Here is a 55,457-nt window from a genome sequence, read left to right as displayed (position 1 = left end):
AAGCGGACGGTGCCGACCGGACCCGGCCGGTGTTCGGCCGTACCGGTGCGCAGGTCGATCGTGAGGGTGTTGCCGCCACAGGCCGTGGCGCGGCCGGCCGGGCGGCCGTCGAGGAGCAGCTCGTAGACGCCGTCCGGGCGTGGCGGCGCCCCGGTGTACACCCGCTTGGTGGGCAGGGTGTCCAGCTCCACGGCGGTGGCGCGGGAGCGGAACAGGACGCGTACGCCGGAGGGCTGGGACTCCGCCATGGCCAGCTGCGGGTCGGCGCACTGGGCGCGGGCCCGGGCCGGCAGCCGGTGCGGCAGCAGCCCGTGGGCGGTGCGCTCCAGGTCGAGGGCGCCACGGACGAGCGCGGCGGTGAGGGGGATGGTCTGCATGGTCGGCCTGCTCTTCGAAACGGGGGTCAGCGGGTGGGCCACGTGCGCAGCAGGGAGTCGAGGGCGTCCACGATGCGCTCCCAGGACTCCTGGGAGTCGGGGGCGCTGTGGCTGAATCCCCCGGCGGTCTCCAGGTCGACGTAGCCGTGGAAGACGCTGCCGAGGAGCCGGACCGCATGGGTCTGGTCGGGTTCGGACAGCTCGTAGCCGCGCAGCACGGCCCGGGTGAGCTGGGCGATCCGGACACCCCCGCTCGCGGCGGCGGCCTCGGCGTCCAGCGGGTGGCGGGCGGCCGCGGAACGGCCGGGGTGGGCGCGGGCGTAGTCGCGGAAGACATCGGCGAAGGCGCGCAGGGCGTCCTTGCCGGCCCGGCCGGCGAGCGCCTCGGCGGAGAGGTCGGCCAGCTCGTCCAGGGCGAGCAGCGCGATCCGGGTCTTCAGGTCCTGGGAGCTCTTCAGATGCGAGTACAGGCTCGCGGTCCTCACGTCGAACCGCCGGGCCAGCGCCGAGACGGTGACCTGGTCGAAGCCGACCTCGTCGGCCAGCTCCGCGCCCGCACGGACCAGCCGTTCCGTGGTCAGCCCTGCGCGCACCATGATCCCGCTCCCTCTGCCGACAGTGATTGCCTACTTTCCTAAACACTATAGGCAGATGCAAGAAGGTTATAGGTCGGCCGTGGACTCGCGGGCGACCAGGGAGAAGCGGCTGACGAACTCCTCCTGGTCCGCCACCGGGCCCGCCCCGCCCATCCGCGCGACCAGCAGATCGACCGCACGCCCGGCCATCAGCTCATGGTCCGGGTCCACCGTGGACAGGGAAGGGATCAGGAACGCGCTCTCGTCGACGTTGTCGAATCCGATCACCTTCACCTGCTGCGGCACCCGCACCCCGGCGTCGGCCAGGCCGCGCAGCACGCCGATCGCGACGGAATCCGTCACACAGAACACCCCGTCGAAGTCCAGCCCCTCCGCCACCATGGCCCGCGCCTGCCGGGCGGCCGCCGCCATGGTCAGCGCCGGAACCGTGCGCACCAGCTCCGGGGCGTCGGGCAGCCCGGCGGCGCGCAGCGCCTGCCGGTAACCGGTGTGCCGCAGGCTCGACACATCGACCTCCGTGCCCAGTTCCCCGCAGACGACGGCCACCCGCCGGCAGCCCCGCTCGAGCAGATGCCGGGTGGCGGCGGCGGACGCCTCGACATTGGGCATCGCGACATGGTCCACCGGACCGCCGAAGATCCGCTCGCCGAGGATCACCACCGGGTGGTCCACCCGGAGCGCCGCCACATCGGCCTGCCCCATGCCGACCGTGCTCAGGATCAGGCCGTCGTAGAGCCGGTTGCGGGACAGCGCCAGCGCCGCCAGCTCGTTCTCCCGGCGGGCCCCGGTCTGCTCGATGCTCACCCGCAGACCGTGCCGGCCGGCCGCGGCGATGAGGGCGGCGGCCAGCCGGCCGTAGTACGGCAGGTTCACCTCGGGCACGGCGAGACCGATGGTCCCGGTGCGGCCCGTACGCAGGTTGCGGGCCGCCACGTTGACCCGGTAGTCGAGCCGGGCCATCGCCTCCAGGACGCGCTGCCGGGTGGCCGGGCGGACATGGGGACGGTCGTTGATGACGTTGGAGACGGTCATCGCGGACACCCCGGCGGCCCTCGCCACGTCCTGGATGGTTGCCACGCTCACTCCCGCCCGTCGTCCTCCGCGAGACGATAGAGGGCGGCGCCGTGGGCGGGCAGGTCGACGGTCAGGTGACGGCCGTCGTGCCCGACGTCGGTGCGGCTCCACAGCTCCCGCACCCGGTCGCCGGGCCGGGCACCGACCGAGCCGAGCGGCACCTCGTACCGGCGGGGTGCGTCGGCCAGCGAGAACACCGCCGCGTAGCGGGTACGGCCGTCGGTGTCCCCGGCGGTCCACAGCACCAGGTCGCGCTCGCGCAGCACCTCGCGGTTGCCGGTGCTGTGCCACAGCACGGCCAGCGCCTCGGCGTTGGTGAGCAGTCCGATGGTCTCGGGCGGGCTGGTGGGCAGGTCGCCGCCCATCATCAGCGGCGACCGGGAGATCAGCCACAGGGTGAGCAGGCTGATCTGCTCGGGCCGGGTCAGGCGGCACAGCCGGTCGTCGCCGACTTCGGCACGGATGCCGATCCGGCCGAGGGGCAGCATGTCGGCGTCCGCCCAGCCGCCCGGGCCCTGCCAGGGGGCCCAGCGGGCCATCCGGGCGAACTGGGCCTCGACGTCCTCCCACCGGTCCCACAGGTCGTCGCAGACCCGCCACATGGTGGCATGCTCGCGCAGGTGGTCCAGGTGGGCCAGGGAGACGTCGGTGCCGGGGGACAGGCTCAGCTCCATCGGGCGTCCGCTGCGCTCGATCGCGCGGGCGTAGGCGGTGATCTCCCGTTCGTGGTACGGGCAGAGCATGTCGTCGGCCTTGATGAAGTCGACGCCCCACCGCGCGAACTGGGCCACCTGGGCGTCGTAGTAGGCCTGGGCGCCCGGATGGCTGTGGTTCAGGCCGTAGTTGTCGGTGTTCCAGGGGCAGACCGAGCCGGTGTCGGCGATCTGGTCGGCGGTGAACTCCGTACCGGCGACGGGCAGCCGGGCGGCGACGGCCCGGCGCGGGATGCCCCGCATGATGTGCAGGCCGAAGCGGAGTCCGAGGTCGTGCACCTGGCGGGCCAGCGGCGCGAAGCCCGCTCCGCCCGCGGCGGAGGGGAAGCGGTTCGGTGCGGGCAGCTGGCGGCCGTATCCGTCGAGGACCAGCGGGGCGTCCGGGTTGTAGCCGTGGGCGCGGGCGGTGGGCTCGTACCACTGGATGTCGACCACCACGGTGTCCCAGCCGTACGGGAGCAGGTGCTCGGCGAGGAAGGCGGCGTTGGCGAGCACCTCGGCCTCGGTGACGGTGGGGCCGTAGCAGTCCCAGCTGTTCCAGCCTATCGGGGGGCGGGAGCGCCGGTCGGGCAGGGGGCGGTCCGGGGGTGTCATCGGGGGCTTCCTTACTGTGCCGGGCCACAGGGGTCCGGACGGTGACGAAGGAGTGCGATGGCAGGGTGAGGCTTACCTCGGCGGGCCCTCCGAGATCCTTTGTATCGATAAAAAAGTCGCATCGGAGCGCGGGGGCGTCAAGGGGTGGGGCACGCCAGGACGGCGGAGGGACGACTTGTGTGGACACGGGGCGTGGTGCGACGCTTCGTGCGCCGGCCACGACCCCGGTCGGCAACGGCTGTGAGCAGGGGTTTCGTCAGTGCCGCAGGCCCTGTGCGAAACCCCCGGGACAAGACGGGGAGTGGCCCGATGGAGTTGGAGCTGCGGCATCTGCGGGTGCTCTGCGCGATCGCCGACGCGGGCAGTGTGGGCCGCGCCGCCGCGCATCTGGGGTACTCGCAGCCCGCCGTGAGCACCCAGCTCCGCCGCATCGAACGCCACCTGGGCGAGCCGCTGTTCGAACGCGGCACCAGCGGGGTGCGGCCGACCGGATACGGCGCCGAGGTCGTCGCCCAGGCCCGGGACGTGCTGGCCCGCGCCGACGCCATCGGCCACCGCCCGGCCGCCCGGCCCCGCCGTACCCTGCGCGTCGCCGCGACCAACTCGCCCATGCTCTCCGGCACGGTCTCCGGGATCCGGGCCCGGCTGCCGGAGCTGTCCCTCGCCGTCAACAGCGTCTACGCGTCCTCGCGGATCGTGGAGCTGCTGGAGGAGGGCGCGGTGGACGCCGCCATCGCCGCCGACTACCCCGGTATGGAGCTGCGGCACTCCGGCGCCGTGCGGCACCGCGGGATCGTCACCGAGCCGACGTTCGTGGCCCTCCCCGCCCGGCACCGGCTCCGCCAGTGCGCCCAGGTGCAGCTCGCCGACCTCGCGGAGGACGCCTGGTTCGTGACGCCGGACGACGGCGCGGGCTGGCCCGGGGTGTTCTACGACGCCTGCGCGGCGGCCGGATTCAGCCCGGTCGCCGTCCACGAGTTCCTCGGCGACCAGAACCAGCTGCAAAGCATGATCGCCGACGGTCTCGGGGTCTCCCTGGTGCAGCCGACCTTCCGCCCGGTTCCGCAGGTCGTCGTCAAGCCGCTGGCCGGCTCCCCGCTGTGGTGCCGCTATGTGCTCGCCTGGCGGCCCGACGCGGTCGACGACGAGGTGGTGGACACGGTGCTGCAATCCGCCACCGCCGCCTACCGCGACCTCGTCGCCCAGGCGCCCCACCTGCGCAGCTGGGCCTCGCGGACGTGGAGCGTCGCCGGGGCGTGAGCGGCCCGGCCCGCCCCGCGCCGACGGATCACGGGGACGGCGCGATGTTATGAGCGGCCGGTGTCATGTGCTATGTCACACGGCATTGTTGGCGCGGGTGACCCGCTGAGACAGTGCCTCACACGCCTCAACACCCCACAGAGGCGCATCTTTTCGTGGAGGACTCCCGATGCGCTATCGCTTCGCGCTGCCCGGACGCCTGGCCGGCGCCGCGGCCGTCTGCGCGACCGTGGCCGGTCTGCTGACCACCCCGGCGCTGGCGGCCCCCGGACCGCACACCGGCCCGGCCCCCGGATCGCACACCCGCCCGGCCGTCCCCTCGCCGACCGGCGCCGCCACCGCGGCCGACGAGCGCCCCGCCACCCAGCCCCGGCGGCTGAGCCCGGCCCAGCTCCCGCCCCGGCAGCCGCCGGCGGGCCGGCCGGCGCACCGCTCGCCCCGGGCCGCCTCCTGCACCCCGGCGGACTTCGGCGGCCGTACCGGTTCCGCCCTGGTCTCCTTCGTGCAGGCATCGACCACGGACTGCGTCAACACCCTCTTCTCGGTCACCGGCAAGGACGCGCACGACGTCTTCCGCGAGGCGCAGATGGCGACCGTCGCCAAGGCGTTCACCCGCACCGCCGGACGGTACGGCGGCGACAACTCCGGCAGCCTGGAGCAGCTGGTCCTCTTCCTGCGCGCCGGCTACTACGTCCAGTTCAACCACTCCGCGGACGTGGGGCCGTACAGCGCGCGTCTGACCACCGCCGTCACGGCCGGCCTGGACGCCTTCTTCGCCCGCCCGCACTCGGCGGACGTCAGCGCGGTCAACGGCGACATCCTCGGCGAGACCGTCATCCTCACCGACAGCGCCGACCAGCAGGGCCGCTACCTGGACGTCTACCGGCGGCTGCTGGAGGACTACGACAGCTCCTACGACGCGATCCCCAGCATGGTCCGGGCCGTCAACGACGCCTACACACCGCTGTGGCGCGGCAACTGGAACCCGGAGTACGTCCGGGCGGTCGAGGCCGACCCGGGCATCGTCGACACCCTGTACGACTTCGCCCTCGCCAACACCGACCAGCTGGGCACCGACCTGGCCTTCCTGGACGCCAACGCCGGGATGAACCTGGCCCGTTACGTCGAGCACCCCGAACTCCACGACGAGGTCGCGCCGTTGACCCGGGACCTGCTGCACGCGACCGCGATGACCGGTCCGACGGCCGCGCTGTGGGTGGCCGTGGCCACCCAGGCGAACTCCTACGACGCCGCGAACTGCGCGTACTACGACGTCTGCGACCTGCCGGCCAGGCTGACCGCGGCCGTGCTGCCGGTCACCCACCGCTGCGACGCGAACGTCACCCTGCGCGCCCAGTCCCTCACCGCCGCCGAGCTGGACGCGGCCTGCTCCAGCGTGGTGAACCAGAGCGCCTACTTCCGCACCCTGGTGAAGGCCGGCGGCCCGATACCCGGCCAGTACGTGTCCACGATCGAGCTGGTCGTCTTCGCCAGCCGCGCCGACTACCAGACCTACGCGGGCCCGATCTACGGCATCGGCACCGACAACGGCGGCATGACCCTGGACGGCAACCCCTCGGATCCGGCCAACCACGTCACGTCGATCATGTACCAGAAGAACTACGACGACGGCTTCACGGCCCGGATCTGGAACCTCAACCACGAGTACACGCACTTCCTGGACGCCCGCGACGACATGAAGGGCGACTTCGACCAGCAGGTCTCGGTGCCGGACGTGTGGTGGATCGAGGGTGTGGCCGAGTACGTCTCCTACAGCTACCGCAACCTGCCCGACGAGCAGGCGGCCCAGGAGGCGGCCAAGCACACCTACACGCTGAGCACGCTCTTCGAGAACACCTACGCGAACAGCGACGTGACCCGCACCTACCCGTGGGGCTACCTGGCCGTGCGCTACATGGCCGAGCGGCACCCCGACGACATCCAGCGCATGCTGGCCCGGTTCCGCGCCGGTGACTACGCCGGCGGCTATGCCGTCTACCACGACGGCATCGGCACCCGCTACGACGCCGACTTCGACCAGTGGCTCACGGCGTGTGCCGCGGGCGCCTGCGCCCGGCCCGCCAGGGCCTGAGCGCACGCGCCACAGCACGGCGGGCGGGCGCGCCGGCGCCCCCGCGGGCGGGGCCGCCGCGCGGGGGGCGGGGGGGCGGGCGCGCCCCCCCCCGCCCCCGCGGCCCCCCCCCCCCCCCCCCGCGCCCCCCGCCGCCCCCCCCCCCCCCCCCCCCCCCCCCGCAGCGCGTGTCGGGCCCGGCGTCAGACGGCCGTGGCCGGGTACGTCGGGTACTCCACGCCCGAGACGTGCTGGACGACCCGGACCACCTGGCAGGAGTAGCCGAACTCGTTGTCGTACCAGAGGTAGAGGATCGCGTTGTCGCCGTCGACCTTGAGGGCGCCGGCGTCCACGATCGAGGCGTGCCGCGAGCCGATGAAGTCGCTGGAGACCGCGTCGGGCGCCGTGGTGAAGTCGATCTGGCGCTTGAGCGGCGAGGTCAGCGACACCTCGCGCAGGTAGTCGTGCACCTCCTCCTGGGTGGCCTCGCGGGCCAGCTGGAGGTTGAGGATCGCGATCGAGACGTCCGGCACCGGCACCCGGATCGAGCTGCCGCTGATCTTCGCCTTGAGGTCGGGCAGCGCCTTGGCGACGGCGGAGGCGGCACCGGTCTCGGTGATCACCATGTTGAGCGGCGCGGAGCGGCCCCGGCGCTCGGACTTGTGGTAGTTGTCCAGCAGGTTCTGGTCGTTGGTGAACGAGTGGACCGTCTCCACATGGCCGCGCAGCACGCCGTACTCGTCGTCCATGGCCTTCAGCGGCGGCACGATCGCGTTGGTGGTGCAGGAGGCGCAGGACAGGATCTGCTCGTCCGGCTTGATGGTGTCGTGGTTGACGCCGTGCACGATGTTGGGGACGTCGCCCTTGCCGGGCGCGGTCAGCACGACCTTCTCGATACCGGGGCGCAGGTGCTTGGACAGACCCTCGCGGTCGCGCCACTTGCCGGTGTTGTCGATGAGGATGGCGTCCCGGATGCCGTACTCGGTGTAGTCCACGGCGCTCGGGTCGTCGGCGTAGATCACCTTGATGGCGTTGCCGTTGGCGACGATCGTGCTCTCGGCCTCGTCCACGGTGATCGTGCCCTGGAACTGGCCGTGGATGGAGTCGCGGCGCAGCAGCGAGGCGCGCTTGACGATGTCCTGGGCGCCGCCGCCGCGGACCACGATGGCGCGCAGGCGCAGCCCGTTGCCGGAGCCGGCCTTCTCGATGAGGAGGCGGGCGACGAGCCGGCCGATGCGGCCGAACCCGTACAGCACGACATCGCGCGGCTCACGGCGCTCGATCTTGTTGGCGCCGGTCGCGCCGGCAACGGCCTCGGCGGTGAACTCCTCGATGCTCAGGCCGCGGTCGTCGGCCTGGTACTGCGTGGCGAGCATGCCGAGGTCGATCTGCGAGGGCCCGAGGTCGAGGGTGGTGAGGGCCTTCAGGAACGGCATGGTCTCGGTGACGGACAGCTCCGCGCCGGCGATCTGCCGGGCGAAGCGGTGCGTCTTCAGGATGCTGACCACCGACTTGTTCACCAGGGAGCGGCTGTGCAGCAGGACGGTCACGTCCTGCTCGCGGTGCAGCTTCCCGATGAGCGGGATCATCGACTCCGCGATCTCCTCGCGGATCTTCCAGTTGGTGAACGAGTCGTCGTTGACAGTCACAGATCCATCTTTCGAGCTAGGCAGCGCTCAGATGATAACAACACCTCGGAGGGCCCCCGCGGGGGGTGCCGGGAGCCGGGAGCGAGCCGGGAAGTTTGCCCCGATTCCTGAATCGGGGTGGAAGTACGTAAGAAACCCGGGTCGCGATTTGCTCGTCTTACCCGGCGTGTTCAAGGTCAAGAGTGTGACCACCTCATCCGTACCCCGGCCCGAGCCGACCGCCCCGTCCGGTCCCCTCCGCCGTCCACCGGCCCTGCCCCGGATCGCCCGGCGCGGGATCCCCGAGGGGGCACTCCCGGCCCTCGCCCTGTTCGCGGCGGTCCGGCTCGCCGGGGTGCTCACGGTGATCCTCACCAACGCGGCGCGCGGCCACCCGCTGGTCAAGAACCTCGCCCACTCCTGGGACTCCCGCTGGTATCTGCACATCGCCGGCCAGGGCTACGGCCATCTCATCTGGATCACGCCCGAGGGCGCCGTCCAGGTCGACTGGGCGTTCTTCCCGCTGTATCCCGCCCTCATCAAGGCGCTGATCACCGTCCTGCCGCTCACTCCGGGCCAGGCCGCCATGGTCATCGCCTGGATCGCCGCGGGCGTGGCGGCGTACGGCGTCTACGTCATCGGCCACCACCTGTACGGGCGGGGTGTCGCCACCGTGCTGGTCGGGCTGTGGGCCGTCATGCCGCACGCCGTCGAACTGACCATCGCCTACACCGAGTCGCTGTTCGCCGCGCTCGCCGTCTGGTCCCTGTACTGCGTGCTCACCCGCCGCTGGGTGTGGGCCGGTGCGCTGGCCGCGGCCGCGGGCCTCTCCCGGCCCAGCGGGTTCGCGCTGGCCGGCGCCGTCATCCTGGCCGCCGCCGTCGAGGTGGTGCGGCAGCGCGGCCGGGTCCCGGCACGGCTGTGGGCCGGTGCGCTGCTGGCCCCCCTCGGCTGGTTCGGCTATGTGCTGTGGGTCGGCAGCCAGACCGGCGACGTGTTCGGCGGCTACTTCACGGTGCAGAGCGCCTGGGACTCGCGCTTCGACTTCGGCGTCGGCGCCCTGCACTTCGTCAAAGCCCTGCTGCTGCACGGCGGCGGCGTCGTCTACCCGGCCGCCCTGATGATCGTCGCCGCGAGCCTGCTGCTGTTCGCGCTGCTGTGCCTGGACCGGGCCCCGCTGGTCCTGGTGGTCTTCACCGGGATCCTGATCCTGCTCGTGCTCGGCGGCTCCGGCTCCTTCTCCTCCAAGCCGCGGTTCCTGCTGCCGGCCTTCCCGCTGCTCATCCCGATGGCCCGCGCGCTCACCCGGACCTGGCGGGTGCGGCCCGCCCAGGCGGTGGTCGTGTACGGCGCCCTCACCATCGTGTCCCTGCTGTTCGGCGCCTATGTGACGGCGGTGGCCCACTCCCCGCTGTGAGCCGCCACCGGCCCCCGTCCGCTCGTACCGACGGGGGCCGCGCCGCCCACCGGGCGGGCGCCGGAGGGCCCCGCCGCCGAAACGACGAAAGCCACCGGACGGCCGGTGGCTGGTGCCTGGATTTCCCCAGGGCCAAAGGACACGGCACGGGCGGCACGCCGACGCGGGAGCGTCCACGTGCCGCCCGGTTTCCCGGCGGAGCCGGGCCGTGCCGGTCAGCGCGGGTTGAACACCACGCTGGCGAAGTGCCTGCTGTCGGGCGCCGCATGGCCGGGGGCGAGCCGCAGCGCCGCGCCCTGGCACTTCTTCTTCGCGTAGACGACCAGCGGCTTCTTCGTGGAGTTGCGCGGGCCACGCGCCTCCTGGCCCATGTCGAAGCACTTGTTGTCCGGCGGGCTGTCGATGGCGTACGCCTTGCCCTGGGGGCCGATCCACACGAACGTGCCGTCCGCGGCGAGCGCGGAACCCATGGTGGTCACGGAGAGGACGAGCCCGCCGAGGACGGCGACGAGCGGACGACACAGACGCATGGAGATGTCCTTCGTGGTCCTTCGCGCGTGATCCCACGCGAAGCGAATGAGTGGGGGAAGCGGTCCGGGGCCGGACCGGGGAGCCGGCCGGGACCGCCACCGCCATCTCACACCCACGGCCCCGCGCATCCCCCGGGCCGACACGGATACGTCCACCGTTCGGGTGAGTACCCCACGAGGGGCCGCGCCCGGCCGAGACCGTCCCCTATGGGCGAGATCATCATATATAGGTAAAATCGAGGCGTTTGCCGAATGTTCAGGCGGGTGCTTCCCGGGCCCCGCCCTGCCGGAAGTGACCGATGCCCCGCAAGCGCTCCACGGACGACGGCGACGAGCTGCTGGCCAGACTCGGCTCGCTGACCGCCCAGGCACGTCAGCGCGCGGAGCTTCAGCGCACCCAGGTCGAGCTGGCCATCGCACTCCAGCGCGGCATGCTGCCCCGGGACCTGCCCACCGCACCCGGACTGCACCTCGCCGTCCGGTACGCGCCGGCCAACCTCGGCCTCAACGTGGGCGGCGACTGGTACGACGCGTTCACCCTCCCCGACGGCAGGATCGGGCTGTCCATCGGCGACGTCCAGGGGCACAACATCGAGGCCGCCGCCTTCATGGGCCAGGTCCGGGCCGGGCTGCGCGCACTCGCCACCGTCACCGGTGAACCCGGCGAGCTGCTGGCCCGCACCAACGAGCTGCTGCTCGCACTCGGCAGCGACCTCTTCGCCACCTGCACCTTCATGCGGCTCGACCCGGAAACCGGCGTGCTGGAGAGCGCCCGCGCCGGGCACATCCCCTCCGTGTGGGCCACGGCCGACGGAAAGTCCGGCGTCGTCGACGACGAGGGCGGACCGCCGCTCGGCATCGAGCGGGGCTTCGACTACCCCGTCACCCGGCACCGGCTCACCACCGGCGGAGTGTTCGTGCTGGTCACGGACGGGGTGGTGGAGGGACCCTCGCTGGCGATCGAGGCCGGCCTGGACCAGGTGGTGCGCCTCGCGGGCATCGCCGCCGTCGCCGGTCTGGCGGCCCCGGCACTGGCCGCCGCCGTGATCAAGGGCGCCGAGAGCGTCGGACACGAGGACGACGCCGCCGTCCTCGTCGTGGGCCTCGACGGGCCCGGCACGCGTCCCTGAACGGGCCCGGGCCGCCCGCCGCGGATCCGCCGCCCGGGCCGGGCGCCGGGTTCAGCCATAGGGCCGGACCGTGGCGTCTCTCGCCTCGCCGACCCGCGCCCGGCGGTGTGAGATTGCTGCTGTGGTGGGTATCGAGGAACTGCGCCGGCCGGGCGCCTATGCCGTCCAGGTGCTGGCCGTCGCGGCCTGCTACTACGTGGCCGGCCGGCTCGGGCTGCTGCGCGGGCTGTCCGTCGAGGGCGCCGTCGTCACCCCCATCTATCCGCCGACCGGCGTAGCCGTCGCCGCCCTGCTCATCCTCGGGCTGCGCTGCTGGCCCGGCATCACGCTCGGCGCCTTCTTCGTCGTGCTCTCCCTCACCACCCCCCACCTCGACGTGATCGGCGTCCTCTTCGGCAGCACCGTCGCACCGCTGTGCGCCGCGCTGCTGCTGCGCCGGGCCCGTTTCCGCCCCGACCTCGGACGGTTGCGCGACGGCGTGGCCCTGGTGTTCCTGGGCGCGCTGGGCGCGATGCTGATCAGCGCGACGGTCGGCGTCGGGCTCCTGGTGCTCACGGACAAGCTGGCCGCCCAGAGCTTCTGGCCGGTCTGGCTCGCCTGGTGGGTCGGCGACGCGATGGGTGTACTGATCGTGACGCCGTTGCTGCTCCTGTTGTACGGCGCGCGCCGGCTGCCGCCGCTGGGCCGCTGGAAGGAGGCGACCGCGCTCACGCTGGTCGCCTGCGCTCTCGTACCGCTGGCCGCCTTCAGCTCGATCAGCCTGCTGTTCCTCGTCTACCCGTTGCTCATCTGGGCCGCCCTGCGCTTCCAGCTGGTGGGCAGCGCGCTGTGCGCCCTGCTGACGTCCGTGCTGGCGACGGTCGCCGCGACGGACGGCGTCGGCGCCTTCGCCGGGCTCGACCGGATCGAGACCATGGCGAAGCTCCAGGCGTTCAACGGCTCCATGGCCCTCACCGCGCTGCTGCTGTCCGCCCTGATCACCGAGCAGCGCAACACCCGCAACTCGGTGGAGAAGGCATGCCAGGAACTGGTCGAGGTGCTGGAACACCTCACCGCCGGCGAGCCCCCGCCCCCGCCCCCGCGCCCGCACCCCGGCACCGACGAGCCCTTCGACCGCCCCTGGCCCTAGATTCCTTCGCCGGGGTCACCGCCGCGAGCGGTTCACCGGCCCCTCGTCGTCACCGCCCGGCTCCGCCGAGCCCGTGCCCTCGGGAGCGTCCCCGGACCGCCGTACCGGCGGATGCGCGGAACCGGTCGCGCCGGGCTGGCCGCCGCCGGTCGTGCCGTAGCCGCCCGGGATACCCGGCGGCATGTCCGCGGCGGCCTGCGCCTCGCTGATCCGGCGCCGGGCCCGCACCCCCGGCCGGCGCTCCGGGTACGGGTACTCGAACGGCTCGGCGGAGGCCCGTGCGCCGTCCGTCTCACGCTGCCGGCGCGCGGCACGCTCGGCAGCGCTCGCGTCGCCCTGTCGGTTGCGGTGCTTGTCGTCCATGCCGCGCCGGGTACCCGGGAGCGGCCGCCGTCAACGCCTCCCGGCGTGTCGAACGGCCGCCCGGGGGCACTGGGAGACGATGGAAAGGCCCGGCCACGGGCACGGGCCGGACCGGAGAGACAGGGGCGGCATGGACCAGCGGCGGACGGCCTCGCCTGGTGGCGGGCCTGTGCATCGGGAAGCCGCGCGTGGGGACGGCGGGCTGGGGACCGGCCACGGCAACGGACCGGCAGGCGCCCCCGGCGCCGTGCCTCTACCCCCGGGGTCCGCTGGCGGTGACGGCGTGGTAGATGAGTCCGGCCCGGGCGGCGGGCCTTGGCCTGTGGGCTCCGCCCACGGGAAGGGGCTGGCAGGCGCCCCCGGTGCCGCGCCTCTGCACCCGGGTGGGTCGCAGGCGGGTTCCGTCTCGGGTGGTGCCGCGGGGCGGGCGGCCCGGGACTCCGGTGCGCCGGAGGGCGCCGAGGGGAGCAGCGGGCGTACGCCGTCGGGCCGCGGGGCAGGGGACGTGCGGCGGATGATTCCGCGGACCGATGCGCTGCTGCGTGATCCCCGTCTCGCCGCTGCCGTGGAGCGGCTCGGCGGCGGGGTGGTCAAGGCCGCCGTCCGCCAGGCGCAGGAGCGGGCCAGGGCGGGCGGGATCGCGCCGGGGCAGGTGGCGGAGACCGCCCTCGCCCTGCTGCCCGTCACCGCGAGCGGTCTGCGGCCGGTGGTCAACGCGACGGGCGTGCTGCTGCACACCAACCTCGGCCGGGCCCCGCTCTCGGCCGCCGCGCGCCGGGCCGTCCAGGAGGCCGCCGGGCCCACCGACGTGGAACTCGACCTGGAGACCGGCGTCCGGGCCCGCCGGGGCCGCTCCGCCCTCGCCGCCCTGCGCGAGCGGGTACCGGCCGCGGGAGCCGCGCACGTCGTCAACAACGGCGCAGCCGCACTCGTCCTCGCCGCCACGGCGCTCGCGGCCGGCCGGGAGATCGTCGTCAGCCGCGGCGAGATGGTGGAGATCGGCGACGGCTTCCGCCTGCCCGACCTGCTGGTCTCCACCGGCGCCCGGCTCCGCGAGGTCGGCACCACCAACCGCACGACCGCCGCCGACTACGCCGACGCGATCGGCCCCGACACCGGCTTCGTGCTCAAGGTGCACCCCTCCAACTTCCGCATCACCGGCTTCACCCGGTCCGCCACGGCAGCCGAGCTGACCGGTCTCGGTGTACCGGTCGTCGTCGACATCGGCTCCGGCCTGCTCGCCCCGCACCCCGCGCTGCCCGAGGAGCCCGACGCCGACACCCAGCTGCGCGCGGGCGCCGCCCTGGTCACCGCGAGCGGCGACAAACTCCTCGGCGGCCCCCAGTGCGGACTGCTCCTCGGCGACCAGGACATCGTCCGCACGCTCGCCCGGCATCCGCTGGCCCGCGCCCTGCGCGTCGACAAGCTCACCCTCGCCGCGCTGGAGGCCACCCTCACCGGCCCGCCCACCCCGACCGCCCGCGCCCTCACCGCCGACCCGGCCCGGCTGACCGCCCGCGCCGAACGGCTCGCCGCCTCGCTCACCGCCGACGGCATCGACGTACGGGCCGTACCGAGCACGGCCACGGTCGGCGGCGGCGGCGCCCCCGGTGTCACCCTGCCCAGCGCCGCCCTCTCCCTGCCCGAGCGGTATGCCACGGCCCTGCGGACCGGACCGATCCCGGTGGTCGGACGGCTGGAGGCCGGGCGCTGTCTGCTGGACCTGCGCGCGGTGCCGGAGGAGGACGACGAACGGCTCGCCGAAGCCGTACGGGCGGTGCACGCGCGGTGCGCCGGCCCGGCGGCGGAAGGGCGGACGTGATGCGGGTCCTCGCCACCGCCGGCCATGTCGACCACGGCAAATCGGCCCTGGTCCGCGCCCTCACCGGAATGGAACCCGACCGGTACGAGGAGGAACGCCGCCGCGGCCTCACGCTCGACCTGGGCTTCGTCTGGACCCGGCTCGGCCCGGACGGCGAACACCTCGCCTTCGTGGACGTCCCCGGGCACGAACGGTTCGTCGCCACCATGCTCGCCGGGGTCGGACCCGTGCCCGCGGTGCTCTTCGTGGTCGCCGCCGACCAGGGCTGGCAGCCCCAGTCCGAGGAACACCTCGCCATCCTCGACGCGCTCGGCGTCCGGCACGCCGTCCTCGCGATCACCCGCAGCGACCTCGCCGACCCCGCACCCGTGCGCGCCGACGCCCTCGAACGGCTGGCCGCCACTTCCCTCGGCACGGTCCCCGCGGTGGCGGTGAGCGCCGTCACCGGCCGCGGACTGGACGCACTGCGCACCGAACTCGCCCGGCTGGCCGAGGAGTTGCCCGCCCCCGACCGGGACGCGGACGTACGGCTCTGGCTGGACCGGGCCTTCACCGTCCGCGGCCACGGCACCGTCGTCACCGGCACCCTCGGCGCGGGCACGCTGCGCGTCGGCGACCGGCTGGCCACCGGGGACGGCGGCGCCTGCCTGCGGGTCAGAGGCCTCCAGAGCCTGCACGAGGAGCGCACCGCGGTCGGCGCCGTCGCCCGGGTCGCCGTCAACGTGCACGGCCCCGGCGACACGGCCCTCAGCCGCGGACAGGTGCTGCTCACCCCGGACCGCTGGCGGTGCGCCGAGCTGATCGACGTACGCGTCACCGGCGAGCCCACGGCCGACCTGCCCCGCCAGGTCACCCTGCACATCGGCACCGCCGCCGTCCCGGTGACCGTCCGCCCGCTCGGCACGGACACCGCGCGGCTCACCCTCTCCCGCGCCCTGCCCCTGCGCGTCGGCGACCGGGCCGTGCTGCGCGAGCCCGGGGGCGGCCGCAGACCCCGCGCGGCCACCGTCCTCGACGTACGGCCGCCCCGGCTGACCCGGCGCGGCGCCGGCCGGCCCGCGCGGCCGAACTGGCCACCATGACCGGCCGCCCCGACGGCACCGCCGAACTCGCCCGCCGCAAGCTGATCCGCCGCGCCGAACTGCGGGCGATGGGCGTCCCGGTCCCCGCCGAACCCGTGGCCGGCGACTGGCTCGCCGACCGGCACCACTGGGACACCCTGAAGGACCGGCTCACCGCCGAGACCGAGCGGCACGCCCGCGCCCACCCGCTCGACCCCGGGCTGCCCACCGAGGCCGCCCGCCGGCTGCTCGGCCTGCCGGACCGCGCACTGGTCGACGCCCTGGCCACCGCCACACCCGGGCTGCGCGCCCGCGGGGGCCGGCTGTACCCCGCCGACCGCGCACGGCCCGGGCTGCCCCCGCCCGTCCGCGCGGCCGTGGACGCGGTCCGCCGCGACCTGGCCCGTACGCCGTTCCGCGCGCCGGAGGCCGGCCGGCTCGCCGAACTGGGCCTGGACCGCAGGGCGTTGGCGGCGGCCGTGCAGACGGGGGCGCTGCTGCGGATCGCCGACGGGATCGTGCTGCTGCCCGGCGCGGACACCGCGGCCGCCGCCGTGCTGCGCGAGCTGCCCGAGCCGTTCACGCTCAGCGAGGCACGCCGGGCCCTGGACACCACCCGCCGGGTGGCCGTACCGCTGCTGGAGTTCCTGGACGCCCGGGGGCACACGGAACGCCTGGACGACCAGCGCCGCCGCTGCCGCCGGGACGGGACGGACGGAGGCGGACGGGAATCGAACCCGCCGGCCCGAGCTGCTCGGGCCCCTCGGTTTTGAAGACCGGGAGGGCCACCAGGCACCCACACGCCTCCACCATCCGTCAGGCTTCTGCCCCAGGAGACCACCGCCATGTCACAGACCTCGGTACCGACCCGCCGGGCGCCCGTCCGGCTCACGCAGTTCGCCCATGGCGGCGGCTGCGCCTGCAAGATCCCGCCGGGGGAGCTGGAGGAGGTGGTCGCCGGGCTGACCGCACCGGCGCTCGCCGGGGGCGACACGCCCCTGCTCGTCGGGCTCGCCACCGGGGACGACGCGGCCGTGGTCACCCACCGGGGCACGGCACTCGTGTGTACGGCGGACTTCTTCACCCCGGTCGTGGACGACCCCTACGACTGGGGACGCATCGCCGCCGCCAACGCCCTGTCCGACGTCTACGCGATGGGCGGCCGGCCGGTCCTCGCCGTGAACCTGCTGGCCTGGCCGCGCGACCGGCTCCCCTTCGAACTGGCCCGCGAGGTGCTGCGCGGCGGACTCGACATCGCCACCGAGGCCGGCTGCCATGTCGGCGGCGGGCACAGCGTGGACGATCCCGAGCCGAAGTACGGCATGGCCGTCACCGGCCTCGCCGACCCCGACCGGCTGCTGCGCAACGACACCGGCCGGCCGGGGCAGCCGCTCTGCCTGACCAAGCCGCTGGGCGTGGGCGTGCTGAACAACCGGCACAAGGCCACCGGCGAGCGCTTCGAGCAGGCCGTCGCCACCATGACGGCCCTCAACCGGGACGCCGCCGAGGCCGCCCTCGCGGTCGGGGCCCGCTGCGCCACCGACATCACCGGCTTCGGCCTCCTCGGCCATCTGTACAAGCTGGCCCGCGCCTCGCAGGTGACCGCCGTCATCGACACCGCCGCCGTGCCGTACCTGGACGGGGCCCGGGAGGCCGTACGCGACGGGTAGATCAGCGGCGGCACCCGGCGCAACCTCGAATGGGTCGCCCCGCACACCGACTTCGGGGACACCGACGAGGGCACCCGGCTGCTGCTGGCCGACGCGCAGACCTCCGGCGGTCTGCTGGTCGCCGGGGAGGTGTCCGGGGCGCCGGTGGTGGGGGAGCTGGTGCCGCGCGGACCCCACTCGATCGTGCTCCGGTAGGGGTTCGGGGCTCAGGGCTCAGGGCTCAGGGCTCCGTGCCCGTGTGCTCGTCGATGCCCGCGCGGATCCGGTAGGCGCGGACCAGCGCCAGGGAGGCAGGGCCGCGCGGCCTGCGCCCCGGGCGGATGTCCACGGCGAACGCCTTCGACTCCTGGATGTGCGTGTTCGGGTCCAGGGACAGATGCAGCAGCTCGTTGGCCGCGTCCCCGGTGCTGTACCCGTTCGGACCCCAGTGGTACGGCAGCCCCACCTGGTGCAGCCGGCGCCCCTGCACGGTCAGCGGCGCCATCCGGTCCGTGACCAGCACCCGGGCCTCGATCACCGCGCGGGCGCTGACGATCGTCGCCCACCCGGTGTGCGTCAGGCCCCGCTCCGCGGCCAGCTCGGGGGAGACCTCGCAGAAGAACTCCGGCTGGAGTTCGGCCAGATACGGCTGCCAGCGCGACATGCCGCCCGCGGTGTGGTGCTCGGTGAGCCGGTAGGTGGTGGCCACGTACGGGAGCACCGCGGAGCCGGGCTCGTCACCGCTCGGCTGGTAGCGGTTGTCCGGATGCGGCGGCGGCAACTGACGGACCGGGTTGCGCTGTTGGTCGTACAGGAGGTTCGCGAACGGCGAGTCCTGCGGCTCGTAGTGCGTGGGCAGCGGGCCGTCGGTGAGCCCGGACGGCACATAGAGCCACGCCTTGCCGTCGGCCTGCATGATGAACGGATCCCTGCCCGACAGGGCCTCCGGGCCGGTCGCGCCCTCGGGCGGCTCGTGACCGGGGTCCTTGTCCTTCTTGAAGTCGGGTACGTCGTGCCCGGTCCACTCACCCCGCTCCGCGTCCCACCACACCAGTGCCTTCCGCTCGCTCCACGGGCGGCCCTCGGGGTCCGCGGAGGCGCGGTTGTACAGGATCCGGCGGTTGGCCGGCCAGGCCCAGGCCCACTCGGCGGCCACCCAGTCCTGCTCCCGGCCGGGCTTGCGGCGGGCGGCCTGGTTGACACCGTCGGCGCGGACACCGCAGTAGATCCAGCAGCCGCAGACGGTCGAGCCGTCGGACTTCAGCTCCTCGTACGAGGAGAGCGCAGCGCCCTCGGCGTCGTGGCCGTTGATCTCGGCCAGGACGGCCTCGGCGTCCGGTTCGTCGAGTACGCCCTTCGTCGGGTAGTCCCAGGCCAGGTCGAGCAGCGGCCGGTCCATCTCGTCGGCGGACCCCGCCAGCTTCTCCCGGACGATCCGCCCCAGGTGGTAGGCGAACCACAGGTCGCTGCGCGCCTCCCCGGGCGGCTCGACCGCCTGGTGGTGCCACTGGACCAGCCGCTGGGTGTTGGTGAAACTGCCGTCCTTCTCGGTGTGCGCGGCGGCCGGCAGGAAGAACACCTCGGTGCCGATGTCCTCGGTGCGCAGCTCACCGGTGGCGATCTCCGGGCCGTCCTTCCACCAGGTCGCCGACTCGATCAGCGAGAAGTCCCGGACGACCAGCCAGTCCAGGTTGGCCATGCCCAGCCGCATCAGCTTGGAGTTCGCGTTCCCCACGGCGGGGTTCTCGCCGATCAGGAAGTAGCCCTTGCAGACGCCGTCCAGCTGGGCCGTCGTCGTCTCGTACGTCGAGTGCGAGCCGGTGAGCCGGGGCAGGTAGTCGAAGCAGAAGTCGTTCTCCGGGGTCGCCGCGTCACCCCAGTACGCCTTCAGCAGGCTCACCAGGTAGGCGCGCATGTTGCCCCAGTAGCCCTTGTGGGCCGCCTCCGCCTCGACGAAGGCGTCCAGGTCCTGGTTCTGGTGGGCGTGCGGCATCGGGATGTAGCCCGGCAGCAGGTTGAACAGGGTCGGTATGTCCGTCGAGCCCTGGATGGAGGCGTGCCCGCGCAGCGCCAGGATGCCGCCGCCCGGCCGGCCGATGTTGCCCAGCAGGGTCTGGAGCACCGAGGCCGCGCGGATGTACTGCACGCCCACCGTGTGCTGGGTCCAGCCGACCGCGTAGGCGAAGGCCGTGGTGCGGTCGCGGCCCGAGTTCTCCGTGACCAGTTCGCACACCTGCCGGAACAGCTCCTGCGGCACTCCGCAGACCTGCTCGACCAGCTCCGGGGTGTAGCGCGCGTAGTGCCGCCTGAGCACCTGGAAGACGCAGCGCGGATGGGTGAGCGTCTCGTCCCGCTCCGGTTCGCCCTCGCCGATCACCGCGCCGCCGGAGCCGTGCGACTCGCCGCGCGCCGCCTCGGTCACCGAACTGCCGCCGCCGGTGCGGGCCTCGTACTCCTGGTCGCGCTCGCCCGAGGCGGCCTGCACCTCGGTGCCCTCGTACTGCCAACTGGCGTTGTCGTACCTGCGGTTGCGGGCGTCCAGGCCGGAGAAGACGCCGGCCAGGTCCTCGGTGTCGTGGAAGTCCTCGCGCAGGATCACCGACGCGTTGCTGTACGCCACCACATAGTCACGGAAGTACTTCTCGTGCTCCAGCACATAGTGGATGATCCCGCCGAGGAACGCGATGTCGGTGCCCGCGCGCAGCGGCACGTGCAGATCGGCCAGCGCGCTGGTGCGGGTGAACCGCGGATCGACATGGACCACCTTGGCGCCGCGCGCCTTCGCCTCCATCACCCACTGGAACCCGACCGGATGGCACTCGGCCATGTTCGAGCCCTCGATGACGATGCAGTCCGCGTGCTGAAGGTCCTGCTGGAAGGTGGTCGCGCCGCCGCGTCCGAACGAGGTTCCCAGACCGGGAACGGTGGAGGAGTGTCAAACACGCGCCTGGTTCTCGATCTGGATTGCTCCCAGCGCGGTGAACAACTTCTTGAGCAGGTAGTTCTCTTCGTTGTCGAGCGTGGCCCCGCCCAGGCTCGCGATGCCGAGCGTGCGCCGGGTGCGGGTCCCGTCGACCTCCCACTGCCAGCCGGCCCGGCGCGCCGCGATCACCCGGTCCGCGATCATGTCCATCGCGGTGCCGAGGTCCAGCCGCTCCCAGTCGGTGCCGTGCGGACGCCGGTACAGCACCTGGTGCTCGCGGGCGTCCCCCGTGGTCAGCTGGAGGCTCGCCGCGCCCTTGGGGCAGAGCCGGCCGCGCGAGATCGGGGAGTCCGGATCGCCCTCGATCTGGGTGACCTTCCCCTCCTGGACGTACACGTTCTGGCCGCAGCCCACCGCGCAGTACGGGCACACCGACTTCACCACCCGGTCGGCGGTGGCCACCCGCGGCGTCAGCCGCGCGCTGCGCCCGCTCCGGGCGGCGGCGCCCCGGCCCAGCGGGTCGGTGCCGGTCAGCTGCCGGTAGACCGGCCAGGAGTCGATCCAGGTGCGCACACCCATGCCCCGCTCCTTCCGCTGCGTCCTGCCCCGATTCTCCCGCGCCCGGCCGCCCCGGGCATCTTCCGGTGGGCCGCGGAGTACCCGCGCGGACAGCGGCCAAACGGCCGGTCCGCCGGTCCCGGCCGCCGCCTCGCGGCTGTCATCGCCGCCGCGCACGCGGCAGAGGGGCTTGCCATGATGGTCGGCAGGCGGGCCGTCGGCAGTGCCGCGGTGCCGCTCGCCCGGCTGCGGGTGGGTCTCGCCCGCGTCGCCCACGGAGGTGATCCGCTTGCTCGCCGACCGCCCTCGCGTCGTGCTGTTCGACGTCAACGAGACCCTCACCGATCTGACCCCGCTCGCGGCCCGCTTCGAGTACGTCGGCCTCCCCGGCCACCTCCTGCCGGCCTGGTTCGCCGGGGTGCTGCGCGACGGGGTGGCCCTGACCCTCGCCGGGGGCCGGGCGTCCTTCGCGGCCGTGGCGGGGGACGGGCTGCGGACGCTGGCGGCCGGCGAGGAGGGCGCGACCGATCCGGAACGGGCCGCCGTACACGTCCTCGCCGGGCTCGCGGAACTGCCCGTGCACCCCGACGTGCCCGCCGGTGTACGGGCCCTGCACACGGCCGGGTACCGCCTCGCGACCCTCACCAACGGCTCCGCCGGCACCACCCGCGCGGTGCTCGACAGGGCCGGGCTCGCCGACTGCTTCGAGACCCACCTCGACGTCGAGGCCGCGGGCCGCTGGAAGCCGGCGGGGGAGGCCTACGCCCACGCCCTGCACACCCTGGGCGTCGCGGCCGGCGAGACACTGCTGGTCTCGGTGCACCCGTGGGACATCGACGGCGCCGCCCGGGCAGGGCTGGTCACCGCGTGGCTGCGCCGCACCTCACAGCCGTACCCCTCGTCCCCGCGTCACCCGGCCCTGACCGCCGTCTCCCTCCCGGACCTGGCGGCCCGGCTGGGCGCGGAGGGCCCGTAGACCGCGGCACCGAGCAGCCCCGGGAGGCGCCCACGGAGCCGGTCCCGCGCAGGGTGCTCGGTGGTCAGGACGGCTGGACCTCGTCGAAGAGAGCGAGCGCTTCGGCGGGGTCCGGGCCCACGAGGCGTTCCAGACCGGCCGTCGTGATCTTCGCCCATGTGCCGGCCCGTGCCCACATCCGCTCCTCGAAGGCGCGGACGGCGTCGTCCGGCTTGTCGGGGCCGGCGGCGATGGCCTCGGCGAGTTCGGCGCCGTCCAGCATCGCGAGGTTCGCGCCCGCGCCCAGCGGAGGCATCAGATGGGCGGCGTCGCCCAGCAGCGTTACCCCGCGGACGTGGGTCCAGGTGTGGCTCACGGGCAGGGTGTACAGGGGGCGCTGGACGAACGCGGTGCTGTGGCGGAGCAGGTCGAGGACGGGAGCGGCCCAGCCGTCGAACAACGCCAGCAGACGCGCCCGGACGGCCTCGGCATCGGCCGGGTCCAGGTCCGCGTGCCGGTCCAGCGGCGCGCGGAACTGGGCGTACACCTTGGCGTGGCCGCCGCTGTTGCGCTGCGCGACGAGACTCCGGTTCACGCCGTACACCCCCATGGAGCCGTCGCCGATCAGCCGGGCGAGGCCGGGGTGGCGGGTGTCGACGTCGTCGAGGGACGACTCGACGGAGGCGACGCCGGTGTACTGCGGGGTCGCCGGCGAGACCGCGGGGCGCACCCGGGACCACGCGCCGTCCGCGCCGACCACGAGGTCGAACGTCTCCTGCCGCCCGTCCTCGAAGTGGACCAGGACGCCCTCGGGGGTCCCCGGCACCACCCGCGTCACACCCCGCCCCCACTGCACATCGAGGGGGCCGAGCAGCAGATCACGGAGGTGGCCGCGGTCGATCTCGGGATTGGCCCGCTCGTCCGGGCGAGGCCGCCAGTCGCGCAGGACGGTCCCGTCCGGATCCAGGATGCGCATGGCCTGACCCTCGGGCCGGGACAGCGCCTGGAACTCCGCCAGCAGCCCCGCCTTCCGGAGCGCGAGCTGGCCCTGCCCTTCACGCAGGTCCAGCGTGCCGCCCGGGGGGCGGGCGTCGGGGCCGGGGTCGCGTTCGAGGATCGTGACGGGGTGGCCGTGGCGGTGCAGGACACGGGCGAAGGTCAGGCCGGCGGGACCGCTTCCGACCACGGCGATGCGATGTCTCATGTCGATACACTGTATTTTCTCAATACGCTGTATCGCAACAGTACGATGTGGCCATGACTGTCTGGGACCGGCCGGAGCCGCCGACTCGCCCCGTGCCGCTCGACCGGGAGCGGATCGTCGCCGCCGCCATCGCACTGGCCGACGAGGGCGGGCTCGAAGCGGTGTCGGTGCGCAAGGTCGCCGCCCGGCTGAACGCCGGCCCGATGCGGCTGTACGGCTACATCTCCACCAAGGAAGAGCTGTTCGACCTCATGGTGGACGAGGTCCAGGCCGAGATCCTCCCCGAGGAGCAGCCCGGCGACTGGCGGGAGGCGCTGCGCGACCTCTCCCACCGCACCCGGCAGGCCGCTCTGCGCCACCCATGGCTCGCCGACCTGCTCGGCGGCCGCCCGAGCCTCGGCCCGAACGGCCTCGCCGTGACCGAGGCCAAGCTGGCCGCCCTCGACGGCCTCGCCGACATCGACACCGTCCTGCGCGCCGTGGAGACCGTCAGCGCCTACTGCACCGGCGCGATCAGGCGCGAGATCGCGAACCTGCGGGCCGAGCGCACCACAGGCCTGTCCAAGAGCGACTGGCAGCGCGCCTCCGGACCGCACGTGACGAGAATGCTGGCCACAGGCCGCTTCCCCGCGCTCGCCAAGGCGGTGCACGACGGCACGCACATGGACGCCGACACATCCTTCGCGACCGGCCTGGACTGGGTCCTCGACGCCGTGGGTGCCAGACTCGCCCGGCCGGAGTGACCGTGGCTCGCTAGCCGCCGTCCGCCAGCCGCTCCCGCTGCGGCAGCACCGTGTACCGGGGGTCCTCCGCCGAGGCCACCCCGGCCTGGAAGACGCCGAAGCGGACGGCTGCCGAGCCGCTGAGCAGCGCCAGACCGGCCGCCAGAGCGAGGCGCCGGTCCCGCCCGGCGGCCACGGCGAGGAGCGCACCGCCCGCGGTCAGCGCCTCCGCCGCGTGCAGCAACCGCCGCGGTCCGCCCTGCTCGTAGGGCTCGGCGGCGGTGCCCATGCGCCGCTTCATCGCCCGGAAGGCGCCCAGCTCCAGCGCGGCTCCGAGCGCGGCCATCCGCCGGGCCGGTCCTGTCTGCGCCGCCGGAGCGGCGGCGAGTGCGAGTCCGGACGCGGCCGTCGCCGCCGAGCCCGCGAAGACGAACGGCAGCTCGCGATAGCCCTCGTGCCACGACGGCACCGCCGTGTCGCAGACCAGCACCGCGGTGTACGTCGCCACGGCCGGGCCGAGCACCGCCGCGCCCGCCGTGGCCGCCGGCCCGAGCGGCCGCAGGCACCGCGCCACCGCCGCCGCGACCCGGCCGGCCGGCCGGCGGCCCGCCAGCTCGGTCGCCGCGGCGGTGAGGGCGAGCGGTACGTATCCGGCCAGCAGCCAGGAGCCCACGCTCATCGGTGAGGTGGGCTTGACCACCCGGAGCATGTTCAGGAAGCGGGCCGGGCGGCCCAGGTCGTGGACGAGCGCGGCCAGCGACAGCGAGATCGCCCCGGCCGCCCCGAACTTCGCCGGCGCGGCGAGCCCCGGCCGGCCGGTGGCCTGCCCACCGGCCGCCAGCAGCGAGGACGCCCCGGCCAGGCCACCGAGGTACAGGTACCCGGCGATGTCCAGCGGCTTCCAGGGCGGCTTCTTCAGCACGGGCCTGCCGTAGTACGACGAGAACTCCGCGTCCGGCACCATCGGCTGCTCGCCCCGGCCCCCCCGGCCGCGCCGCCGACGGCCCCCGGCCGCGCCCGTCGGCGCCTCCCGGCCGGGCCGCGCGCCCCGCACCCCGTCCCGGGTGACGTCCGATTCGCTCATCGCGGCCTCCGTACGAAACTGCCGAGGGCGAGGGCGGCCAGCGAGACGGCGGCCAGGGCCGCGTGCCGCCACATGTCGGGCAGGTCCCGGGTGGTGACGACGGGGTCCGGGGGCAGGCCGTAGACCTCGGGGTCGTCCAGCAGCAGGAAGAACGCGCCGGCCCCGCCGACGCCGTCGTCCGGACTCTCGCCGTAGAGGCGGGCGTCGGCCACCCCGGCCGCGTGCAGCTGCGCCACCCGCTCCCGGGCCCGCTCCCGCAGCTCCTCCAGCGGGCCGAACTGGATGGACTCCGTGGGGCAGGACTTGGCGCAGGCGGGCTCCATGCCGACGCCGAGACGGTCGTAGCACAGCGTGCACTTCCACGCCCGGCCGTCGTCCTCGCGCAGGCCGATCACGCCGTACGGGCAGGCGGGCACGCAGTAGCCGCAGCCGTTGCAGATGTCCTCCTGGACGACGACCGTGCCGAACTCGGTGCGGAACAGCGAGCCGGTCGGGCACACGTCCAGACAGGCGGCGTGCGTGCAGTGCTTGCACACGTCGGAGGCCATGAGCCAGCGCAGCTCGGTGCGGCCGTCGGGGGCGACCGGGGAGATCCGCCCGGCCGGCGCGCCCGCGGGGGCCTCGCCGGGCGGGGGAGTGGTGGCGCCCGGGCCGGGGGAGGCGGCGTCGGTGCCGAGCCGTGCGGCGGCGGCGAAGACGTCCACGTCCTCGTGTCCGACGCCGGGCTCCTGCCCGCCGAACGGCTTGCGCTGTTCCACGAAGGCCACATGCCGCCAGGTGTCGGCGCCGAGGCTCTGCGTGTTGTCGTACGACATCCCGGACAGCTCCAGGCCGTCCTCCGGTACGGCGTTCCACTCCTTGCAGGCCACCTCGCAGGCCTTGCAGCCGATGCACACCGACGTGTCGGTGAAGAAGCCCATCCGCGGCGGGGCGTCGGACCAGCCGGCGGCACCGGCCACATCGGGCTGCGGGCCGGACAGCTGGTGTCGCCCGCGCACCGCGTCGCCGTCGCTCATCGCCGTACCTCCTCGCCCGCGACGTCCCGCCCACCCGCCGCCCGGCCGTCCTTCCGGCACCCCGGCCGCTGGTCGCGCGTGTGCGGTGCCCCGTTTCGAGCCTGGCACGGGTGCCCGTGTCGCGCGCGCCCGCAGCGGCCGCGCGGCCCGGTCCTCAACAGCCCGTCCCGGCGGCGAGCGGCACGATCGCGGCGACCCGCTTGCCCCGGACCAGTCGGATCACCCGCACGTCGACGGCCAGCCGGAACACCAGGTGCAGCCCGTGGCCGCCCACCCGGCCGGGGTCGGGAGGGCGCCGGCGGGGCGGCTCGGGGGAGGTGTCCGTGACGGTGATGCGCAGCGCGCCGCCGCCGGGCAGCAGGTCCAGGCCCAGCGCGCACGGGCCGGGCGCGTGCTGGGCCGCGTTCGTGACCAGCTCGCTTACGACCAGCTGCGCGTCCTGCACCGCCTGCCGGGCCGGTGCGGGGCGGGCCCGGGCGAGCAGGTCGGCGACGGCGTCCCTGGCCTCCGCGATGCTGGTCAGGCCGCCGGCCCAGGTACGGCTGTAGCGCGGGGCCGCGGTGCGGGGCTGTGCCGACGCGTGCGTCCTGAGCTGCATGTCCATACCTTGTCCGCCCTTGCCCTCGGGGAGCTGCTATCGGGCTTCGGTTACCCGCTGGGCCGCCGGTCAAGGGGACATCCGGCCCGAATCCTTCGATTGCCCGGGGACGCCTGGTCAGCGAGGGGCCCGGACCGTCCGGGACGATCCGGGCCCGTTCCTCTTGCGCAGGAGCGGCCTCGCTCAGTGCTTGCCGATGTCCTTCGCCTTCTCCTTGGCCTGGCGGGCGTCGCCGCGCGCGCCCTCCATACGGCCCTTGGCCTCCAGGCTCTCGTTGCCGACGGCGCGGCCCGCGGCCTCCTTGGCCCGGCCCTTGACCTGCTCCGCCTTGCCCTTGGCCTTCTGGCTGCCAGCCATGGGTGTCACATCCCAACGTCTCGACTGTTCTCCGTTCGTCCTCCGGTTTACCGCTGTGCCGCGGGCCAAACCGGAGCGGAGCGTTCACGAGGAAGCTCCCCCAGCACTTCTCCGAACCGAGGGAGCCTCGGACCGACGACCGCACGGTCGGCCGGTCTTCCTCCCGGGTGCTCCTCGTGAGACGGCGGAAACGTCGACTTGCCAGGTCGGGTGCTTGCGTTTTCGGAGCGTGGGGGAACAAGGTGGGACCAGACGAGGTGCGGCCGGGGAGTGCGCACCGGCCGCGGTGCGAGCCGCGAGGAAGCGCGCGAAGTCCGCAGGTGATGCGCGGTGACCGGAGACGTCACCGTGACCGTGCAGCCGGTGGCCGACCGGGCGGTCGTGCTGCACCTCTCCGGCACGCTCGACGCCCGGGGCGCCGATGTACTCGGACGCGAGCTGGAGCTGCGGCAGGCGGCCGGGCCCCACCCGCTGCTGGTCCTGGACATGTCCGGTGTGCGCCGGGTGACCGGAACCGCGGTCCGCGCCCTGGACACGCACACCCGGCACCTCGCCGCCGGTCCCGTCCTGGTCATCGGTGCGGCACCGCCGGTCCACGTGGCGCTGACGCGGAGGCCCCTGCCCGGCATCCGCCTGTGCCCGAGCCTGGACAGTGCCCTCGCGGCCCCGCACGGCGAGCCGGCCGAGAACGGGCCGTACCTGCTGCCGGCGAGCCCGAGCGAGGTCTTCGGTCTGCGGGCCAAGGCGCGCACCAGCGGGATCATCGGCATCGCCCAGGGCATCCTGATCGCCCGCTACGGTCTGTCCGGTCCGGCGGCCGCCTTCAGGCTGCTGCGGGACGGCTCCCAGCACCACAATGTGCCGGTGCGGGAACTGGCCTCGGCGGTGGTGACCGCTCCGCCGCCGCTGACGGGCACGGAGTGGTTCCCGGGGCGCCGGCACACCCCGCCGCCCACCGGCGGGCTGCTGGCCGAGGCGGACCCGCGTGACCGGCTCCAGGTGCTGAAGGCCGCCGTGTACATGGCGGTGACGCTGGCCGACGCCGACGCGGTCGAGATCCATCTGACCGACCGGGTGCAGGACGAGGCGCTCGTCCTGGAGGCACAGCACGGCCTGGACGAGGCCTACCGGGACTGCCTGGCCCTGGTGCTCGGTCCGCCGGCGGTGTGCGCCCGCGCCCAGGCCGAGCGCCGTCCGGTGACCGTCGCCGACGTGGCCGCGGACCCGGAGCTGGCCGGCCATCCCGTCGGCCGGGCGGCCCTGGCCACGGGCAGCCGCGCGGTCCGCGGCACGCCGCTCCTCACGGCCGACGGCAGCTGCTCCGGTGTGCTCTCGGTGCACCGGGCGGAGCCGGGCGTCTGGCTGTCCCCCGGCGAGGAGGCCGGCCTGGACGTGCTGGCGGGGGAGCTGGCCGCCTGGCGGTCCTGGTACCGGCGCACGGTGGTCCAGGACGCCCTGGAGTATCTGCACACCCACGGCCCGTCGGCCGGCTGATCTCGATCGGCTCACCCACGGCCCGTCGGCCGGCTGACCGCCCTCGCCTCAGGACGGGTCGGGCGCGCGCCGACGGCCCGCTTCGCGCCGGCGCCGCAGCAGCCGCCGTACCACGAAGGCCGCGAGCAGGGCGGCGACGCCGACCAGGACGTACAGCTGGTAGTGCCGGATCTCGTCGTACACGGCGGTGATGTGGCTGCCCGCCAGGGCGGCCAGGGTGGTCCACAGGCCGACCCACAGGGCCGCGCCGAGCGCGTTGAAGGCGAGGAAGCGGCGCCAGGGCATACCGATGGTGCCCGCGATGATGCCGTTGGCCTGGCGCAGCCCCTCGACGAACCGGGCCACGGTCACGACCTTGCCGCCGTGCCGGCCGAAGAACTCCTCGGCGGTCTCCAGGCGACGCGGCGTCAGGAAGACGTACCGGCCCCAGCGGTGGATGACGGCGCGCCCGCCGGACCGGCCGATCAGGTACCCGACGTTGTCCCCGAGCAGGGCCGCGGTGAACGCGATCACCGCCACCGCCACGACGTTCAGCCGGCCGGCGCCCGCGTAGACGCCGGCCGCGAGGAGGATCGTCTCGCCGGGCGCCGGGACCCCGAAATCCTCCACGAAGACCACGGCCCCGACGGCCCAGTAGCCGTAGTGACCGAGCAGCGGCGCCAGATGCGCCAGTGGACCCGGCAGCGGAGGGGCCATGGCTCCACGGTACGTCCCCGTCAGGCGCCGGCGTCGGCGCCCTGCACGAGCTGGCAGGTGTGGCACAGCTCGTGCCGGCCGTCGCGGGTGACGACGGTTCCCCAGCCGAGACAGTGCTCGCAGTCGCGGGCGCGCGTCAGGTCGGGGTGAGGAAGCGGAAAGGGACTGCGGCGGGCTCCGTAGGCCATACGGTGAGCGGTCCTTCATGTCGCGAACGAATACATATTCCATTATGTCTATTTTTTTGCATTTGTCACGTGGGGCGGGCGCGAAGGTGTGGCTCGTTGCGGTTGGGTGATCGTACGAAGTTGCCCTCCGCGGGGTTGTGGGTGGCGCATCTGGTAGGAAACTTTCCTACCAGTTCGGGCGGCAGCCCGGGCTCGCCACCCCCCACGCCCACTTGGAGGCCCTGTGGTGCACGTCTCCCGCCGTACCGCCGTCGCCCTGCTCGGCGCGGTCGCCTCCGGCGCCCTGATCGGTACCCGCTCCGCCACCGCGGCCACGGCCGCCGCACCGGGACTGGACGACCCCGCGAAGAAGGAGATCGCGATGGAACTCGTGTCCAGCGCGGAGAACTCCTCGCTCGACTGGAGGGCCCAGTACAAGTACATCGAGGACATCGGCGACGGCCGCGGCTACACCGCCGGCATCATCGGCTTCTGTTCCGGCACCGGCGACATGCTCGAGGTCGTCCAGCTCTACACCGACCGCACCCCCGGCAACGTCCTCGCCAAATACCTGCCCGCACTGCGCAAGGTCAACGGCAGCGACTCGCACGAGGGCCTCGACCCCGGCTTCCCCGGCGACTGGCGCAGGGCCGCCCGGGACACCTCCTTCCAGCGGGCCCAGGACGACGAACGCGACCGCGTCTACTTCAACCCCGCGGTCACCCAGGGCAAGACCGACGGACTGCGCGCGCTCGGCCAGTTCATCTACTACGACGCCCTCGTCATGCACGGGGACGGCGACGACCCCACCAGCTTCCGCAACATACGCAAGCGCGCCCTGCGCAGCGCCAAGCCGCCCGCGCAGGGCGGCAAGGAGACCACGTACCTCGACGCCTTCCTCGACGCGCGGGTCTGGGCCATGAAGCAGGAGGAGGCGCACAGCGACACCAGCCGGGTCGACACCGAGCAGCGGGTCTTCCTGCACAAGGGCAACCTCGACCTGAACACCCCGCTCGACTGGAAGGTCTACGGCGACAGCTACCACATCGGCTGACCGGCGGCCCCAGGGCCTTTCTTTCGGATCAGGCCGGCTGCGGCGCCGGCAAGATCCGGAAGAGAGGCCCTACGGAGCCTGCGGCAGGCCGGCCGGTGCGGGCACCGGGAGCCCGGAGTCCGCAGCGGCGGCCTGTCGCGCGGTGATCCGCTGGATCACGACGGTCACCAGGGCCGCGGCCAGCAGGTTCAGGGACTCCGCCGGCACCAGCAGCGGCAGCGAGGTCCCGCCGCCCAGCTGTGCGGCGGCCAGCGCCAGCACCGCGTGCCCGACCCAGGCCCCCCACCACACGTTCACCAGGACGTCCCGGTCCGCCCCGGCCGGACCGCTCGCCCGCTGGACGTCCAGCAGGAGTCCGCGCGGCGCCCACAGGTTGACCCCCGGTATCAGCCAGGCGACGACGGCCCACGCGCCCGAGCCGCGCACCGCGCCGGGGGAGAGCAGCCCGGCGTTGCGCCGGCAGCGGGCGAACCACACGAGGAACAGCACCATCGCCGCCGTCATGACGTCCACGTAGACCGTCGACGCCCACCCGGACCGGATGGCGGCCGCCGCCGACGGATGCAGCAGACGAGCGCGGACGTCGAACGCGCGGACCACCTCCGTGCCGGCGGCCGCACCCACGGCCAGCTGTGCGCAACGAGCGAGGAGCCAGGGGGCTCTGACGGCGGATCCGGTCACGGTGGCAGGCCTGTCTGCGAAAGGCGCCCTGCGTGCAGGGCGGCACGGCGCGGTCGTCGGAGGCTCGGATCATACGCGCCGACTCGCGTGTCAGGGTCCTGACGAGGAAAGATGGGCGGCGAGCGAACCACACACCCATGCGGAGGATACGGACTCATGCCGCACGAGCGAGCCGGCCGGCCGGCCGGTCCCGAGGACCTTGTCGACGTGGCCCGGCTGGTCACGGCGTACTACGCCCTGCACCCCGACCCGGCCGACCCGGGCCAGCGGGTGGCGTTCGGCACCTCGGGGCACCGGGGTTCGTCCCTCGGATGCGCCTTCAACGAGGACCACATCGCCGCCACCAGCCAGGCCATCTGCGAGTACCGCGCCGCGCAGGGCACCGACGGACCGCTCTTCCTCGGCGCCGACACCCACGCCCTGTCGGAGCCCGCCAAGGTCACCGCGCTGGAGGTGTTCGCCGCCAACGGGGTGACCGTGCTCGTCGACAGCGCCGACGGCTACACCCCCACCCCGGCCGTCTCGCACGCCATCCTCAGCCACAACCGGGGCCGCACCTCCGGTCTCGCGGACGGTGTGGTCGTCACCCCGTCGCACAACCCGCCCGCCGACGGCGGCTTCAAGTACAACCCGCCGAGCGGCGGCCCGGCGGCCTCCGACGCCACCTCCTGGATCCAGGACCGGGCCAACGAGATCATCACGGGCGGCCTGAAGGACGTACGCCAGATGCCCTACGCGCGGGCGCTCGCCGCGGACACCACCGGACGCCACGACTTCCTCGGCGCGTACGTCGGCGACCTGCCCAGCGTCCTCGACCTGGACGCGATCCGCGCGGCCGGTGTGCGCATCGGCGCCGACCCGCTCGGCGGCGCCTCCGTCGCCTACTGGGGCCGGATCGCCGAACAGCACGGCATCGACCTGACGGTGGTCAACCCGCACACCGACCCCACCTGGCGGTTCATGACGCTGGACTGGGACGGGCAGATCCGCATGGACTGCTCCTCGCCCCACGCGATGGCCTCCCTCATCGAGCAGCGCGACCGGTTCCGCATCGCCACCGGCAACGACGCCGACGCCGACCGGCACGGCATCGTCACCCCGGACGCCGGGCTGATGAACCCCAACCACTACCTCGCGGTCGCCATCTCCTACCTCTACCGGCACCGCGAGCAGTGGCCGGCCGCCGTCGGCATCGGCAAGACGCTGGTCTCCTCCACCATGATCGACCGGGTCGCCGCCGACCTCGGCCGGGAACTCGTCGAAGTCCCCGTCGGGTTCAAGTGGTTCGTGGACGGACTGGCCGGCGGCACCCTCGGGTTCGGCGGCGAGGAGTCGGCCGGCGCGTCCTTCCTGCGCCGGGACGGCTCGGTGTGGACCACCGACAAGGACGGCATCCTCCTGGCGCTGCTCGCCTCCGAGATCACGGCCGTCACCGACAAGACCCCGTCCGAGCACTACGCCGACCTGACCGCGCGCTTCGGCGAGCCCGCCTACGCCCGGACCGACGCGCCCGCCTCCCGGGAGCAGAAGGCGCTGCTCGCCAAGTTGTCCCCGGCCCAGGTCAGCGCCGACACGCTGGCCGGCGAGCCGGTCACCGCCGTCCTCACCGAGGCGCCCGGCAACGGCGCGGCCATCGGCGGCATCAAGGTGACCACCGACAACGCCTGGTTCGCGGCCCGCCCCTCGGGCACCGAGGACGTCTACAAGGTGTACGCCGAGTCCTTCCTCGGCCCCGACCACCTCGCCCGGGTGCAGGAGGAGGCCCAGGCGGTCGTGCTCGGCGCGCTCGGCGGCTGAGACCCGCCCGAGGGGCGGCCCCCGACACCCGGAGGCCGCCGCTCGGCTCAGGTCGCGTCAGCCGCGTCCGCGTCCCTGCACCAGCCGGTCCAGCACCGCCCGCGCCATGGCCTGTTCGCCCAGCGCGTTGGGGTGGGCGGGGGCGGCCGGAGCGGCTGGCCGGAGCGGCTCGATCCAGCGGTCGGCGGGCGCCTTGCACATGTCGTGGCCGACGGTGGGGCCGTAGGTGTCGACGTACTCGGCCCGGTTCAGGCCGGCCACCACGCGCAGCATCAGGTTGAGCCGCTTCTCGGTGTCCCGCAGATAGGCGAAGTCGCCCTGGGCGAAGGGGACCTGCGGGAAGCAGCCGCTGCCGTCGTCGGGCAGCAGGTCCGGATAGCCGACGACGACCACCCGCGCGTGCGGCGCCCGGGCGTGCACGGCCCGCAGCACCCCGGCCACCTTCGGCGCCGTCCGCAGCACGGCGAGGGTCAGTTCGTCCGCGCCGGACGCGGTGTAGGAGCGCTCGCACGGGTCGCCGGCCGGATCCTGGGCGGCGAGCCGGGCGCAGGTGGCGATGATGCTGCCGAAACCGACGTCGTTGCCGCCGATCTGCACCGTCACCAGGTCGGTGTGCCGGTCCAGCGCGTCGAGCTGCGGCGGGTTGCTGCCCTGCGCCTGCCACATCTGCGCGGTCGTGGCGCCGCCGCAGCTGACGTCCGTGAACGCCGTCGCCGCCTGGTCGGCCGCCACGAGGGACGGGTAGTTGTGGTCGGAGCGGGCACAGTCGGCGTCCACCTGGCGGGGGATGCCGGGGCCCGAGGTGTAGGAGTCGCCGAGCGCCGCGTACCGCAGGCCGTGGCCCGGTCCCCCGGGGTGCGCGGCGGCCGGTGTGGTGGCGGTGGCGACCAGGGCGCACCCGCCCAGCGCCGCTCCCAGCACCGCGGCTGCCCGCCGGCCTCTCGCACCGTTGGCCGTGCGTCTTCCGTTCGCCATGCGTCCTCCCCCTGGGGCCGGCACATCGCGACGGGGACCGCACCGCAGTGCGGTCCCCGCGCGTTCGACTGGGCCTGTATACCGCCCGGTAGGCCGCGCCGACCAGAAGCCGGAGGCGACGAGTTCAGACGGACGCGGTCTTCGTGGGTTCGGACGTCAGCAGCAGCGAGTCGTCCTCCGGACGCGCTCCGGAGAGCCGGTGGCGGGCGGCGATGAGGGCCATGTCGACGTCCTTGGTGCCGGTGGCCACGCACAGCGTGTAGGAGACGTCGGCGAGCCGCTGCCGGGCCTGCGGAGTGCTCTCGTCGGCGCCGAGCAGGGTGAGGGCCTCGTACTGGGAGATGAGGTCCGTCAGTACCGCCGGGTGTGCCATCAGCATGTGTGTCGCCTTCCTGCGGTGGGGATGGATAGTTCCTCGTGGGTGGACGGGTGATGTGGCACCCGCATACCCGCGTCCGCCGACCGCATGCCCCCTCCACCGCGCACCGGCCGGAAGCAGCTGTTCCCGGCCGGCCCCCAACCACGCGGCCGCGCCCGCCCGATCGAGGCTTGTCCGCGCCGGTGTGGAAAAGTGACAGGGTTCGTTACCGTGCAACGGGAGGAAGCCGTCGGTATGGCCGTCATCCACCACACCACCCTCAAGCCCACGAAGCTCGAACTGCTCACCGACTGGCTGCCGACCCGGCCCTGGTACCGCGGCTCGGGCGCCCCGGTCCTGGAGAAGTCCGGCGGCTTCCGGCTGGACGACCCCGAGGGCGAGGTCGGTATGGAGTTCATGGTGGCCACGGACACCTCCACCGCCGAACCCACCGCCTACTTCGCCCCGCTGACCTACCGCGGCGCACCGCTCGACGGTGCCGAGCACGCCCTCGTCGGCACCATGGAGCACGGAGTGCTGGGCAAGCGCTGGGTGTACGACGGCTGCCACGACCCGGTGCTGGTGACCGAGCTGCTGCGGCTCCTCGGGGGCACGGCGCAGCCGATGGCCCAGAGCGTGAGCGACACACCGGACCCCGAGGTGGTCGTCTCCTTCACCGGTGCCCCCTTCACCCCGGCCCCGTTCACCCCCGAGCCGGCCGACGGCCCGGAGGGCACCCGGCTGCCCACCCCGCACGGCATCGCGCTGCACGTCCACCGCGTGCCGCACCCGGTCGCCGGCCGTCCGCCGCTGCCCGCCGAGGGAGCGGCCGGCCATGTCGCCCGCGGCTGGACCGCCCCGGACGGCACCGAAGCCGCCGCCGTCCTCATCACCGTGCACACCGGCTGACCGATCCGGCCGGGGGAGCGCGCGGCGTGCGCCCCCGGCGCCGGCCCGGCAGGGCCACCGCACCGTCAGTCCTGGCATGTGCGGGTCAAATCTGAGACTCTTTCGGCAGTCGGCGCCCCGACCCCATGGGGGCGCCTGACCGCACCACCGCACAGCGATCACGCACGCCCCACACCAGGCCGCCCCCGGCGCAACCCCCGCCGGCCGCGCGGTCACCGAGCAGGCCGGGACCCCGGCCGCCGCAAAGGAGCTTCCGTGAGATCGACCCCCCACAAGGCCCTCGGTGCATGGGCCTTCGCCGTCGCCGCGCTGGCGGCGCTTCTCCTCCCCGGCACCCCGGCCGCCGCGCAGACGGTCACCGACACCACCCGCAGCCCGGGCACCCCGTCGTACACCGTGAGCCTGAGCAGCAACACGAGCGGCACCGTGTGGACCGGGCACGAGAGCGTCACCTTCACCAACACCTCCGCGACGGCGCTGAACGAGGTGTACCTGCGGCTGTGGGACAACTACCACGGCACCTGTGACGCGATGCCCGTCCAGGTCGGCAACGTCACCGGAGGCACCGCGGGCGCGCTCTCCGTGGACTGCACCGCCCTCCAGGTGTCCCTGCCCAGCACGCTCGGCCAGGGACAGAGCGCCACCATCGGCTTCGACCTCGGCATCACCGTGCCCAGCGGCGCCGACCGGTTCGGCCACGACGGCGCCTACAGCTTCATCGGCAACGCCCTGCCCGTCCTCGCCGTCCGCGACGGCGCCGGCTGGCACCTCGACCCGTACACCGACAACGGCGAGTCGTTCTACTCCCTGGCCGCCGACTTCAAGGTGACCCTCGACCACCCCAGCACCCTGCTGGTGCCCGCCACCGGCACCTCCACCGACACCCCCGGATCCAGCGGCCGTACCGTCACCACGGCCACCGCCTCCCAGGTCCGTGACTTCGCCTGGGCCGCCGGACCCTTCACCAAGATCTCCGGCACCTCCACGGCCGGTGTCCGGGTGAACGTCTACTCCGTCTCGGGCATCAGCTCCTCGAGCGCCCAGTCGATGCTCAGCACCGCCAAGTCCGCCGTCGACGCCCACGCGGCACGCTTCGGCGCCTACCCCTACGGCGAGCTGGACGCCGTCCTCGACAACAACTACTGGTTCGGCGGGATGGAGTACCCCGGCTTCGTCCTGGACCTGGTCAGCACCACCGCGCTCACCCATGAGATCGGCCACCAGTGGTGGTACGGCATCGTCGGCGACGACGAGTACAACAGCCCGTGGCTGGACGAGGCGTTCACCGACTACGCCACCGACCTCGCCCTCGGCAAGACCGGCAGCAACTGCTGGAGCAGCGTCTCCTGGTCCTCCAGCGCGGAGAAGATCACCAACTCGATGGCCTACTGGGACGCCCACCCCTCCCGGTACTCCACCGTCGTCTACGGCTACGGCAAGTGCGCGCTGCACGACCTGCGGCGCGTCCTCGGCGACACCGCCATGACGAAGCTGCTCAAGGACTACGCGGCCGCGCACTGGTACGGGGTCTCCACCACCGCCGAGTTCAAGGCGGCGGCCCAGGCCGCCACGAGCACGGACCTGACCTCCTTCTGGAGCCAGCACCGCATCGCGGGCTGACCCCGCCGCACCCACATGGCGCAATCACCGGCCGCGGACGGGCTCTTCGGGCGCACCCGGAGTGCGGAACGACCCGATGCCGGGTCAGATGGATTCCGTGCGAAGCTCCATATCCCGATTCCGCGGCCGGTCCAGCCTGTGCCTCGTCGGCACCCTGACCGGCGTTCTGCTCCTTGTCTCCAGCCCCCCGGCCGCCTCCGACGGGGCCGGGGGCGCACCCGTGCGCGGCAGCGCCTACATGGGCATCGGCGTCCTCGCCCACGACGGATTCTCCGGCTCACCACCGCTGGCCGGCCGGGCCACCCAGACCGAGGGCGTGGACGTCTCCAGCTACCAGGGCGACGTCGACTGGGCCACCCTGTGGGGCAGCGGCGCCAGGTGGGCCTACACCAAGGCGACCGAGGGGACCTACTACACCAACCCCTACTTCACCCAGCAGTACGAAGGCGCGTACGGCGTCGGCATGATCCACGGCGCCTACCACTTCGCGACCCCGGACACGACCGGCGGCGCCACCCAGGCCGACTGGTTCGCGGACCACGGCGGCGGCTGGTCCAAGGACGCCAAGACCCTCCCCGGGGCCCTGGACATCGAGTGGAACCCGTACGGCGACGCCTGTTACGGCAAGTCCCAGAGCGGGATGGTCAGCTGGATCCGGGACTTCCTGAACCGCTACAAGACCCGCACCGGCCGCAACGCGGTCATCTACACGGCCACGAGCTGGTGGACCCAGTGCACGGGCAACTACGGCGGCTTCTCCGCCAACCCGCTGTGGATCGCCCGGTACGCCACCACCGCCGGGACGCTGCCGGCGGGCTGGTCGTCGTACACGATGTGGCAGTACACCTCCACCGGCCCCACGGTCGGCGACCACGACCGGTTCAACGGCTCCCAGGACCAACTGCGCGCCCTCGCCACCGGCTGAGGGCCGGGGCCCCGGGTGGGGGAACGCGGGCTGCACGGCCCGGCACGCGATGTGAGAGTGGGACTGCTGGGACGACGACGACCGGTCCGGGGTGGTGATCAAGAGGTGACGGCAGAACCGGGCGGTGCGCCGCTGGAGGAGTTCCTCGCCGATCCCGTCACCTGCACGCTCGACCTCACGGCCGCCGTCGCCCACTGCGCGAAGGCGATCGGCCTGCGGCACGCCGTGGTCTACCTCGCCGATCTCCAGCAGCGCCACCTCGTGCCGCTCACCGACGTGACCGCGAACCTGCCCATCGACGCATCGTGCGCCGGCTGGTGCTACCGCACCCAGACGCTGCGCGTGGAGGAGTCCGACCGGGACGGGATGACGGCCTGGTTCCCGCTGCTGGACGGCGCCGAGCGGCTCGGTGTCCTCGCCGTGCACACCCGGTCGCTCACCGCGGGCTCGCTGCGCCAGGGCCGGGCCCTGGCCGCGCTGCTGGCGATGATGATCACGTCGAAGCGGGCGTACAAGGACTCCTTCGTACGGCGGACCCGCACCGAAGCCATGCACCTGCCCGCCGAGATGCTGCGCGCCTTCCTGCCGCCCCGCACCATCGGCAATCTCCAGGTCGTCTCCACCGCCGTCCTGGAACCCGCGTACGACATCGGCGGCGACGCCTTCGACCACTCCCTCACCACGACCTCGCTGCACGCCGTCGTCCTGGACGCCATGGGACACAACCTCGCCTCCGGGCTCACCAGCGCGGTGGCCCTGGCGGCCTGCCGCAACGCCCGGCGCACCGACGCCGACCTGCGCTCGCTCGTGGACGGCGTGGACGAAGCGCTCAGCCAATGGCTGCCCGACCAGTTCTGCACCGGGATCCTCGCGCAGCTCGACTTCTCCACGGGCGTGCTGGAGTGGAGCAACTGCGGCCACCCGGCGCCCCTGCTGATCCGCGATCAGCGGCTCATGGTCGACGCGCTGGTCCGCGAGCCGGATCCGCCCATGGGGCTGCGCTCCCTGCTGACCGGGCGGGAACGCAGGATCCACCAGGCGCGGCTGCGGCCCGGCGACCGCGTACTGCTGTACACCGACGGCGTCACCGAGGCGCGGATGGCCGACGGCAGGATGCTCGGACTGGAGCGCTTCGCCGACTATGTCATCCGGGCCACCTCCACCGGCGAACTCCCACCCGAGACGCTTCGCCGACTGATCCACTCGCTGCTCGACTCCGAGGACAGCAGGCTCCGTGACGACGCCACCATCCTGATGTTCGAGTGGCAGCCGAACCGCTGACCGCCCCTTCCGGCGAAGCGCACGTTTCACGCCGTTTCGTATGGTTCGCCGGACGGGTCGCGGATGCGCGGCTAGCGTGTGCCCGCGCGTTCGCGAGCTCGCGGACGCCGCGTCCGTATGTCACAGGGGGGTTCGTCCATGGAGCAACTGGAGCGCCTGCGCAGATCCCTGGCCCGGCTGACCGTCGCCCTGCTCCTGGGGGCCGGGCTGGTCCTGGCCGGCGCGGGAGGGGCGAACGCGACCGCGAGCGCCGACATTCCGGCCGCCACCGAGGGCGGTGTCTCGGCCACCGTGACCTTCCACGGCGCCGTGGTCCCACAGCCGTACAGGCCGGATCCCACGGCCGCCTTCGGCGACCACAAGTGCCAGCTCATCTACCACGACTACGATCCGACGCCCGGCTGCGGCGGCTTCAAGCTCGACTTCACCCTGCACGACGTGCGCAGCCAGCCCGGTTACACCGCGGGTCTGAGCAGTACCGACTACTGGTTCACCGCCTACGCCGACACCGCCCGCACCTTCGGCTGCCTGCGCCCCGACGGGACCTTCGACCACGCCACCGCCTTCGTGGTGCGCACCGAACACCAGCAGCTGATGCGGGTCTACTACCTCACCGAGGCCAACTGGGTCCTGTCCGCCCTGCGTTCCGACACCACCCGGGACACGGGCCCGTACTTCTTCATGAACTTCCCTGCGGTGCAGGTCGCCTGCCCCGCCGGCATGACACCGACCCAGTACGGGCTGAAGGTCACGAACATCAGCCTGACCATCGCCGACGACAACGTCTTCGGCCACACCACGTGGAGCACGCCCGGGCCCTTCTACGCCTAGCGACCGCGGGCTGTCGGTGAATGCGGCACCTCGGAACCGCCGGCGACGCTACGGTGAGTGGACGTTGCGAAGAGGGAGGCGACGCATGCTCGACGAGGCGGCAAGTGTGATCGCGGCCGGCATCTTGCAGGCGGCCGGAACCGACGCGTGGGCCGTGCTGCGGGCACGGCTCGGCCGGCTGCTGGGCAGGGGAGACGCGCAGCGGGAACAAGCGGAGCTGATGCGCCTCGACCAGACGACATCGGACCTGGAGGACACCGAACTGAGCGACGACGAGAGGGAGTTGCTCCACCAGTCCTGGCAGGTCCGACTGAGAAGGTTCCTGGAAGGTCTTGACGAGCGAGAGCGCGCACAGGTGATCACCGAACTGCGCGCGCTCATGGCACCGTTCGGCGAACCGGACCCGGCCACCGGCGCTCTGGTCCAGGGCAACACCTTCGAGGGTCCTACGGCCTTCCAGATCGGCGCCCACACCCAGCAGACCAACCACTTCGGGTCGGGGGCATGACCGAGAGGAGAGGCGACGAGGGCGGGGTGGCCGGGAACACCTTCCAGGGAAACACGGCCGCGCAGAGCGGCCCCCGGTCCACCCAGTACAACCTGTACCTCGGAGAGCAGCGAGGCGACCGTGGGCGACCGCGGCTCATCGCCGTGCTTCTGGTGGCGGCGCTGGCCGCCGGCGCGCTCACCTGGGGGCTGGTGCAACTCTCCGGGCGCGGTGGGTCGAGCGCGGCGGGCAAGGGCGGGCCGGTTCCTTCCGGTGTGACACCGCCTTCGACCAGCGCCTCGCCGCGCTCGGCGGATGCCCAGCCGTCCCGGACGGCGAGTCAAGGGGATGTTCCCGCGCCCTCTGCGTCGGTGTCCCCGCCGTCCAACGGCATCCAGTGGACGGGCAGTGTCCGCATCTCCGAGTACGGGCCGATGCTGGACAAGAACCCACCCGGGCGCAGCCGGTACGGCTTCGAGGCCGACGTACAGCTGGGGCTGGTCGATCCGCCCCGTCTCAGCAGCGACGACCCCACCCTGGCCCTGTGGTCCGGGCGGGGGATGCCGACGAGGCAGGACTGCTCGGACCTCGTGAACACCAAGGGCGTCACGATGGTCGAGGCAAAGGCGGGGTCGGTGATCTGCCTCACCACGAAGGAAGGCCGTACGGCCGTTCTGACCATCACCTCGATCAGCAACCAATTCAGCACCGGAGTGCTGGCCCAGGCAAGCGTGTGGTCCGAGGCCGGCTCAGGTGCCTGACCAGCTGCAACCCCTCAGCGAGATCGGCCGGTGTTGAGCCGGGCGGCCTGGCGGGTCAGGTGGTCGCGCTCGGCCAGGTTGGGCGCCTTGTGGGCGGCCTCCGCGTACAGCCGTGCCGCCGTCTCCAGGTCGCCGTCGCGCTCGTGCAGGTAGGCCGCGACCGCGGTGTGGCGGGGCAGTGAGGCGTCCAGCCCGGCGAGCGCGGCCAGGCCGGCGCGCGGTCCGTCGGCCTCGCCGACGGCGACCGCCCGGTTGAGCCGGACGACCGGACTGTCGGTCAGCCGTGTCAGCTCGTCGTACCACTCGACGATCTGCACCCAGTCGGTCTCGGCGGCGCGCGGCGCGTCGGCGTGGAGGGCGGCGATGGCGGCCTGGGCCTGGAACTCGCCCAGCCGGTCACGGGCCAGCGCCGCCTGCAAGATCTCCACCCCCTCGGCGATCAACGCGGTGTCCCACCGGCCGCGGTCCTGCTCGGCGAGCGGCACCAGGCTGCCGTCGGGCGCGGTCCGGGCCGCGCGTCGGGCGTGGTGCAGCAGCATGAGGGCGAGCAGCCCCGCCACCTCGGGGTGGTCGACGGCGGCCGCGAGCTGCCGGGTGAGCCGGATGGCCTCGGCGGCGAGGTCGACGTCCCCGGAGTAGCCCTCGTTGAAGACCAGGTAGAGCACCCGCAGCACGGTGGCGACATCGCCGGGCTGGTCGAAGCGCACGCCCGAGACGGTGCGCTTGGCCCGGCTGATGCGTTGCGCCATGGTCGCCTCGGGCACCAGGTAGGCCTGGGCGATCTGGCGGGTGGTGAGCCCGCCGACGGCGCGCAGGGTGAGCGCGACCGCGGACGCCGGTGTCAGCGACGGGTGAGCGCACAGGAAGTAGAGCTGGAGCGTGTCGTCCACCGCGGCTGCCGGCCCGGGCGCCGGCTCCTCCGCGACGCGGTCCTCACGCCGGCGCCGGGCGGCCTCGGCGCGCGTCGCGTCGAGGAACTTGCGCCAGGCCACGGTGACCAGCCAGCCCTTGACATCCCTGATGGGAACTTCCCCGCCCGGCCGCAGCCGGGAGTCCGGGGAAGGGCCGGCCGCCCCGACCCGCAGCGCCTCCACCAGCGCGTCCTGTACGGCGTCCTCGGCCGCCGCGAAGTCGGCTCCGCGGCGGACGAGGACGGTGAGCACGCTCGGCGTGAGGCTCCTGAGCAGCACCTCGTCCATCGGTGACGTCACTCCGTGATGGTGGGCGGCGCGGCGAGGAAGGGGCGCACCTCCAGCCACTCGTGGATCGGCCTGCCGCCGGCCCCCGGCGCGGCCGACAGCTGCCCGGCCAGCTCGACGGCCCGCTCGTAGCTGTCGACGTCGATGATCATCCAGCCGGCGATGAGGTCCTTGGTCTCCGCGAACGGTCCGTCGGTGACCGGCGGGCGCCCCTCACCGTCGTAGCGGACCCACGCCCCCTCCGGGGCGAGCGCCTGACCGTCGACGAACTCGCCGGTCTTCTCCAGCCGGGCCGCGAAGTCGTGCATGTACTGCATGTGGGCCGAGATCTCCTCCGGGCTCCACTGGTCCATGGGCACGTTGTTCACCGGAGCCGGGGCGCCGCGGTAGTGCTTCAGCAGCAGGTACTTCGCCATCGTGGTTCTCCTCGGTGTTCGTGCGACCCATTCTGGCCGCGCTCACCCCTGGGACGGAGCCGGTCACGGGTTCTCGACATCGCCGGAGAAATATTTTTTTCGGCCTCAGCCTGGTGTGCCGCCGGACCGCTCCGCGCGGAGCATGGAGAAGATCACCTGGTCGTGCCACCGGCCGCCGCGCCACTGCGCGGAGCGCAGCACACCCTCCCTGACGAAGCCCGCCTTCTCCAGCGCACGCTGCTCGGCGAGGTTGGCGCAGTCCGTCCACGCTTGCAGCCGCTCGGCCCTGGTGTGGTCGAAGAGGTACTCGGCCAGCAGCCGCTGGGCCCGGGTGCCTATGCCACGGCCGTGCGCGGACGGCACCAGGCCGATCGCCAGGCTCCAGCAGGTGGAGGTGGCGGGCCGCCCCCAGGCCCCGGCGAACCACTCGACCCGGCCCACCGTCCGCCCCGCCTCGGCGACGGACAGCATGCCGCCGTCGGGGCCGAGCAGTCCGGTCTCGGCGAACTGCCGGCGCAGCCCGGCCGGCGAACCGAAGCCGAACCACTGGTACGGGCCGGCCCCCTCCGGCCCGTTGAACTCGCGCTCGAACAGATCGAGATCCTCGGCGGTCACCGGACGCAGCGTGATCTCCTCAGACATGGAACGGCTCCCGGTCCTCTCGTGTTCGGCCTTCGTACGACCGCCTGGGCGACGGCGGTTGACTCTTTCACACAACAAGCCGGGCGAAACCGCGTTGCCACACCGGCCCGCCGCTCGTCATGCTCGCTGCCATGAGCCCTGCACACGACTCCACCGATGCGACCCTCGTCGTACCCGTCGGTGTGCGCGATCTGCTGCCCCGAGACCTGCCCGCGTGTACCTGGTCCGGGTCGGCCACCCATCTGCGCCAGGTGGAGCGGGAGTTGGCGCGAGCCGCTGTCGGCGAGGTGGACTACCTGGCCGTATGCACCGCCGCGGATCTGCCGGTGGCGATCGGCGGTATCGACTACCAGGTCTCCGAGGGGGCCGGGACCCTGTGGCAGCTCGCTGTGCTTCCGGCACTCCAGTCCTGCGGCCTGGGCACGCTGCTGGTCCGAGCGGCCGAACAGCGGATCAGAGACCGCGGCCTGCGCAGGGCCGAACTCGCCGTGGAGGATGACAACCCCCGGGCTCGGGCCCTGTACGAACGCCTCGGCTACGTCGCGTACGGCCACGAGCCGGACGCCTGGGACGAGGAAGGGCCCGACGGGGTGATCCGTCGCCACGAGACGATGTGCGTTCTCCTGCGCAAGGCTCTGTGACCGCCCGGCCGTCGGCACTTCCTTGGGCCGCCAACATGCGCCCCCCTACCGGGAGATGGCGACGGAGTGCCCCTGTTAAAGTGCGCCCGTGTCGATGATCAAGCAATTCCAAGTCACCTTCGACTGCGCGGAACCCGAGCGCCTCGCTGGCTTCTGGTGCGAGGTGCTGGGGTACGTCCCCTCGCCGCCACCGGAGGGGTCTTCCGGGGACCAGGGTTCATGGTTCGCCTGTAGTGATCCCTCGGGTGTCGGCCCGCGCCTGTTCTTCCAGCGCGTTCCCGAAGCCAAGGTCGTCAAGAACCGGGTGCATCTCTGTGTGCGGGTCGGCACCGGGCTCACGGGTGAGGAGCGCCTGGCCGCCCTCGAAGCCGAGTGCGCCCGGCTGCTCCCGCTCGGCGCGGTCCGCGTACGACTGCTGTACGACGGCCACGACTCGTGCATCGTGATGCAGGACATCGAGGGCAACGAGTTCTGCATCGACTGAGCGTCCGTTGAACCGCCTGCTTGGGAGCCTGCATGCAGATCTGCATCGTCACCCGCTGACGAGGTGCCCATGGTCGCCGTACGCGAAGCAGACGCGTTTCGTACGCTGAACGTACGCGATATGTCCGGTTCATGGGGTAGCGTAGGGCGTGGAGGTGCTCCATGTCCGAGTTGTTCGACGCCGTCGACGCGCTCCTCGCGTCCCGTGCCGCACTGCCGCCGCCGGCCGAGCGCAGGCGGCTGCGTCAGGCGCACGGTCTGACGCTGGACGAGGTGGCCGCCGCGCTGAAGGTGCGCCGGGCCACGGTCAGCGGCTGGGAGGCCGGCCGGACCGAGCCCCGTCCGCCGGAGCGGGACGCGTACGCCCGTCTCCTCGACGGCCTCGCCAAGCTCTACCCCGCCCCGGCCGACACCGCCGCGCCGGACGCGGACAAGGACACGGAAGTGCCGGAGATCGCCACGGGCCCCGTGGCCCCGGCGCCGGAGCCCGCTCCCGCCTCCCCCTCCGAACCCGCTGCCCCGTCGACATCGCGCCGCCCCGCCGCGAAGGAGGCGGCCCCGGCCGACACCCGCGCGCGGTTCGAGAACGGCCCGCTCGCCGTCGTCGACGTCGAGGACGGTCAGGTGCTGGCGTACTGCACCGGCGGCCTGGTCCTGGACGTGCCCGCCAAGTCCCTCCCGGCGCTGGTGGAATGGACGCTCACCGAGGGAGGGATCGGGCAGCCGAAGCTGTCCGGTCCGGGCAAGGACGCCGACCCGCTGCTCGTCCTCACCGAGGCCGCCTTGCAGCGCTACGGTCTGCCGGTCACCCTCACGGACGAGGAGCGGCTGGCCGGGCGGATCGCGGAGAATCACAAGGTCGTCAGGCAACTGGCCCGCGCCGACTGGAAACTGACCAAGCGGGGGTTCGGCCCATGGGCGCGGATCTACCGCCCGGCCAGCGGCTCGGAGCGGGCCTGTGTGCAGCTGTGCATCCCGTCCTGGCACGCCCTCGACTCCCGGCACTGGGGCCACGCCGCCCAGCTCCCGCCGGCCGACCTCGCCCGGGTCCTCGGCGTGTACGCGTCCCGCGTGATGACGCCACGCGGATCCACGGCCGTGACCGGTCTGGAGCTGATGACCGCGCTGCACCCGCCGACCCGCGCCTCCGCGCCCGACGCCGACGGCCACCGGCACTCCGAGCACAACCCCGGCTCCCTGGGCAAGGACCCGGTGGACCCGGCGCCCTGCGAGGCCCCGGACGGGCACCCGCTCCTCGCGGACCTGCCGCGCTTCCATGTCCGCGGCCCGGCGGAGAAGCTGTTCGAGGAGGCGTACGACTGGGCGCGGCCGATGACCGATGCCGAGTGCACCCTGCGCCACCTGGTCGGCATCGACGTCAACCTCGCCTTCGGCGCCGGCGCCAACGGCCTGATCGTCGGCCTCGGCGCGCCCACGCACGTCAAGAGCCCGGTGTTCGACCCGAAGCTGCCCGGCTCGTGGCTCGTGGACCTCTCCCATGTCGACCTCTCCCGGGTGAAGGCCGGCAAGGAGTGGGTGCGGCTGGACGGCGAGCTGCTGCCCAGCCCGTTCACGCCGAGGGGCGAGCGCCCCGAGGGCCCGGCCTGGTACGCGACGCCCACCGTGGCGTACGCGGTGGAACTGGGCTACGAGGTGCGCCCGGTCGAGGCGTACGTCCGCCACGAGAACGGCCGCTACCTGGACGGCTGGTACACCCGCCTGCGGGACGCCTACCTCGCCACGATGGCCGACCTCGGCGTGCACCCGGACATGGCACCGGCCGACTTCCTCGCGGCCATGGACGGCTACAGGGAACGCGACCCGGAGCTGGCGATCGTCGTCTCTGCGGTCAAGGCCACGATCAAGGGGGGCATCGGCAAGCTGCGCGAGCGGCCCCGGGGCGAGGGCTGGCGGCCGGGCCGGCCGTGGCGGGCGCTGTCCCGTCCGACGTGGCGGCCGGACATCCGGGCGGCGGTCATCTCCCGCACCCGGATCAACCTGCACCGCAAGATCGTCAAGCACGCGGCGTTCACCGGGCAGTATCCGGTCGCGATCCTGTCCGACTGTGTCGTCTACGCGGCGGGCGGCGAGTCGCCGCTGGACTTCCTGCCGTACCGGGAGGGCAAGCCGCTGCCCGGCGGCTTCAAGCTCGGCGTCAACCCCGGCCTGGTCAAGCATGAAGGCACCCAGAGCGTCCTGTGGGGCGAGGAAGTCCGCGAGCGGTTCAACGCCCCGGAACTCAACCTCGCCCGGTACATCAAGGACGGCACCGTCAGCGACGTCGACACCGGAGAGTAGGAGGGGGCGACGATGAGCCTGTTCGGGGACGGCCTGGACGCCGCGGTGCAGAAGTCGTTCACCCGTCCGGCGCCCAAGAGCGCGGGCGCGCAGATGCGGTACCTCGTCAAGCAGCTGAAGGGCACCAGGGCGGTCGCCCAGATGCTGCGGATCTCCCAGCGCACCGTCGAGCGGTACGTGAAGGACCAGATCAAGAAGCCCCGGCCGGACCTTGCCGCGCGCATGGAGCATGAGGTGACGAAGCGGTGGCAGCCGCAGGTACGGGCCAGGGCGCGGCAGCGGGCGGCGACCACCGGCGGCATCGTCATCGACACCCGGGCCCGGATCGGCTACACCGCGCCGATCGGGTCGACGGACGAGGACCGCGTACGGCACCTGACCGTCGCCCTGCCACCGCAGTACGCCGCCCGCCTCTTCGACGCCCAGCAGGCCGGCGCCGGCGACCAGCAGCTCAGGGAGATCGCGGCAGAAGGGCTCAAGGAGGTCTACTTCCAGGACAACGGCCGCCGCGCCGGCCAGCTGGAGGAGGTCCGCCTCACGGACGTCGAGCACGTGGAGTTCGACCTCTCGTGACCGTTCCCTGCCCGTACGGCGCATGGGGTCGAGGACGGCCCTCCACCGATTCTCAGCTCGTGGTCAATGCGTGGCCGAGAAGGGACAACAGGCGATTCCAGTGAAGCTGCAACGCAGCGGGGTCGAAGGCATCGGTGTCGGACATGGTGAAGCCGTGGACGGTGCCGGGGTAGATCTCGGAGGTGTAGCGGACACCCGCCGCGTCCAGGGCCTGGTCGAGTTCGTCGAGGGCCGTGGGCGCCATGTCGCTCTCGGCGTGGCCGAAGTGGACCTCGGCGGTCAGCCGGGAGAGGCTGTCGGGCCCGTCGGCTCCCACCGGGGCGTGGAATGCGGCGAGGGCGGCTACCTGGCCGGGGTGGGCCGCGGCGGTGCGCGTCGCCAGGAGGCCGCCGATGCAGTAGCCGGTCACCGCGACCGGGCCGGCGCTGACCTCCGGCTGAGCGGTGAGAAACGTGAGATAGGCGTCGGCGTCGCGCAGCACACGTTCTGGGGTGTGCTCCTCGATCAAGGGCATCAACTGGGCGAAGACCGCGGGTCGTTCCTCTTCGCCGATGTACTCGGGGAGTTCGATCACCGGTGCCGGACCGTGCCGGTAGAAGAGGTTGGGGACGAGTACGTAGTACCCGTGCTGGGCCAGTTCGCGGGCCATCTCCCGAAGTACCGGCCGGATGCCGAAGCCATCCGGGTACATCAGCACCCCCGGATGGCGCCCGCCCCCGTCGGGAAGCGCGGCGAACGCGTCGGCCTGGCCGTCCACGGTCGGAATCTGAAGCGTCTTGAGGGGCATGGTTCTCCTGTCGTGGTTCACGTGTCGAGGCTGTGAGCAACACGACGGAGGCGGAGCGCGAGCAGCAGCGCGACATCCTCGGTCCAACAGCGGGCCGGCACCGGCCCGTACGGCGCTCAGCAGAGCACCGGGTCACCAATCCGTGTGTGGCGCAGTGCCGTCCCGGTCGTCATGGCTGCACAACCTAGCCCACCGGTCAACGCCGAGGCCAGTTGTCAGGTGCGGTTCCCTGTCCGGCTCCACGGGGAGCCCGTGGCCGCGGCGGCTCACTGGCCGGTCCCGCTGTGGGCGCGGCGCCAGGCGCCGTCGGCCAGCAGGCGCAGGCCGTTCAGGCCCACGATGACCGTTGAGCCCTCGTGCCCGGCAACACCCAGCGGCAGCGGCAGGGTCCCGGCCAGGTCCCAGACGACCAGGCCGGTGATGAAGACCGCGGCGACGACCAGGTTCTGCACCACCAGTCGCCGCGCGCGACGGGAGAGCGCGACGACGGTGGGGATGGTGGCGAGCTCGTCACGGACCACGACGGCGTCGGCGGTCTCCAGGGCGAGATCGGAGCCGGCCCGGCCCATGGCGATGCCGGTGTGGGCGGCGGCGAGTGCGGGAGCGTCGTTGACGCCGTCACCGACCACCAGCACCTTGCGCCCGGCCTGCTCCAGCTCGTGGACCGCAGTGACCTTGTCCTGCGGGAGCAGTCCCGCCCGGACGTCGGTGACGCCGACCTCGCGGGCGAGGCGGGCGGCGGCGCGCGGGTTGTCGCCGGTGACCAGCACCGGCGCGGTGCCGGTCAGTTCGGTGAGTGCGGCGACGGTGGCGGCGGCCTCCGCCCGCAGCCGGTCGGCGATGCCCAGCACCCCGGCCGGGGTGCCCTCGATCTCGACCAGGACAGCGGTGCGGCCCTCGTCCTCCAGCCGGGCGGCGACCACGGCGGCCGGGTGGCCGACCCGGCCGTTCAGTAGCCGGGCGGGGCTGCCGACCGCGACGGCCTTGCCCTCGACAGTGGCCGTGACTTTGGTGCCGGGGGCGGAGGTGAAGTCCGTTGCCAGGGGAATGTCCAGGCCGCGGGTGCGGGCGGCATCCACGACGGCACGGGCCAGCGGGTGCTCGCTGGGGTACTCGGCCGCCGCCGCGATCCGCAGCAGCCTCTCCTCGCTGAGGCCGGAGGCCACCAGCGGGCGGATGTCGGTCACCCGCGGGGTGCCCTCGGTCAGCGTGCCGGTCTTGTCCAGCGCCACCGCGTCGACCTGGCCGAGCTGCTCCATCACCACAGCGGACTTCACCAGCACACCGTGCCGCCCGGCATTCGCGATCGCGGACAGCAGCGGCGGCATGGTGGCCAGCACCACCGCACACGGCGAGGCCACGATCATGAACGTCATCGCCCGCAGGAGCGTCGGCTGCAACGCCGCACCGAACACCAGCGGCAGCACGAACAGCGCGACGGTCGCGGCCACCATCCCGATCGAATAGCGCTGTTCGACCTTCTCGATGAACAGCTGGGTCGGCGCCTTGGTCCCGGAGGCTTCCTCGACCATGGCCACGATCCGGGCGATCACCGAATCGGACGGGTCGCGCTCGACCTTCACCCGCAGCACGCCGGTGCCGTTGAGCGTGCCGGCGAACACCTCGTCGCCCTCCTGCTTGGCCACGGGCAGGGGCTCGCCGGTAATGGTGGCCTGGTCGACCTCGCCGGCGCCGTCCAGGACCCGGCCGTCGGCGCCGACCCGCTCTCCGGGGCGCACCAGGATCGTGTCGCCCACGGCCAGTTGCCCGGTGGGGACTGTCTCCTCGGTGCCGTCGTCCCGCAGGCGGGTCGCGGTGGCGGGGGCGAGGCCGAGCAGCCCGCGCACCGAGTCGGCGGTGCGGGCGGTGGCGATCGCCTCCAGGGCGCCCGAGGTGGCGAAGATGACGATCAGCAGCGCGCCGTCCAGAACCTGACCGATCGCCGCCGCCCCCAGCGCCGCGACGACCATCAGCAGGTCCACGTCCAGCGTCTTCTCCCTGAGCGCCTGCAAGCCGGCCCAGCCGGGCTCCCAGCCGCCGGTGGCATAGGTGAGGGCGAACAGCGGCCCCCACACCCACGCCGGCGCCCCGAGCAGGTACATCGGGAGCGCGCTCAGGAACAGCACCAGGGCGGCCGCCGCCCAACGGGCCTCGGGCAGCGTGAGGATCCGGGTGCGGCGCCGGGGTGTGACCACGTCCCACCGGGCCGCGTCGCCGGCGGAGGTCGGGTGGGTGAGAGCGGAAGACATCGAAAGACGGGTCCTTAGACAGACGTGAGCGGAGAGTCTGCCTCCACCGTAACAGGAACAGATGAACAAAGATTCATGTGTTCATGGGGGCGGTGTATGATGACCGTATGGGTCATGGAGCCGCCACCCCCGCCGACCGCGTCCCGCGCACCCGCCTCACGGCGGACAACGCCGTGAAGGTGGCCGCCACGCTTCAGGCGCTGGCCACCCCCTCGCGGCTGCTGATCCTCTCCCGCCTGCGCGAGGGGCCGCTCCCCGCGACCGAGCTGGCCGCCGAGGTCGGCATGGAGCAGTCGGCCTGCTCCCACCAACTGCGCCTGCTGCGCAACCTCGACCTGGTGGTCGGCACGCGCAAGGGACGCTCGGTGGTCTACTCGCTGTACGACAACCACGTGTGCGAACTGCTCGACCAGGCCCTGTACCACGTCGAGCACCTCCGGCTCGGCCTGAGCGACACCGCCGCAGCCGTCGCCGAGCCGGAACGGGAAGCTGTGGCCGCCACCGGCACCTGATCACCCTTGGCCGGGGGCCCGAGTCCGATGAACGGCATGTGGCAGATCCTGATCGGGATCGCCGTCGCCCTGCTGGCCTGCTGGCTCGTGCTGTTGGCGGCCCTCGCGCTCGCCAGACCCAAGGGCAGTCTGCTCACCGAGGCGGTGCGACTCCTGCCCGACCTGGTGCGCCTCGTCTCCCGGCTCGCCCGCGACTCCACCCTCCCGCGCCGTGCCCGCTGGCTGCTCTGGGCGCTGGCCGGCTATCTGGCCCTGCCCGTCGACCTCGTCCCCGACTTCATCCCGGTCCTCGGCTACGCGGACGACGCCCTCGCCGTCGCTGTCGTCCTGCGGGCCGTCATCCGGCAGGCGGGCACCGATGCGCTCGCCCGGCACTGGCCCGGCACCCCCGACGGGCTTGCGGTCGTACGTCGGCTCGCGGGTCTCCCGGTTGCCTAGCGAGCGCAAGGAATTCGCCAAGGTTTCTCAAAAACGACCCCCGGATGGCTATTAGGTAAGCCTTACCTGATCTAGGTTCAGGGTGTACTTCCGCTCATCCGACTGGAGTCCCCCTATGTCCAGTTCCCAGGTAACCCTGCTCGGCGCCATCGCAGGGTTCACCATCTACCTCGGCCTGCCGCTCGGCCGGCTGCGCAGCCCGAACCCGCGGCTGCGTGCCGGCCTGAACGCCGTCGCCATCGGCATCCTGGTCTTCCTGGTCTGGGACGTCCTGACGCATGCCTGGGAGCCGGTCGACGAGGCGCTGGGCAGGCACGACTGGGGCACCGTCGCCTCCGGAGGCCTCACCCTGGCCGTGGGCCTCGCGGTCGGACTGATGAGCCTGGTGTACTACGACGGCTGGATCGCCCGCCGCGCGGCCTCCGCGGGGCGGCCCGCCGGCCCCGGTGCCGCCGCCTCGGCCGAACTGGCTCCCCGGGTCCGCAGCCAGGCGAGCTCGCTCGCGCTGATGATCGCCACCGGCATCGGCCTGCACAACTTCGCCGAGGGCCTGGCCATCGGCAACTCCGCCGCGCAGGGGGAACTCTCCCTCGCCCTCCTCCTGATCGTCGGCTTCGGCCTGCACAACGCCACCGAAGGGTTCGGCATCGTCGCCCCGCTGGCCGCCGAGGGCGAGCGCCCGTCGTGGGGCACGCTGGTGCTGCTCGGCCTGATCGGCGGCGGACCGACCTTCCTCGGCACCCTGGTCGGCCAGCACCTGGTCAACGACACGGTGTCGATCGCCTTCCTGGGCCTGGCCGCCGGTTCCATCCTGTACGTGGTCATCGAGCTGCTGGCCGTCGCGCGCAAGGCCGCCCTGAAGACGCTGACCACCTGGTGCATCCTGCTCGGCCTCGTCCTCGGCTTCGCCACCGACGCCGTCGTCACCGCCGCCGGCGCCTGAGGTTCCGCACCGGCCGTGGTCGAAGCCCGGGGGCGGCCCAGGGCGGATATCCGGTGGCCCCGGGGTGATCAGGTCCAGCACAGTGGGGCCATGACGATCTCCGGGGCCCCGTTCCTGCCGGGCATCGCGTTGTCCGAGGCCTTGTACGAGGAAGCGGTGGGACCGGTCCTGCGGGACGCGTTCCCGCGGCTGCGGTACGCGGCTGCGCGGATCGGCAGCGGCTCCGAGGTGCTGGGCTTCGACACACCGCGGTCGGCCGATCACGAGTGGGGTCCGCGACTGGAACTCTTCCTGACGGCCGAGGACCAGGCCCGGCACGGTGCCGCGGTCCGCCGCACCCTCGCTGAAAGGCTGCCGAAGGACATTCGGGGCTGGCCCACCCACTTCGAGGAGAGCGGCGATCCGCTGGATCCGGTCGGCCGAATGCAGCCGACCGACGGCCCGGTGAACCACCGCGTCGGCGTGTATGACCTGGACGGATGGCTGACCGATCGGCTCGGGTCGCGTTCGGCCGGTGCAGAGCCGACCACGCGTGAGTGGCTGGCGATGCCGCAGCAGCGGCTCGCCGAGACCACCGGCGGAGCGGTGTTCCATGACGGGCTGGGTGCTCTCACCGACGTCCGGCGGCGGCTGGCCTGGTACCCGGACCAGGTGTGGCGTTATCTGCTGGCGTGCCAGTGGCAGCGCGTCTCGCAGGAAGAGGCGTTCGTGGGGCGCTGCGCCGAAGTCGGCGACGACATCGGCTCGGCCGTCGTGGCCGCTCGTCTGGTGCGTGATCTCATGCGCCTCTGCCTGTTGCTGGAGCGCCGCTACGCCCCCTACAGCAAGTGGCTCGGCAGTGCCTTCGGCCGGCTGGCGGCGGCGAAGTCGCTCGGGCCGGCGCTGCGCGGGGCGCTGGCCGCGACGGACCACCGGACCCGTGAGGCGCACCTGTGCGATGCCTATGAGATGGCCGCAGCTCTCCAGAACGCATCGGGGCTCAGCGCGCCGGTGGACCCGAAGCGGCGGCCCTACCACTCGCGCCCGTTCCAGGTTCTGCGCGCCGAGCGTTTCGCGCAGGCCCTTGCGGAGACCGTCACGGATCCGGACCTTCGCAGGCTGGGGCTCGTGGGAAGCGTGGACCAGTGGGCAGACAGCACGGATCTGCTCAGCCGGCCCCGAGCCGTTCAGGCCGCAGCGCAGGCTCTCGGATTTGCCTGAGAACACCGGGACCGGGCGTCAGCTGCCGCCCGCCCCCGGCTCGTTCCGTTCGACTCAGGCCCCCACGGTCCCGTCGACACCCTCCCGCAGGAAATCGGCGTGCCCGTTGTGGCGGCCGTACTCCAGGAGCACATGCACCATCACCATCCGCAGCGACACCTCCTCCTCCCACCGCGGCTGATACCCGGCCTGGTCCAGCGACTCGGCCTCCCGCTCGATACGGCGGGAGTTCTCGACCTCGGCCTCCCAGGCACCGAACGCCTCCTCCCTGGTCGACGTGCTCGCGTCGTACGCCGCCTGGAAGTCGATCTTGTCGGACCAGACCATGGGTGCGTCGTGGTCCTCGAACACCCGGCGGAACCAGGCACGTTCCACCTCTGCCATGTGCCGCACCAGACCGAGCAGCGAGAGCGTGGACGGAGGCATGGACTTCTGCCGCAGCTCCTCGTCGGTCAGGCCTTCGCACTTCATGGCGAGGGTCGCGCGGTGGTAGTCGAGGAAGGCCCGCAGCATCTCGCGTTCGCTTCCGAAGGTGGGCGGTCCTATGCGGTTGTCGCCGGTCACTTGGCTGTGCTCCTCTTCCGTGCCTGCATGGAGGGCCAGTATCCACGTCCGTCGACCGTCCCCGGCCAGGGCTCGGGCCGCAACAGGGCCCCCGCCGCCGCTCCCGTACGCTCAAAGGCGTGGCACGCGTCGAGATCCTCCAGCTGCTGGTGTCCCCGGTGCACCGGCTCGCCGGCCGGCCGGGCGACGGGGTGCCCGACCTGCCGCCCGCCGACCTGGTGTCGCGGGCCGAGGTCCGTGCCGGGCTCGGCATCGTCGGCGACCGGTACTTCAACAAGGCCGCCCACCGCAACGCGTCCATCACCCTCATGGCGGCCGAACGGCTGCCGTACGAGGCGGACCTGCTGCGCACCCGGCGCAACCTCCTGCTGCGCGGGGTGGACATCGACGCCTACATCGGCGCGACGGTGTACCTCGACTGCGGCACCGGGCCCGTGGAGCTGGAGGTGCGCAGCGCGGCCCGGCCCTGCGCCTGGATGGACAGCACGCTCGGCCCCGGCGCCCAGCGGGCGCTGCGTGGCGGCGGGGGAGTCCGCTGCCGCCCGCTGACGGACGGCGTCCTCACGGTGGGTCCGGCCGAGTTCGGGGTACGGGAAACGGGCCCCGGCGCCTGAGACGTGCGTCGGCGTGACCGGTCAGGGAGCCGTGGCGTCGGCGGGCAGGGCCGCGGCGACCAGGTGGTCGACGACGTCGGTGAGGACGGTACGGCGGCCGTAGGCGGCGCGCTGACGGTCGGCGCCGCAGCCTTCGGCACGCAGGCGCTCCCAGCCCGCACGGACGACGTCCGTGTCACCGTGGCGCCGAAGGGCCGGGCCCAGCCAGGCGAGGAGCCGGCCGACCTGGGCACAGGCGGGTTCGAGACGGCCCGTGGCCAGGTCGATGGCCTCGCCGGTCAGGCCGTCCCGCGCCGCCCGCCAGCAGGCCGCGCGCAGCATCTCCGCTTCCGGCCGGTACGGCGGTTCGCCCGCGTCGATGGCCTGCTGCGCGGCGGCCACCATGGCTCTGGCGATCGCGGCGAGCAGGACGGTGTCGTCGGCGGCCGTGCTCGCGTCGGCGATCCGGAACTCCAGCGTGGGCACATGGTGGGACGGCCGGATGTCCCAGTACAGGCCGCCGCGGTCCAGCACGCTGCCGCTGGTGACGAGCCGGCCCACGAGATCCTCGAAGTGGGACTCGGACTCGAAGTAGGGCGGCGGGCCGGCGACCGGCCACCGCCCCCAGGTCGTCGTGCGCCAGCTGGCGTACCCGGTGTCCCGCCCCTCCCAGTAGGGAGAGTTGGCCGTCAGGGCGATGAGGGCGGGGATCCAGGGACGCACATGGTTGCTGACCCGTAACGCCGTGGCCAGGTCGGGCACGCCGACGTGGACGTGGCAGGCGCAGACGATCTGATCGTCGTCCAGGGCGCCGAAGAGGGCGGTGCTCCGGGCGTAGCGGGGGCCCTCGGTGAAGGACACCGTGGCCGGCCGGCCGAGAACGGGTGTTCCGCCGGAGATGATGCGCAGGCCCTGCCGGGCGGCGGCACGTGCGACCGCGACCCGGGTGGAGCGGATCTCCTCGGCCAGCGCGGCGATGTCCACCTGGGGGTGGGTCTGGATCTCCACCTGGTAGGACGTCAGCTCCGGGGTGACCCGGTCACCGAGTTCCG

51 protein-coding genes, 1 tRNA gene and 3 pseudogenes (2 of these 55 running past the window's edge) are annotated in these 55,457 nt (G+C 73.1%); 29 read left to right on the top strand and 26 right to left on the bottom strand.

What is annotated here, in order from left to right; genetic code table 11:
- From ACFVIU_RS06260 to ACFVIU_RS06245, 4 genes are all read right to left on the bottom strand, one after another.
- Nucleotides 1-377: the start of a GDSL-type esterase/lipase family protein gene (locus ACFVIU_RS06260; protein WP_385840965.1), read on the bottom strand. Its footprint begins 790 nt before the window's first position; 377 of the gene's 1,167 nt are visible here — the first part of the coding sequence; its start codon is at nt 375-377; the stop codon falls past the left edge of the window.
- A gap of 26 nt (nt 378-403) precedes the next feature.
- Nucleotides 404-973: a TetR/AcrR family transcriptional regulator gene (locus tag ACFVIU_RS06255; RefSeq protein WP_385840964.1), complete on the bottom strand. Its 570-nt coding sequence runs from the start codon at nt 971-973 to the stop codon at nt 404-406.
- 66 nt (nt 974-1,039) lie between these two features.
- On the bottom strand, nt 1,040-2,050 hold the full coding sequence (locus tag ACFVIU_RS06250; RefSeq protein ID WP_385840963.1) for a LacI family DNA-binding transcriptional regulator: 1,011 nt from the start codon (nt 2,048-2,050) through the stop codon (nt 1,040-1,042).
- 2 nt (nt 2,051-2,052) lie between these two features.
- A complete protein-coding gene (locus tag ACFVIU_RS06245) occupies nt 2,053-3,354 on the bottom strand; it encodes a glycoside hydrolase family 27 protein (protein ID WP_385840962.1) in 1,302 nt (433 codons plus the stop codon).
- Nucleotides 3,355-3,663: 309 nt separating this feature from the next.
- Between ACFVIU_RS06245 and ACFVIU_RS06240 the strand changes: the two genes are divergently transcribed.
- Together ACFVIU_RS06240 and ACFVIU_RS06235 are read left to right on the top strand one after the other, a co-directional pair.
- The gene (locus tag ACFVIU_RS06240) at nt 3,664-4,614 is read left to right on the top strand and encodes a LysR family transcriptional regulator (protein ID WP_385840961.1); all 951 of its coding nucleotides are present in this window, start codon (nt 3,664-3,666) and stop codon (nt 4,612-4,614) included.
- Between the two features lie 169 nt (nt 4,615-4,783).
- Entirely contained in the window at nt 4,784-6,706 is a 1,923-nt protein-coding gene (locus tag ACFVIU_RS06235) for a collagenase (protein WP_385840960.1), read from the top strand.
- A gap of 182 nt (nt 6,707-6,888) precedes the next feature.
- On the opposite strand, the gene ACFVIU_RS06230 is transcribed toward ACFVIU_RS06235, so the two are convergent.
- Nucleotides 6,889-8,334 (bottom strand): glyceraldehyde-3-phosphate dehydrogenase, encoded by a 1,446-nt coding sequence (locus tag ACFVIU_RS06230; protein ID WP_385840959.1) that lies wholly within the window; start codon nt 8,332-8,334, stop codon nt 6,889-6,891.
- Between the two features lie 184 nt (nt 8,335-8,518).
- Here ACFVIU_RS06230 and ACFVIU_RS06225 point away from each other — a divergent pair, with 184 nt between their 5' ends.
- The gene (locus ACFVIU_RS06225; RefSeq protein ID WP_385840958.1) at nt 8,519-9,730 is read left to right on the top strand and encodes a hypothetical protein; all 1,212 of its coding nucleotides are present in this window, start codon (nt 8,519-8,521) and stop codon (nt 9,728-9,730) included.
- Between the two features lie 215 nt (nt 9,731-9,945).
- Here ACFVIU_RS06225 and ACFVIU_RS06220 read toward each other — a convergent pair whose 3' ends face one another.
- Nucleotides 9,946-10,260, bottom strand: coding sequence for a hypothetical protein (locus tag ACFVIU_RS06220; RefSeq protein WP_385840957.1), 315 nt, complete (start codon nt 10,258-10,260; stop codon nt 9,946-9,948).
- A gap of 299 nt (nt 10,261-10,559) precedes the next feature.
- On the opposite strand from ACFVIU_RS06220, the gene ACFVIU_RS06215 reads away from it, so the two are divergent.
- Both ACFVIU_RS06215 and ACFVIU_RS06210 read left to right on the top strand, forming a co-directional pair.
- Nucleotides 10,560-11,390: a PP2C family protein-serine/threonine phosphatase gene (locus ACFVIU_RS06215; RefSeq protein WP_385840955.1), complete on the top strand. Its 831-nt coding sequence runs from the start codon at nt 10,560-10,562 to the stop codon at nt 11,388-11,390.
- A 121-nt stretch (nt 11,391-11,511) separates the two neighbouring features.
- Nucleotides 11,512-12,519, top strand: coding sequence for an MASE1 domain-containing protein (locus ACFVIU_RS06210; RefSeq protein WP_385840954.1), 1,008 nt, complete (start codon nt 11,512-11,514; stop codon nt 12,517-12,519).
- Nucleotides 12,520-12,534: 15 nt separating this feature from the next.
- Here ACFVIU_RS06210 and ACFVIU_RS06205 read toward each other — a convergent pair whose 3' ends face one another.
- Nucleotides 12,535-12,882: a hypothetical protein gene (locus ACFVIU_RS06205; protein ID WP_385840953.1), complete on the bottom strand. Its 348-nt coding sequence runs from the start codon at nt 12,880-12,882 to the stop codon at nt 12,535-12,537.
- Between the two features lie 514 nt (nt 12,883-13,396).
- Here ACFVIU_RS06205 and selA point away from each other — a divergent pair.
- Nucleotides 13,397-14,704, top strand: coding sequence for an L-seryl-tRNA(Sec) selenium transferase (gene selA, locus ACFVIU_RS06200; protein WP_385840952.1), 1,308 nt, complete (start codon nt 13,397-13,399; stop codon nt 14,702-14,704).
- A pseudogene (locus ACFVIU_RS06195) lies at nt 14,704-16,472 on the top strand (SelB C-terminal domain-containing protein); the annotation flags it as partial. The gene selA and the pseudogene ACFVIU_RS06195, both read left to right, overlap by 1 nt.
- An 8-nt stretch (nt 16,473-16,480) precedes the next feature.
- On the opposite strand, the gene ACFVIU_RS06190 reads toward ACFVIU_RS06195, so the two are convergent.
- Nucleotides 16,481-16,573, bottom strand: a tRNA-Sec gene (locus ACFVIU_RS06190).
- A gap of 37 nt (nt 16,574-16,610) precedes the next feature.
- On the opposite strand from ACFVIU_RS06190, the pseudogene selD reads away from it, so the two are divergent.
- Nucleotides 16,611-17,630 (top strand): annotated as a pseudogene (gene selD, locus ACFVIU_RS06185) (selenide, water dikinase SelD).
- Between the two features lie 25 nt (nt 17,631-17,655).
- Here selD and fdh read toward each other — a convergent pair.
- Nucleotides 17,656-20,916, bottom strand: a complete 3,261-nt coding sequence (gene fdh, locus ACFVIU_RS06180; protein ID WP_385840950.1) for a formate dehydrogenase — start codon at nt 20,914-20,916, stop codon at nt 17,656-17,658.
- A 268-nt stretch (nt 20,917-21,184) separates the two neighbouring features.
- Between fdh and ACFVIU_RS06175 the strand changes: the two genes are divergently transcribed.
- Nucleotides 21,185-21,871 carry a haloacid dehalogenase type II gene (locus tag ACFVIU_RS06175; RefSeq protein WP_385840949.1) on the top strand — a complete coding sequence of 229 codons (687 nt, stop codon included), beginning with the start codon at nt 21,185-21,187 and terminating at the stop codon, nt 21,869-21,871.
- A 64-nt stretch (nt 21,872-21,935) separates the two neighbouring features.
- Here the strand turns inward: ACFVIU_RS06175 and ACFVIU_RS06170 are convergent, their stop codons facing one another.
- Nucleotides 21,936-23,054 carry an FAD-dependent oxidoreductase gene (locus tag ACFVIU_RS06170; protein WP_385840948.1) on the bottom strand — a complete coding sequence of 373 codons (1,119 nt, stop codon included), beginning with the start codon at nt 23,052-23,054 and terminating at the stop codon, nt 21,936-21,938.
- 53 nt (nt 23,055-23,107) lie between these two features.
- Here ACFVIU_RS06170 and ACFVIU_RS06165 point away from each other — a divergent pair, with 53 nt between their 5' ends.
- Complete coding sequence (locus ACFVIU_RS06165; RefSeq protein ID WP_385840947.1) at nt 23,108-23,797, top strand: TetR/AcrR family transcriptional regulator; 690 nt, start codon at nt 23,108-23,110, stop codon at nt 23,795-23,797.
- A gap of 10 nt (nt 23,798-23,807) precedes the next feature.
- Here ACFVIU_RS06165 and nrfD read toward each other — a convergent pair whose 3' ends face one another.
- From nrfD to ACFVIU_RS06145, 4 genes are all read right to left on the bottom strand, one after another.
- A complete protein-coding gene (gene nrfD, locus ACFVIU_RS06160; RefSeq protein WP_385840945.1) occupies nt 23,808-24,860 on the bottom strand; it encodes an NrfD/PsrC family molybdoenzyme membrane anchor subunit in 1,053 nt (350 codons plus the stop codon).
- Nucleotides 24,857-25,876, bottom strand: a complete 1,020-nt coding sequence (locus tag ACFVIU_RS06155) for a 4Fe-4S dicluster domain-containing protein (RefSeq protein ID WP_385840944.1) — start codon at nt 25,874-25,876, stop codon at nt 24,857-24,859. The genes nrfD and ACFVIU_RS06155 overlap by 4 nt, the downstream gene beginning before the upstream one ends.
- 154 nt (nt 25,877-26,030) lie before the next feature.
- Entirely contained in the window at nt 26,031-26,474 is a 444-nt protein-coding gene (locus ACFVIU_RS06150) for an ATP-binding protein (RefSeq protein ID WP_385840943.1), read from the bottom strand.
- A 183-nt stretch (nt 26,475-26,657) separates the two neighbouring features.
- Nucleotides 26,658-26,831, bottom strand: coding sequence for a CsbD family protein (locus tag ACFVIU_RS06145; protein WP_385840942.1), 174 nt, complete (start codon nt 26,829-26,831; stop codon nt 26,658-26,660).
- 330 nt (nt 26,832-27,161) lie between these two features.
- On the opposite strand from ACFVIU_RS06145, the gene ACFVIU_RS06140 reads away from it, so the two are divergent.
- Nucleotides 27,162-28,325: an ANTAR domain-containing protein gene (locus tag ACFVIU_RS06140; protein ID WP_385840941.1), complete on the top strand. Its 1,164-nt coding sequence runs from the start codon at nt 27,162-27,164 to the stop codon at nt 28,323-28,325.
- Nucleotides 28,326-28,373: 48 nt separating this feature from the next.
- Here the strand turns inward: ACFVIU_RS06140 and ACFVIU_RS06135 are convergent, their stop codons facing one another.
- Together ACFVIU_RS06135 and ACFVIU_RS06130 are read right to left on the bottom strand one after the other, a co-directional pair.
- Complete coding sequence (locus ACFVIU_RS06135) at nt 28,374-29,021, bottom strand: DedA family protein (RefSeq protein WP_385840940.1); 648 nt, start codon at nt 29,019-29,021, stop codon at nt 28,374-28,376.
- 20 nt (nt 29,022-29,041) lie between these two features.
- Nucleotides 29,042-29,209 (bottom strand): hypothetical protein, encoded by a 168-nt coding sequence (locus ACFVIU_RS06130; RefSeq protein WP_385840939.1) that lies wholly within the window; start codon nt 29,207-29,209, stop codon nt 29,042-29,044.
- 223 nt (nt 29,210-29,432) lie between these two features.
- On the opposite strand from ACFVIU_RS06130, the gene ACFVIU_RS06125 reads away from it, so the two are divergent.
- On the top strand, nt 29,433-30,242 hold the full coding sequence (locus ACFVIU_RS06125) for a chitosanase (RefSeq protein ID WP_385840938.1): 810 nt from the start codon (nt 29,433-29,435) through the stop codon (nt 30,240-30,242).
- A gap of 69 nt (nt 30,243-30,311) precedes the next feature.
- Here the strand turns inward: ACFVIU_RS06125 and ACFVIU_RS06120 are convergent, their stop codons facing one another.
- On the bottom strand, nt 30,312-30,923 hold the full coding sequence (locus ACFVIU_RS06120) for a DUF4328 domain-containing protein (protein WP_385840937.1): 612 nt from the start codon (nt 30,921-30,923) through the stop codon (nt 30,312-30,314).
- Between the two features lie 156 nt (nt 30,924-31,079).
- Between ACFVIU_RS06120 and pgm the strand changes: the two genes are divergently transcribed.
- Nucleotides 31,080-32,720 carry a phosphoglucomutase (alpha-D-glucose-1,6-bisphosphate-dependent) gene (gene pgm / locus ACFVIU_RS06115; RefSeq protein ID WP_385840935.1) on the top strand — a complete coding sequence of 547 codons (1,641 nt, stop codon included), beginning with the start codon at nt 31,080-31,082 and terminating at the stop codon, nt 32,718-32,720.
- A 57-nt stretch (nt 32,721-32,777) separates the two neighbouring features.
- Here pgm and ACFVIU_RS06110 read toward each other — a convergent pair whose 3' ends face one another.
- Entirely contained in the window at nt 32,778-33,695 is a 918-nt protein-coding gene (locus ACFVIU_RS06110; RefSeq protein ID WP_385840934.1) for an SGNH/GDSL hydrolase family protein, read from the bottom strand.
- Between the two features lie 124 nt (nt 33,696-33,819).
- Nucleotides 33,820-34,074, bottom strand: a complete 255-nt coding sequence (locus ACFVIU_RS06105) for a DUF5133 domain-containing protein (protein ID WP_385840933.1) — start codon at nt 34,072-34,074, stop codon at nt 33,820-33,822.
- Nucleotides 34,075-34,308: 234 nt separating this feature from the next.
- Here ACFVIU_RS06105 and ACFVIU_RS06100 point away from each other — a divergent pair, with 234 nt between their 5' ends.
- The 7 genes and pseudogenes from ACFVIU_RS06100 to ACFVIU_RS06070 all read left to right on the top strand — a co-directional run bounded on the left by ACFVIU_RS06100 (nt 34,309) and on the right by ACFVIU_RS06070 (nt 40,867).
- Nucleotides 34,309-34,962 (top strand): 1,4-alpha-glucan branching protein, encoded by a 654-nt coding sequence (locus tag ACFVIU_RS06100; protein ID WP_385840931.1) that lies wholly within the window; start codon nt 34,309-34,311, stop codon nt 34,960-34,962.
- A gap of 360 nt (nt 34,963-35,322) precedes the next feature.
- Nucleotides 35,323-36,582: pseudogene (locus ACFVIU_RS06095) on the top strand (M1 family metallopeptidase); the annotation flags it as partial.
- Between the two features lie 88 nt (nt 36,583-36,670).
- Entirely contained in the window at nt 36,671-37,507 is an 837-nt protein-coding gene (locus tag ACFVIU_RS06090) for a lysozyme (protein WP_385840930.1), read from the top strand.
- A gap of 105 nt (nt 37,508-37,612) precedes the next feature.
- On the top strand, nt 37,613-38,788 hold the full coding sequence (locus ACFVIU_RS06085; RefSeq protein WP_385840929.1) for a PP2C family protein-serine/threonine phosphatase: 1,176 nt from the start codon (nt 37,613-37,615) through the stop codon (nt 38,786-38,788).
- Nucleotides 38,789-38,926: 138 nt separating this feature from the next.
- A complete protein-coding gene (locus ACFVIU_RS06080; protein ID WP_385840928.1) occupies nt 38,927-39,619 on the top strand; it encodes a hypothetical protein in 693 nt (230 codons plus the stop codon).
- Nucleotides 39,620-39,704: 85 nt separating this feature from the next.
- A complete protein-coding gene (locus tag ACFVIU_RS06075) occupies nt 39,705-40,127 on the top strand; it encodes a hypothetical protein (protein WP_385840927.1) in 423 nt (140 codons plus the stop codon).
- Nucleotides 40,124-40,867, top strand: coding sequence for a hypothetical protein (locus tag ACFVIU_RS06070; protein WP_385840926.1), 744 nt, complete (start codon nt 40,124-40,126; stop codon nt 40,865-40,867). The genes ACFVIU_RS06075 and ACFVIU_RS06070 overlap by 4 nt, the downstream gene beginning before the upstream one ends.
- Nucleotides 40,868-40,881: 14 nt before the next feature.
- Here the strand turns inward: ACFVIU_RS06070 and ACFVIU_RS06065 are convergent, their stop codons facing one another.
- The 3 genes from ACFVIU_RS06065 to ACFVIU_RS06055 all read right to left on the bottom strand — a co-directional run bounded on the left by ACFVIU_RS06065 (nt 40,882) and on the right by ACFVIU_RS06055 (nt 43,124).
- Nucleotides 40,882-42,066 (bottom strand): RNA polymerase sigma factor, encoded by a 1,185-nt coding sequence (locus ACFVIU_RS06065; protein WP_385841340.1) that lies wholly within the window; start codon nt 42,064-42,066, stop codon nt 40,882-40,884.
- 8 nt (nt 42,067-42,074) lie between these two features.
- Nucleotides 42,075-42,482, bottom strand: a complete 408-nt coding sequence (locus ACFVIU_RS06060) for a YciI family protein (protein ID WP_385840925.1) — start codon at nt 42,480-42,482, stop codon at nt 42,075-42,077.
- Between the two features lie 105 nt (nt 42,483-42,587).
- Nucleotides 42,588-43,124 (bottom strand): GNAT family N-acetyltransferase, encoded by a 537-nt coding sequence (locus ACFVIU_RS06055; RefSeq protein ID WP_385840923.1) that lies wholly within the window; start codon nt 43,122-43,124, stop codon nt 42,588-42,590.
- A gap of 131 nt (nt 43,125-43,255) precedes the next feature.
- On the opposite strand from ACFVIU_RS06055, the gene ACFVIU_RS06050 reads away from it, so the two are divergent.
- From ACFVIU_RS06050 to tpg, 4 genes are all read left to right on the top strand, one after another.
- Nucleotides 43,256-43,765, top strand: coding sequence for a GNAT family N-acetyltransferase (locus ACFVIU_RS06050; RefSeq protein ID WP_385840922.1), 510 nt, complete (start codon nt 43,256-43,258; stop codon nt 43,763-43,765).
- An 88-nt stretch (nt 43,766-43,853) separates the two neighbouring features.
- On the top strand, nt 43,854-44,249 hold the full coding sequence (locus ACFVIU_RS06045; protein WP_385840921.1) for a VOC family protein: 396 nt from the start codon (nt 43,854-43,856) through the stop codon (nt 44,247-44,249).
- 161 nt (nt 44,250-44,410) lie between these two features.
- A complete protein-coding gene (gene tap / locus ACFVIU_RS06040; RefSeq protein ID WP_385840920.1) occupies nt 44,411-46,546 on the top strand; it encodes a telomere-associated protein Tap in 2,136 nt (711 codons plus the stop codon).
- Nucleotides 46,547-46,558: 12 nt separating this feature from the next.
- Nucleotides 46,559-47,119 carry a telomere-protecting terminal protein Tpg gene (gene tpg / locus ACFVIU_RS06035; protein WP_385840919.1) on the top strand — a complete coding sequence of 187 codons (561 nt, stop codon included), beginning with the start codon at nt 46,559-46,561 and terminating at the stop codon, nt 47,117-47,119.
- A gap of 52 nt (nt 47,120-47,171) precedes the next feature.
- Here tpg and ACFVIU_RS06030 read toward each other — a convergent pair whose 3' ends face one another.
- A complete protein-coding gene (locus ACFVIU_RS06030; protein WP_385840918.1) occupies nt 47,172-47,906 on the bottom strand; it encodes a dienelactone hydrolase family protein in 735 nt (244 codons plus the stop codon).
- A 266-nt stretch (nt 47,907-48,172) separates the two neighbouring features.
- Nucleotides 48,173-50,155 (bottom strand): heavy metal translocating P-type ATPase, encoded by a 1,983-nt coding sequence (locus tag ACFVIU_RS06025; RefSeq protein ID WP_385840917.1) that lies wholly within the window; start codon nt 50,153-50,155, stop codon nt 48,173-48,175.
- A gap of 107 nt (nt 50,156-50,262) precedes the next feature.
- Between ACFVIU_RS06025 and ACFVIU_RS06020 the strand changes: the two genes are divergently transcribed.
- From ACFVIU_RS06020 to ACFVIU_RS06005, 4 genes are all read left to right on the top strand, one after another.
- Nucleotides 50,263-50,667 carry an ArsR/SmtB family transcription factor gene (locus tag ACFVIU_RS06020; RefSeq protein WP_385840915.1) on the top strand — a complete coding sequence of 135 codons (405 nt, stop codon included), beginning with the start codon at nt 50,263-50,265 and terminating at the stop codon, nt 50,665-50,667.
- 36 nt (nt 50,668-50,703) lie between these two features.
- The gene (locus ACFVIU_RS06015) at nt 50,704-51,105 is read left to right on the top strand and encodes a YkvA family protein (RefSeq protein WP_385840914.1); all 402 of its coding nucleotides are present in this window, start codon (nt 50,704-50,706) and stop codon (nt 51,103-51,105) included.
- 115 nt (nt 51,106-51,220) lie between these two features.
- Entirely contained in the window at nt 51,221-52,048 is an 828-nt protein-coding gene (locus tag ACFVIU_RS06010) for a ZIP family metal transporter (RefSeq protein WP_385840913.1), read from the top strand.
- Between the two features lie 90 nt (nt 52,049-52,138).
- On the top strand, nt 52,139-53,248 hold the full coding sequence (locus ACFVIU_RS06005) for a DUF4037 domain-containing protein (protein WP_385840912.1): 1,110 nt from the start codon (nt 52,139-52,141) through the stop codon (nt 53,246-53,248).
- 54 nt (nt 53,249-53,302) lie between these two features.
- Here ACFVIU_RS06005 and ACFVIU_RS06000 read toward each other — a convergent pair whose 3' ends face one another.
- The gene (locus ACFVIU_RS06000; protein WP_385840911.1) at nt 53,303-53,812 is read right to left on the bottom strand and encodes a DinB family protein; all 510 of its coding nucleotides are present in this window, start codon (nt 53,810-53,812) and stop codon (nt 53,303-53,305) included.
- A gap of 119 nt (nt 53,813-53,931) precedes the next feature.
- Between ACFVIU_RS06000 and ACFVIU_RS05995 the strand changes: the two genes are divergently transcribed.
- The gene (locus ACFVIU_RS05995; RefSeq protein ID WP_385840909.1) at nt 53,932-54,426 is read left to right on the top strand and encodes a molybdenum cofactor biosysynthesis protein; all 495 of its coding nucleotides are present in this window, start codon (nt 53,932-53,934) and stop codon (nt 54,424-54,426) included.
- 21 nt (nt 54,427-54,447) lie between these two features.
- On the opposite strand, the gene ACFVIU_RS05990 is transcribed toward ACFVIU_RS05995, so the two are convergent.
- A protein-coding gene (locus ACFVIU_RS05990; RefSeq protein ID WP_385841339.1) for a glutamate--cysteine ligase crosses the window boundary here: on the bottom strand, nt 54,448-55,457 show its 3' portion. 88 nt of this gene lie beyond the right edge of the window; the window shows 1,010 of its 1,098 coding nt (coding positions 89-1,098); the start codon falls outside the window, past its right edge; its stop codon occupies nt 54,448-54,450.

Origin of the sequence: Streptomyces sp. NPDC127190 (assembly GCF_042672505.1) — a bacterium.
Lineage (GTDB): Bacteria > Actinomycetota > Actinomycetes > Streptomycetales > Streptomycetaceae > Streptomyces.
This window is presented reverse-complemented; position numbering and strand designations above follow the sequence as displayed.

Bases quoted from the DNA above. Each gene is read 5' to 3' on its own strand.
- ACFVIU_RS06005 (WP_385840912.1), top strand. From the start codon at position 52,139: ATGACGATCTCCGGGGCCCCGTTCCTGCCGGGCATCGCGTTGTCCGAG.
- selA (WP_385840952.1), top strand. From the start codon at position 13,397: ATGATTCCGCGGACCGATGCGCTGCTGCGTGATCCCCGTCTCGCCGCT.
- ACFVIU_RS06075 (WP_385840927.1), top strand. From the start codon at position 39,705: ATGCTCGACGAGGCGGCAAGTGTGATCGCGGCCGGCATCTTGCAGGCG.
- ACFVIU_RS06240 (WP_385840961.1), top strand. From the start codon at position 3,664: ATGGAGTTGGAGCTGCGGCATCTGCGGGTGCTCTGCGCGATCGCCGAC.
- ACFVIU_RS06165 (WP_385840947.1), top strand. From the start codon at position 23,108: ATGACTGTCTGGGACCGGCCGGAGCCGCCGACTCGCCCCGTGCCGCTC.
- ACFVIU_RS06135 (WP_385840940.1), bottom strand. From the start codon at position 29,021: ATGGCCCCTCCGCTGCCGGGTCCACTGGCGCATCTGGCGCCGCTGCTC.
- ACFVIU_RS06080 (WP_385840928.1), top strand. From the start codon at position 38,927: ATGGAGCAACTGGAGCGCCTGCGCAGATCCCTGGCCCGGCTGACCGTC.
- ACFVIU_RS06015 (WP_385840914.1), top strand. From the start codon at position 50,704: ATGTGGCAGATCCTGATCGGGATCGCCGTCGCCCTGCTGGCCTGCTGG.
- ACFVIU_RS06255 (WP_385840964.1), bottom strand. From the start codon at position 973: ATGGTGCGCGCAGGGCTGACCACGGAACGGCTGGTCCGTGCGGGCGCG.
- ACFVIU_RS06155 (WP_385840944.1), bottom strand. From the start codon at position 25,876: ATGAGCGACGGCGACGCGGTGCGCGGGCGACACCAGCTGTCCGGCCCG.
- ACFVIU_RS06025 (WP_385840917.1), bottom strand. From the start codon at position 50,155: ATGTCTTCCGCTCTCACCCACCCGACCTCCGCCGGCGACGCGGCCCGG.
- pgm (WP_385840935.1), top strand. From the start codon at position 31,080: ATGCCGCACGAGCGAGCCGGCCGGCCGGCCGGTCCCGAGGACCTTGTC.
- ACFVIU_RS06020 (WP_385840915.1), top strand. From the start codon at position 50,263: ATGGGTCATGGAGCCGCCACCCCCGCCGACCGCGTCCCGCGCACCCGC.
- ACFVIU_RS06205 (WP_385840953.1), bottom strand. From the start codon at position 12,882: ATGGACGACAAGCACCGCAACCGACAGGGCGACGCGAGCGCTGCCGAG.
- ACFVIU_RS06170 (WP_385840948.1), bottom strand. From the start codon at position 23,054: ATGAGACATCGCATCGCCGTGGTCGGAAGCGGTCCCGCCGGCCTGACC.
- ACFVIU_RS06245 (WP_385840962.1), bottom strand. From the start codon at position 3,354: ATGACACCCCCGGACCGCCCCCTGCCCGACCGGCGCTCCCGCCCCCCG.
- ACFVIU_RS06050 (WP_385840922.1), top strand. From the start codon at position 43,256: ATGAGCCCTGCACACGACTCCACCGATGCGACCCTCGTCGTACCCGTC.
- ACFVIU_RS06150 (WP_385840943.1), bottom strand. From the start codon at position 26,474: ATGCAGCTCAGGACGCACGCGTCGGCACAGCCCCGCACCGCGGCCCCG.
- ACFVIU_RS06215 (WP_385840955.1), top strand. From the start codon at position 10,560: ATGCCCCGCAAGCGCTCCACGGACGACGGCGACGAGCTGCTGGCCAGA.
- ACFVIU_RS06070 (WP_385840926.1), top strand. From the start codon at position 40,124: ATGACCGAGAGGAGAGGCGACGAGGGCGGGGTGGCCGGGAACACCTTC.
- ACFVIU_RS06235 (WP_385840960.1), top strand. From the start codon at position 4,784: ATGCGCTATCGCTTCGCGCTGCCCGGACGCCTGGCCGGCGCCGCGGCC.
- ACFVIU_RS06130 (WP_385840939.1), bottom strand. From the start codon at position 29,209: ATGGCCTACGGAGCCCGCCGCAGTCCCTTTCCGCTTCCTCACCCCGAC.
- ACFVIU_RS06060 (WP_385840925.1), bottom strand. From the start codon at position 42,482: ATGGCGAAGTACCTGCTGCTGAAGCACTACCGCGGCGCCCCGGCTCCG.
- tap (WP_385840920.1), top strand. From the start codon at position 44,411: ATGTCCGAGTTGTTCGACGCCGTCGACGCGCTCCTCGCGTCCCGTGCC.
- ACFVIU_RS06010 (WP_385840913.1), top strand. From the start codon at position 51,221: ATGTCCAGTTCCCAGGTAACCCTGCTCGGCGCCATCGCAGGGTTCACC.
- tpg (WP_385840919.1), top strand. From the start codon at position 46,559: ATGAGCCTGTTCGGGGACGGCCTGGACGCCGCGGTGCAGAAGTCGTTC.
- ACFVIU_RS06055 (WP_385840923.1), bottom strand. From the start codon at position 43,124: ATGTCTGAGGAGATCACGCTGCGTCCGGTGACCGCCGAGGATCTCGAT.
- nrfD (WP_385840945.1), bottom strand. From the start codon at position 24,860: ATGAGCGAATCGGACGTCACCCGGGACGGGGTGCGGGGCGCGCGGCCC.
- ACFVIU_RS06145 (WP_385840942.1), bottom strand. From the start codon at position 26,831: ATGGCTGGCAGCCAGAAGGCCAAGGGCAAGGCGGAGCAGGTCAAGGGC.
- ACFVIU_RS06100 (WP_385840931.1), top strand. From the start codon at position 34,309: ATGGCCGTCATCCACCACACCACCCTCAAGCCCACGAAGCTCGAACTG.
- ACFVIU_RS06105 (WP_385840933.1), bottom strand. From the start codon at position 34,074: ATGCTGATGGCACACCCGGCGGTACTGACGGACCTCATCTCCCAGTAC.
- ACFVIU_RS06030 (WP_385840918.1), bottom strand. From the start codon at position 47,906: ATGCCCCTCAAGACGCTTCAGATTCCGACCGTGGACGGCCAGGCCGAC.
- ACFVIU_RS06065 (WP_385841340.1), bottom strand. From the start codon at position 42,066: ATGGACGAGGTGCTGCTCAGGAGCCTCACGCCGAGCGTGCTCACCGTC.
- ACFVIU_RS06220 (WP_385840957.1), bottom strand. From the start codon at position 10,260: ATGCGTCTGTGTCGTCCGCTCGTCGCCGTCCTCGGCGGGCTCGTCCTC.
- ACFVIU_RS06090 (WP_385840930.1), top strand. From the start codon at position 36,671: ATGGATTCCGTGCGAAGCTCCATATCCCGATTCCGCGGCCGGTCCAGC.
- ACFVIU_RS06110 (WP_385840934.1), bottom strand. From the start codon at position 33,695: ATGGCGAACGGAAGACGCACGGCCAACGGTGCGAGAGGCCGGCGGGCA.